The sequence below is a fragment of the Methylobacter luteus IMV-B-3098 genome (assembly GCF_000427625.1).
Taxonomy (GTDB): Bacteria; Pseudomonadota; Gammaproteobacteria; order Methylococcales; family Methylomonadaceae; genus Methylobacter; species Methylobacter luteus.
Genome location: NZ_KE386569.1, coordinates 4191125 through 4248795, shown reverse-complemented (window position 1 = coordinate 4248795; position 57671 = coordinate 4191125). Strand labels below are relative to the sequence as shown.

Genomic DNA, 57671 nt, shown 5'->3' with positions numbered 1-57671 from the left:
CTTCGGTGTGATAGGTATGGATGGTGCGGCCTTTGAAGGCGGCGAAGGTATCCTCGACAAAACCGGACTCGTTCAGGGTGTCGGTGTGAATGGCGACCTGTACGTCAAAGCGCTCGGCCACGGACAGGCAACAATCGATAGCCGCCGGCGTCGTGCCCCAGTCTTCATGCAGCTTCAGGCCCATGACCCCGGCGCGCACCTGTTCTTCCAACGCCGTCGGCAGACTGGCGTTGCCCTTGCCGAGCAGGCCGAAGTTCATCGGAAAAGCATCCAGCGATTGCAGCATATTATGAATATTCCAGGCGCCGGCCGTGCAGGTCGTGGCGTTCGTGCCCGTGGCGGGGCCGGTGCCGCCGCCAATCATGGTGGTGATGCCCGACATCAGGGCTTCGTCGATTTGCTGCGGGCAGATAAAATGGATATGCGCGTCGATGCCGCCGGCCGTCAGAATCTGGCCTTCCCCGGCGACGATTTCGGTGCCGGGACCGATGACGATATCGACGCCCTGCTGAGTATCGGGATTGCCGGCCTTGCCGATGCCGGCGATGCGGCCGTTCTTGACGCCGATATCGGCCTTGATGATGCCCCAGTAATCGACGATCAAGGCATTGGTGATGACCAGATCCATAGCCTGAATGCCATCAACCTGGCTTTGCCCCATGCCGTCGCGGATGACCTTGCCGCCGCCGAACTTGACTTCATCGCCGTAAACCGTGCGGTCTTCCTCCACTTCCAGAAACAGGCCGCTGTCGCCCAGGCGCACGCGGTCGCCGGTCGTCGGCCCGAACATATCGGCATAAGCCTGTCTGCTGATTCTACTCATCTAACTCTCCCATCACGGCCTGGCGAAAACCATAAACCCGGCGCAAGCCGGCAAAGGCCACCAGCTGCACTTCACGCTGCTGGCCAGGTTCAAAGCGCATCGCCGTGCCGGCCGGAATATCCAGCCGGAAGCCGCGCGTCGCGGCGCGGTCAAAGTGCAAGGCGGGATTGGTCTCGAAAAAATGATAATGCGAGCCGACCTGAATCGGCCGATCGCCGCTGTTGGCGACCACCACGCGGATCGTCTCGCGGCCCAAGTTCAGTTCCAACTCGCCGGCGGCGGCGATAATCTCTCCCGGAATCATGGCGTCACTCCTACTCGATGGGATTGTGGACGGTCACCAGCTTGGTGCCGTCGGGAAAAGTCGCTTCCACCTGCACATCGGGCAGCATGTCGGCAACGCCTTCCATGACCTCGTCGCGATTGAGCAGCGTGCGGCCAAACTCCATCAATTCGGCGACCGTGCGGCCATCGCGCGCGCCTTCCATGATCGCGGCGCTGATAAAAGCCACGGCTTCAGGATAGTTCAGCTTGAGACCTCGAGCCTTACGCCGTTCGGCCAGCAGGCCGGCGGTAAATATCAGCAGTTTGTCTTTTTCTCGTGGTGTTAATTGCATTGTTTTATTCCAGTCATTATTTCAACTCCTAATTCAGACGGCACTGTATATCCGATTTATTTACTTACTGATGCTACGCAGTTAATTGAATTTAAAAAGTGTCGCTAGCGCGACGATTATTTGAATCGGGTTTATCGCACCCGAAGGCGAGTTACTTTCTTTTGCGCGGCCAAAAGAAAGTAACCAAAGAAAAGGCCGCCCGTTGCCGCTTGCTCCCTGTGCTCCTCGCTTTCGCCAAGGGTTGCCAAAAGGGACTCCTGTCCCTTTGGCAACGCGCGGCTTCCCTGCCGCGCCCCTCCGGGCTATTCTCGGCGAAAGCTCCGGTGCTCGGCGCGGCAAACGGGATAAATCGCCCGTGCGCAACATCAATTAATCAAGTCGCCCAAATCCGCGGCGCGCAGGCTTCGCGCCGCACGCAGTCCGGCCGTACAACCGCCCAAACCCGTTCGAAAAAAACGCGCAGCCGGTCGCTTCGGCAATCAAGCGCCCGGCAGACCAGCAGATCGTCCATGCGCGTCACGCCCCGGCCTGTGGCATCGCCGATCAATTGCTGCACGGCGGCCAGCGTTTCAGCGCCGGCAGGATAGGCGAACAGCGTTCCGCACGCCGAACAGCCCTGCAAGCCCCAGCGCGCCGCAAAAGCCCTGGCATCCAGCTTCAGTCGTTCCAGCAGCAGGGGCTGGTCCCGGCAATAAACCTGCCAGTCCAGATCCGCCAGACCCTCGTCGAAACGTTCACCGCAGGCGGGCCGGCCCAGGGACAGGATTTCCCAACCGATAAAGCGCGCTTTTGAAGCCAGTTCAACCCTGACCGTCGAGCGCAGGCGGGCGCCTTCATAAATAATGGTTTCCTGCGGCAGCCATTCCAGCGCCGCGCCTTCCGCCACGGTTATCGAGACATCCTGCCTGGCCAGCCCGCCCGCGCTGCGGTAAAACTTGCCCGCCGCCGGCGTGGTGATCAGGGCATGACTGCCTGCCTCGGCATCGATCTCAAGACTCAAGTGATCGCCCGCCACGATGCCGCCCGGCGGATGCAGAATGTAAACATGGCACACCCCGCCTTCCGGATAAAACGGCCGCTGTACCGTCAGCGGGCCGTAATGACGGCGGTGCGCCAATACCGTTTTGCCGTGCTGGCGCGCGAACCCCAGTGCCAGTTTCGCTTCCCAGCCTTGCGCAGAGTTGCCCGCTACGCTGGCGCAGCCTGTCTTCTTCGGGCCCGCCAGCATCCGATCAGGCTCCGGCCAGCAAGGTCGTGCCGACGATGGCGCACAGCAGGCCAAAGCCGGTGCCGATGGTTTTCAGCCTGGCCGATCCCGATAAGCCTGCCGCGATGCCCAAGCCATGCAGCAACGCCGTGGTCAGCAAAAAACCCGCTGCGTACGAGACGGCATCGGCTCCCGCTTGCAGCTCGGCGGCATGGACGTAACCGTGGCCGAACGCGAACACGGCAGCCAGGACAACCGCCAGACCGGAGGACATGCGGCAGTTACTCCAGACCAGCCATCCGCAAGCCAGCACCGAAAACGCCACCCAGCTTTCCGCCGCGGTGATGGCGATACCGAGCAAAGATACGCCCGCGCCCGCAGCCATCGTTAACAAAAAACTCATCGGCAGCAGCCACAACGCCCTGCCGCCGCGCATCGCCGCCCATAACCCGATAGCCAGCATGACCAGCAAATGATCGATACCCAGTAAAGGATGCAGCAAGCCGTCGATAAAGCCATGCACCGTTCCGGCGCCGGTATGCGCCTGCGCCGGCAAGGACAACATCAAACCGATAAAAACCGGCAACCTGTTCGCTTTCATAAAAACTCCTCAGTATTTTTTATAAATCCGTAGGGTACGCTACGGGGTTTTACCAAGCGGGACGGGGTTTGTAACCCCGTCCCTAACGTTTTCATGATGCCTGGGGTCAAGTGGCTACCCTACCAACCTGAAACATTTCGGACGGGGCAACATGCCCCGTCCTGCTCGGTTCCCGTAGGGTACGCAGTGCGTACCTTTTAAAATGTCAGGATTTATCAACATCCCAAAAGGTACGCACTGCGTACCCTACATGATGTTTTATACATTCCCCGTCAAACCGTCAAATAGCGTTTCACCATATCTTCGCTCAACTGATCCATGGCGCCGGCGGCGACGCCTCGGCCGCGGTCCATTATATAGAACCGATCCGCCACTTTGCGCGCAAAAGGCAGTTTTTGCTCCACCAGCAGGACGGTCACGCCTAGTTCGTTTTTGATTTTGATGATGCCTTCGCGCACGGCGTCCCTTTCGCCCTCTTTCAGCAACGGCGTCGGTATGCCTCTGGCCCGGTTCAGGCGGATGATCACATCGCCGATTTCGCTGACGATATTGGGCTGTATGCCTTCAGTCGGTTCGTCCAGAATCAGCAATCGGGGATTCAGCACCAGGGCTCTGCCGATGGCCAGCTGTTGCTGCTGGCCGCCGGACAGATCGCCGCCTCGCCGTTTCAGCATTTGCTTCAGTACCGGAAAAATCTCAAAGACAGACTCCGGGATTTTTTTGATGCCTTGCCTGCGCGCCGCGCGCAGGCCGGTCTTCAGATTTTCCTCCACGGTCAGCAGCGGAAAGATCTCCCGTCCCTGCGGCACGAAGCCGATACCCAGCTCGGCGCGCTGTTCCGGTTTGGCCAGGGTTAACGCCGCACCCTGATAATCGATGGCGCCCTCGCGCACCGCGATAAGCCCCATGATGCACTTGAGCAAGGTGGTCTTGCCGACGCCGTTGCGCCCCATCAGGCACAGGCAGGAGCCGGCCGGCACGGCCAGATCGACATCCCACAAGGTGTGGCTGCCGCCGTAATATTGATTCAGTCCGGTAATTTTCAGCATCAGTCCCCCAAATAAACCTGTATGACGCGCGGATCATTCTGTACTTCGTCCATGCTGCCTTCGGTCAGCACCGACCCTTCATGCAGCACGGTCACGCGCTGGGCGATCGAGCGCACGAATTCCATATCATGCTCGACCACGATGATGGAACGCTCGCCCTGCAGCGACAGCAGCAACTCCGCCGTGCGTTCGACTTCCTGATGGGTCATGCCCGCGACCGGTTCGTCGACCAGCATGACTTTGGGCTCCTGCATCAGCAGCATGCCGATCTCCAGCCATTGCTTCTGCCCGTGCGACAGCACACCGGCCGGCTGCGAACGGTGGCCGGTCAGCCCTATCGTTTCCAGTACCTGCTCGATGCGCTCGCGCTGCGCTCCGCTGAGCCTGGCGAACAGGGTCGCCCAGACGCCCTTGTCGGTCGCCAGCGCCAGTTCCAGGTTTTCGAACACGCTCAGCGTCTCGAAGACACTGGGCTTTTGAAATTTGCGGCAGATGCCCGCCTGGGCAATGGCCGGCTCATCCATTTGCAGCAGATCGATGGTTTGCCCGAAAAACACCGTACCGCTGTCGGGACGGGTCTTGCCGGTAATCACATCCATCAGCGTGGTCTTGCCGGCGCCGTTCGGTCCGATCAGACAGCGCAGTTCCCCGGCGCCGATATACAGCGACAGGTTATTGAGGGCTTTGAAGCCGTCGAAACTGACGCTGACATCTTCCAGATAGAGTATCGTGCCGTGCCGGGTATCGATCTGGCCTGCTTTCAAGGCTGGTACGCTCATTGTTTTTGCTCCTTCGGACGCCGCCGCCAGAATCCGAGCAAGCCGTCAGGCAATAGCACGGTAACGAGAATAAAGGCCGCCCCCAAAAAAAACAGCCAGATTTCCGGCGCCCATCCGGTCAGCAGCGTCTTGGCATAATTGACCAGCACCGCGCCGACGATGGCCCCGTACAGCGTGCCGCGCCCGCCGACCGCGACCCAGATGACGACTTCCAGCGAATTCAGGGGCGAAAACTCGCTGGGATTGATAATGCCGACCTGCGGCACATACAGGGCGCCGGCAATGCCGGCCAGCATGGCCGCAAACACGAACACCCATAATTTGAAGTTCTCGACGCGGTAACCCAGAAAGCGCACGCGCATTTCCTGATCGCGGACCGCCGTCACCACCCGGCCCAATTTGCTCCGCATCACCCGGCGGCTGATCAGCAAAGCCAGAATCAGCGTGATGCCTGAAGCCATCAGCAGACAGGCGCGCACGGCGTCGGACTGGATATTGAAGCCGAGGATGTCCTTGAAATCGGTCAGGCCGTTATTGCCGCCGAAGCCCATTTCATTGCGGAAAAAAGCCAGCATCAGCGCATAGGTCAAAGCCTGCGTGATGATCGACAGATAAACGCCGGTCACCCGCGAGCGGAACGCCAGCCAGCCGAACACGAAAGCCAGCAAGCCCGGCACCAGCACAATCATTAACGCCGCCAGCCAGAACTGGTCGAATCCGTGCCAGTACCAGGGCAGTTCCTTCCAGTCCAGGAACACCATGAAATCGGGCAGCACAGGATCGCCGTACACGCCGCGACTGCCGATCTGGCGCATCAAATACATGCCCATGGCGTAGCCGCCGAGCGCAAAAAACGCACCCTGCCCCAGCGCCAGAATGCCGCAATAACCCCAGACCAGGTCCAGCGACATGCCCAGCAGGGCAAAGGTCAGGTACTTGCCTATCAGCGAAACCGTATAGGCGGAAAAATACAGCGGCGAATCCGGCGAGAATATCAAATTGCAGAGCGGCACGATCAGGCTGACTGCGGCCAGGGCCGCCAGCACCGCAGCCATGACTTTGTCGTTTTTGAATCCGTTTAACAGCATCGCCTAGCCCTCCACTGCCCGGCCCCGTTGCGGAAACAAGCCGCGCGGGCGTTTTTGAATGAATAAAATGATAAACACCAGCACCAGTATTTTCGCCAATACGGCGCCGGCGTAGGGTTCGAGCAATTTGTTGGCGATGCCTAAGGAAAACCCCGCCACCAGCGTGCCCCACAAATTGCCGACGCCGCCGAATACCACGACCATGAACGAATCGACGATATAGGCCTGCCCCAGATTCGGGCCGACATTGGTGATCTGGCTCAAGGCCACGCCGGCCACCCCGGCGATGCCCGAGCCCAGCCCGAAGGTCAGGGCGTCGACCCGGCCGGTCGGTATGCCCATGGCCTTGGCCATGTTGCGGTTCTGGGCCACGGCCCGCACTTCCAGGCCTAAACGCGTGCGCTTGAGGATTTGCAGCAGCAATGCGAACACCAGCAGGCAGAACACCAGAATGTAAAAGCGGTTCCAGGTCAGCGACAGGAAATCATTGATCCGCCAGGCGCCGCTCATCCAGTCCGGCGTGGCGACGCTGCGGTTCAGCGGAGAAAAAATCGACCGCACCGTCTGTTGCAGAAACAGGCTGACGCCGAAAGTCGCCAGCAGCGTTTCCAGCGGGCGGCCGTATAGAAAGCGGATGATGCCGCGTTCGATGGCGATCCCGGTCAAGCCGGAAATAACGAACGCGGCCGGTATCGCAATCGCCAACGACCAGCCCAGACTGTCCGGCATGAGCTGTTGCGTGACGTACGTGGTGTAAGCGCCGAGCATCATCAATTCGCCGTGCGCCATGTTGATCACGCCCATGACGCCGAAGGTTATGGCCAGGCCGATCGCAGCCAGCACCAGCACCGCGCCCAGGCTCAGGCCGAAAAACAGGGTTTCGGCAGCGGCGTACAGTTGCAGCCTGGCATTGATGCTCGCCAATGCCGCCTCGGCCTGGCGACGCACCTCGCCGTCAGGTTCCCGGAAACGGCCTTCGGTGTCTTTCTCGACCAGCCCGTTCAAGTGGTTGACGACATCCTGGCTGGCCTGATCTTTTAACAATGCTATCGCGGCCAGACGCTGAACCTTGTCGGTGCTGTTCAATTGCTCCAGTCCCAGGATCAGTTTGATGGCTTTTTGCACGTCCGCGTCCTGTTCCAGCACCAGATGATCGCGCAGCAGCGCCAGGCTGTCGGCGTCCACGGCTTTACCGATGGCCTTGACTGCGTCCAGCCGGACATCGACGTCCTCGTCATTCAGCTGCAACCGGCCGATGAGTTTCCGCAGCGAGGCGCGCAGATTGTTGGTGACGGCAATCTTTTGCGTCGCGGAGAGCGCCGCCGTGCCCAGGCTTTTGGCGCTTTGGGCATCGATAAGCCGGTAGCCTTCCTCTACCGCCTCGCCGATCACGAGCCGGTCATCGGCCTTCAGATTAAACAGCCGGCCCTCCAGCAGCGCCTGCAGCACGACAACGACGCGCGGCTGGCGCACCGCGGCCAGTTGTTCGATAGCCTGACCGCGTTCGGCCATGGATGCGCCTTTAAGCGTGGCCAACGCGGCCGAGAAAGCCGTCTCGGAAGCGTTCTCCTGCCCCAGGCCCAATGTTGGCAGCATCAGGATAACGGCCATGACCGCCCCGCTACACCACCTGAAAGAATTCGCTTTCATGTCCTCTCCAATAATCATAATCAACGGCCCGGCTGGCTCTTTAGGAAACCCGGCATGGGCGGCTTCGAAATGCTGGGTTTATCAACCCAGCCTACCGTGCTCCAATAATCATAATCAACGGCCGGTCTGGCTCTTTAGGAAACAGGGCGGACACGCAGGTCCGCCCCTACAATGAAACCCGGCATGGCCGCCCCTGAAACATCGGATTCACCAACCCGGCCAATGCCTTCAGATCAAAAATTCTGCCCGGAGCATTGCTTGGTTTTGGTGTTGTAATTGCCGCAGTTGATCGGCGCCGTCCAGTCGGCAATGATGGGTTGGCTTTCCGGCAGGAAATCGGACCAGGCATCGCCTTCGACCAGTTTGTTGGTCTGCCAGACCGTCAACAGCTGGCCGTCGTCCTGGATTTCGCCGATCAGCACCGGTTTGCTGATGTGATGGTTGGGCAGCATTTTGGCGATGCCGCCGGTCAGGTTCGGAAACTCCATGCCGATGATTGCCTTCTGCACGGCATCCGGATCGGTGGTGCCGGCTTTTTCCACAGCCTTGACCCACATGTTGAAACCGATGTAGTGCGCTTCCATGGGATCATTGGTCACGCGTTTCGGATTCTTGATGAAGTCATGCCATTTGGAGATGAAATCGGCGTTTTTAGTGGTATCGATGCTCATGAAATAGTTCCAGGCGGCCAGATGGCCCACCAGCGGCTTGGTGTCCATGCCCGACAGTTCCTCTTCGCCCACCGAAAACGCCACCACCGGAATCTGTTCCGAGGAAACGCCCTGGTTGCCCAGTTCCTTGTAGAACGGAATATTGGCATCGCCGTTGATGGTCGACACCACGGCCGTTTTCTTGCCGGCCGAGCCGAATTTCTTGATCTCGGCGACGATGCTTTGCCAATCGGAATGCCCGAACGGCGTGTAGTTGATCATGATATCCTTCTTGTCCACGCCCTTGGAGACCAGATACGCTTCAAGAATCTTGTTGGTCGTGCGCGGATAAACATAGTCAGTGCCCGCCAGTACCCAGCGCTCCGCCTTTAAATCGTTCATCAGATAATCGATTGCCGGAATGGCCTGCTGATTCGGCGCGGCGCCGGTGTAAAAGACGTTCCTGGACGACTCCTCGCCTTCGTACTGCACCGGGTAGAACAGCAGGCCGTTAAGCTCTTCCACTACCGGCAGGACGGATTTTCGCGACACCGACGTCCAGCAGCCGAAGATCGACGCCACCTTGTCCTTGGTCAGCAGTTCACGGGCCTTTTCGGCGAACAGCGGCCAGTTGGAGGCCGGATCGACGATCACGGCTTCGAGCTTTTTGCCGAGCAGGCCGCCTTTCTTGTTCTGTTCATCGATCAGCATCAGCATCGTGTCCTTCAGCGTGGTTTCGCTGATCGCCATGGTGCCGGACAGCGAATGCAGCACGCCGACCTTGATGGTGTCCTCGGCCTTGGCCGCGCCAGCCGCCGAAGTCAGTAACACGAGGGTGCCGGCAATGCCGAGGCTGCGCAGTTTTGAAGATAGTCTATTCATAATAGTCATCCTGAAGTGTTGAAGTGAGGTTTAAATCTGCCATTGAAAAGCAAGCTTGATGGCGTTGACATCATCGCCCGAGGCGGTTGATGAGTAATCGAGCCCCTTGGTCAGCAGGTCGCCGTACTGCCAGCTCAAGGACACGCGGGCGTTATGGCCGTCGATGACGTAGTTCACGCCGCCTTCGACGACATCGCGGTCGGAACTGCCGTCCGGCAGGACATTCACATAGCGCACATACGGCTGAAATTGGCCGATGCCGATTTGCTGCGGGAACAGGTACATGCCGCTGATGTCGTAGGCATTGCCTTCGAACATGGCGAAGCCGCCTCCGGCATCGCGCGAGGCCTGGCTGTAGCCGTCGGTAATGCCGTAGTTTTTGTACTCGCCGTTCAAGGTCACGACGCCGCCGTTGCCCAGTACTTTTTCCATCAGCACATCGACCGAGGTACCGCGGAAATTGCCGACATCGTCGAACGTGCCGGCGCCGTCTTCCTGGTACTGATTGGTGACCGCGACGGTCAGGATATCGCCGCCCTTGCCGTAGTATGTGCCGGAGGTGTAATAGCCCGGATTTTTCTCGACATCCCAGAAGTTGTAGGCGATACGCTGGGCATACAGGATATTGTCGTCGACATTGGCGCCGCCTCTGAGGCCGCGAAAAAAGCCGAAGGCATACTGCAAACGGCCGTCAAACGCCGCTCCCCAGAACGTGGCGCCGTCATCGCGGCCGAAAGAGCCGGCAGACGTGCCGTCCGACTTAATGGTCAGGTTGAAGTCGGCCGGCTCGAACGGCGTGCCGGCGCTGAAAATATTGTAGATGGCGCTGTAAAACGGGCCGTTCATTTCCCGACGTTCGGCCGGCACCAGCATGCGCCCCACCCAAAGGTTAACGTAGGGGTTGTACTCGAACTTCCCGATCGCATCCAGTACCCGCACTTCCCCGCCATTGCTGCAGGTCTGGCAATCGGTATTGAACTCCACCTTCAAATATTCATGAATTTGCCCGTTGATGTACAAACGGATATTGTCCAGATTGAAGTCGTTGCTCCATTTGTTGCCATTGGCGCCGGACGCGCCTTCGACGGATTGAAAACTGGTGCGCAAACCGGCACCGATGCTGACCCATTTGGTATCGTCGATTTTGAATGTCGCGCCCGCCTGCGCGGTCGACGTGTAGCCGGCCGCCAGCGTCAGCAGGCTGATGGCGGAAAGAAGCCGATTTTTTCGTATTTCGGACGTTGTTTCTACAGAATCGCTCATGTCAGGTTCCCCCCAAACTTAAAAAACATGATTTGATGTTGCATCCGGATTGTCCGAACGCGGCCGAAAAAACCGGCTGGCGAGAATTATTTTGTCTGGGGGATATTTCGACAATGCGTCATCTGACTCATCAGTCAAATGACGTATAGCCGCGCACCGGCCGCTCGATTAGAGTTTCGATACCTTTGCACCATGACCTACGGACGCCTATGATCAAGCCACTACCCGCCGCCAGCCGCCAGCTTTTCAAATCCGCGGTAATCGCTTGCGCATTGACCGCCTGTGCCGCGGGGCCGGAAAAACGGCCGGCGCGGCTCGATACCGCGCTGGTCGAACACATTACCTTCAAGATCGGCGCGATCAGGCAACCGACATTAGCAACAGCCCTGTCCCGACCCGGCATCGCGGCCCGGATCGCCGGCAATCTGGCCGGCTGGAGCTATCCCGTCAGCACCGATGACAGCAAGGCGGCCAGCCACACCCTGACCGCCGAAATCGGCGCGATCGAATACGGCGAGACGCCGACCGGTTTTTCATTTTCCGCCGGCGATTCCGATCCCCGGGCGCTCGGCTTTCAAAAAACCGACGTGCTACCCATCAGCTGCGAACTGACGTTTATCGCCCAGCCCGAACAAACCCGTTATCTGCACATGGACTTCGCGGTCGGCAGCGCTTTCGGCAAACGCGCCGGGCAAGCCATCGGCACCGACAAGCTGGTCGATCACATCAGCACGGTCTGCTTCAATCTGCTGAATGAACTGGACTGGCCCGATAAAACGCCGGATCAGCCGGCTTCCGGCATCAAGCCCGGCTGGATGCCGGAAGTGCGCATCGAAACCGTGACCGGGCCGGTTGAGGAAGCGGTAGTAGAAGAAGAGGAAGCGAACGCGAAGGCATCCGGCAAGGTGATTACCTCCACCAGCGAAGGCCGTAAGCAAATCATCATTCACAACCAGGGGGCGCCGGTGATTTTACGTTTTGGGCATGAAAGACGGTGATCGACTGCGGGCACGCGGGAGAAATCGCCCTGCTGGTATACGAAGCTCTTGAATAACTGATGTTAAGCATGGGCGGTTCATCCCGTTTGCCGCGCCGAGCACCGCAGCTTTTAACAGATCAGGCCCGCAGGGGCGCGGCAGGGAAGCCGCGCGTTGCCAAAGGGACAGGAGTCCCTTTTGGCAACCCTCGGCGAATACCCGCAAGGGGGCACAAGAGCGAGGAGCACAGGACAAATCTGCAGGACAGCCGATTTGCATGCCTTGCACCCGAAGGGCGAGGCACAAAGATGGGCTTCACAGCGTAACTCGCCTTCGGGTGCGATAAACCCGATTAAATGAAGCCGTCGCGCTAGCGACACCTTATTAAATCGATCTAAGGATTTGGCTAAAAATGACTTCCTGAAATTAGAATCCTGCATAGGATGTGCTGAGCACAGCGAAGCGCATCGCTCGCGAACGATGCGCCTCCTGTCGTCGGCACATCCTATGTTTAAACAGGGAAATTATTTACGACCAAATCCTAACTTCAACTGGCTGCGTAACATCAGTAAATAAAAAACATTATCGGAACTGACCAAAAGCATTCCAGCGCAGCCCGTTTTGGTGCAGAGCCAGAGCTAGCGCACCAATGTGGCTCAAGGTTCTGTATGGATGCCGCTTTTTTTCGCGCATTGGCCGCACCCAATGCTATCTGGTGCACTTATTGCTATGTCGAGGAGGTAATTTAACCAATGCTGTGGGGTAAATTTTTTACCAAACCCACCAAGGAAGCCGGTATCCGACCCAACATCTCAAAAATTCGCCATGACTATAACGCCTGGGTCGCCAACGAAATGCTGGAGGACTATGCGCTCCGGTTTGCACCGCGCACGTTTCGCAAATGGTCCGAATTTCTGGTGGCGAATACCGCGTTCGGCTCCACCTCCTTCCTGGTCCTGGAAGCGATAGGCGGCTTTCTGTCCATCAACTACGGTTTTACCAATGCCTTCTGGGCCATTCTGGCCGTCGGCCTGATCATTTTTATCACCAGTTTCCCGATCAGCTATTACGCGGCCCGCTACAACATCGACATCGACCTGATGACCCGCAGCGCCGGGTTCGGCTACATCGGCTCGACGGTCACCTCATTGATTTACGCCTCGTTTACCTTCACGCTGTTCGCGCTCGAGGCCTCCATCATGTCCCTGGCGCTGGAACTGTATTTCCACATTCCGCTGGCCATGGCGCATATCATCAGCGCCGTTATCGTCATTCCGCTGGTGACCTTCGGCATCACCACCATCAGCCGCCTGCAATTATGGACGCAGCCGCTGTGGCTGGTGCTGCTGATTGCACCGTATATCGCCGTGTTCGTGCACGAACCGGAATCACTGATGACCCTGCGGGCCTATTTCGGGATCGCGGGCAGCGGCCGGGACTTCAACTGGCTGCTGTTCGGCAGCGCCGCCACCATCGCTTTTTCGATGGTGGCGCAGATCGGAGAGCAGGTGGATTTTTTACGGTTCATGCCGGAGCTGACCGAAAAAAACCGGCTGCGCTGGTGGCTGGGCACGTTGAGCGCGGGACCCGGCTGGATTCTGTTCGGCATGGCCAGACAGCTGGGCGGCGCCCTGCTGGCGCATCTTGCCGTGCGTCACGGCATAGATCCGGCCCATGCCCATGAACCGACGCAAATGTATCTGGTGGCCTACGGCGAACTGTTCGGCAATACCGAGCTGGCTCTGGCGGCCACGACCCTGTTGGTGGTGGTATCCCAGGTCAAAATCAATGTCACCAATGCCTATGCGGGGTCTCTGGCCTGGTCGAACTTTTTTTCGCGCCTGACCCATAGCCATCCCGGGCGGGTGATCTGGCTGCTGTTCAATGTCTCCATCGCCCTGCTGCTGATGGAGTTCGGCGTCTTCGGCGCGCTGGAAAAAGTGCTGGGGCTGTTTTCCAATATCTCGATTGCCTGGATCAGCGCCGTGGCCGCCGAACTGCTGATCAACAAGCCCTTGGGCCTGAGCCCCAAGGCGGTCGAGTTTAAACGCGCCTACCTGCCCGACCTCAACCCGGTCGGCATACTGGCGACCCTGTGCGCCTCGGCCGTTTCGATTCTGGCTTATCTGGGGTTGTTCGGCGCCCATGCCCAGGCCTTTTCCGCCTTCATCGCCCTGGGTCTGGCTTTTGCGCTGGTCCCCTGCATTGCCTGGGTCTACGGGCCTGAACGTTATCTGTCCCGCGATCTCGGCCATCATCATCCGGACCAGCTCGGCCGCTGCAGCATTTGCGAAAACCACTTCGAGCGCGAGGACATGGCCTATTGCCCCGTCTATAAAGGCGGCATCTGCTCGCTCTGCTGCACGCTGGACTCGCGTTGCATGGACGCCTGCAAGCCGGGCATGCGCCTGGACGATTATCTGCACAACCTGGCCGAATACTGTCTGCCCGGCCGGCTGAATCTGACCGTCAGGCTGCGCCTGATACGCTTCAGCCTGCTGTTTTTATTTCTGACGGTTCTGACCAGCGTCTTCGTCGGCATTATTTACTACCAGGATCTGCTGACCGCCGAACCCTACCCGTCGTCCTTCAACCTGTTGCTGGAAAATTTTGTCAAGGTGTACGCCTCATTGCTGGTGTTCATCGGTTTGTGCACCTGGTGGCTGATCCTGAACGACGAAAGCCGGCGCGTGGCGCATGAAGAAACCGACCGGCAAACCCAGCGCCTGCTGATGGAAATCGCCGAGCACAAGAAAACCGATGCCAAGCTGCAGCAGGCCATCAACATGGCGGACCGCGCCAACAGTGCGAAAAGCCGGTTCCTCAGCAGCATGAGCCACGAGATACGCACGCCGTTAAACAGCATTATCGGCTATGCCTACATTCTGCACAAAGACCCGGCGATACCGGCGCACAGGCGCCAGGCCGTGGATATTCTGAAACGCAACAGCGAGCATTTATCGTCGCTGATCGAAGACATTCTCGATATTGCCCGCATCGAGGCGCGCAAGTTCGAACTACGCCCCGAGCCTATCGATTTCCCGAATTTTATTGAGCACCTGGTCAGCATTTTCAAGCCGCAGGCCGAGGACAAGGGCCTGTCGTTTCACTGCCAGATCGTCAACACCCTGCCCCAACGGGTGCGCGGCGATGAAAAGCGGGTCGGGCAAATCCTGATCAACCTGCTCGGCAATGCGATCAAGTTCACCTCGACGGGCGAGATCATACTGCGCATCGGCTACAGTTGCGGCGTCACCACGTTTCAGGTCATCGACACCGGCCCCGGCATCCATCAGGATCAGTTGATGAACATTTTCCAGCCCTTTACCCAGCTGCCGAACGAGAGCCTGACCGGCGGCAGCGGCCTGGGGCTGACCATCAGCAAAATCCTGTGCGAAATCATGGGCGGCGAACTGGCCGTCGCCAGCGACCAGGACCAGGGCGCCACCTTTACCGTTCGGCTGTTGCTGCCCAACCTGGGCGGCAAGCAGCAATACATCCAGGAAGAGGACATCGTCGGCTACCGGGGAAAACACCGTAAGATCCTGGTGGTCGATGACCAACCGGAGCATCGTCAGCTGGTCGCGTCCATTCTGGAACCGTTAGGCTTTGGCCTGGCCGGGGCCGGCAGCGGCGAAGACTGTTTGGTTCAAGTTCAAAATGCCCCGCCCGACCTTATCCTGCTGGATTTGTCCATGCCCGGGCTGGACGGCGCCGAAACCGCTCACCGGCTGCGCCTGAAAGACTATGCGGGTCCGATCATCGTACTCAGCGCCAACGCCTATCCGACCGACCGGGTGAATGCCATCAACGCCGGCTGCAGCGACTTCCTGGCCAAGCCCCTGCAGGTCAGCGAATTGCTGTACAAACTGAAACTGCATCTGGCACTGGACTGGCGCTATCAGGAAGATGACGCCGAACCGCGCGGCGACCATCAGACGCCTTCGCCGGACATCCTTCAGGATCTGGCCGGCTATGTCCGGATCGGCGATTTGATGAGCGTTAACCAATACCTGGCCGAATTGATCGAGCGCCAGCCGCAATACGGTCATTTCGCACGGTGGATCATGGCGCTGGCCGGAGAATTCCGGCTGGCTGAAATCAAACAACTTTTATCTGTGGCGAACGAGGAACAGACCGGCGATGACCAGTAAACTTTCCCCTGCCGGCGGCACCGTCATGATCGTCGATGACACGCCGGGCAATCTGGCCCTGCTCTCCGATACGCTTTCCGAAGCCGGTTACCGCGTACTGGTGGCCACCGACGGACTGTCGGCGCTGGAGCAGATCACTTACCTGAAACCGGACATTATCCTGCTGGACGTGATGATGCCGGGCATCGACGGCTTTGAAACCTGCAACCGGCTCAAAGCCAGCCCCGAAACGGCCGACATTCCGGTTTTGTTCATGACCGCGCTAAGCGAACTCGATAACCTATTGCGCGGTTTCGACGAAGGCGCCGTCGATTACATCGTCAAGCCGATACGCCCGCCCGAAGTCCTGGCCCGGGTGGACGTGCAGCTGACTCAGGTCCGAAATCTGCGACGGGCCGAAAACGCCCTGAACCATAGCCCTTTCTCCGCCCTGGCAACCGACCCATCCGGCCACATCACCTGGCTGACGCCGGGCGGCAGCCGCTGGCTGGACGAATTCCGGCAAACCCACGTGCTGACGGGTGAAAACGAGGTGGGTGCGCCGCTGCCCAAACCGCTGCTCGAATGGTTTGGCGCGCACCTGGCCGCAGCCGGAAAATCCGACCGGGACACCTTTGAAAGCCGGCGGGCCGGCGTCGATTTTTCCGCCAGAATAACGCCGTGCCAGAACACGGACGAGTACCTGCTGGCGCTGGAAAAGCATTCCGGCACCTGGGACCTAGATTCGGTAAGGCAGTCCCTGGGACTGACTTTTCGCGAAGCGGAAATCCTGATGTGGATATCGCGGGGCAAGACCAACAAGGAAGTCGGCATGATCCTGGGCAGCAGCCCACGCACCATCAATAAACACCTCGAGCATATTTTTGAAAAGCTGGGCGTCGTCACACGCGCGGCGGCCGTTTCAATGGTCCTGCAGCGCACGTCGGTTTGAGCGGTCGCTGATCGCTAGAGCAATTATCCATTACGTAGAAACATAGCCTGAATGCCTGAAGAGATTGAGGCACTCATCCGCTTGAAACTCATCCAACAGCTTACCAATGAGTTGCCAGAGCTTATCGTAAGTGCGCTCGGCGGCCAGATCAGCAAGGTGCGCCTGGAACACCTCTGGGTGGAAGCGGCGATCGATTTTCTGCCCTCGCGCGGCACCAGAAACCTCGACGCCGACAGCTGGGCCACGGGCTTTGACGCCAGCCTCCTGAATAATGCCCAAACCGAAGCCAAATGGCGGCTGCAATACAGAAAGCTGTCGTTCAACGTTTCGCGTAACCAGCTTTGCGCAGTCTGAGTTGATGCGATTGTTGGGTGACACGCTCACTGACGCTCCCATGACTCAATATCGCCAGCATGCACGCTAAACATGGGGTGTGCCTCTGGCACTTCGGTGGCCCGCCACTTCCGATACAGCGCTGGATTACGCACCTTCAGCTTTGCCAGGAGATGCTCCCACTCGTACTGTATCTGACCGGTAGTGACAGTGAGGGCCACTACTTTCTGGGCCGGTTGGATTTTGCTTTTGTCAAAGGCATAACCCCGCGCCACAGCCTCCGCATGAATGCCCTTCAGATACAGCGAGATGGCTGCAAGTGGCGCCGTATGATTCTTAAATCGGTCCAGCTGCGGATGGTTGCGATAGCCACGTGTTTCTCCAAGCAGGACGGCCTGCGCCAGGAGAGCCTCCCGCCACAACGCGACCAGGCCTTGGGGATCAAGATATTTGGGATGTAAAGACCAGAGGCGCATGTTTTACGGTACCCAACGTGGAAGTAAGCAGACGCCGGAGCGCGACAGCGCGGAGGGAATCTGCAAGCGCAGCTTGCAGGCGGACCGATTGACTGCAAGGGTTGCCGGACTTCCGCACATATTGGTTTGCTCCTGGCAACACAGGCCATGCATCGATTGCATCATCACTATGGCGTGGCAGGAAGTAAAAATGCAAGTGCATGACCGACTGCTGAGCTACTGCTTCATTTGCATTGAGAGGATTGAAGCCTTGAGCTCCACTTGCTGTTTTGAAGTAATCTGCCAGTTTTTTGCAAATGATAATTGTCGATTGCCGAGCTTAAATCAGTTGGCTTTTAACAAAACAACCCTGGATTTTTTCAAGGCTTTGTTGAGTATGAGATAAGTATCTCGATCAAACGCCGGCCTCCCATCTGCCAATAATGTATGGACATCCGCTTCATTTTTTGCCGTGCCGAGATAACACCATTGATCGACGACATGTAGCTCATCCCCTTCCCGGATACCGATGGCGCCCGGATAAGGCCAGGTAACGAGTTTAAGCTTGGTCATTGCCATCAATAATCGAGTTGCATGAGCCAGCGGCTGTTCCTTACCTACGCAAGCTCCCTGACACTTTTTAAGCTGATGGGCAAAACAGGGACGGTTTCCGGCTGTCTTTTCGAGACCCAGCACACTCAAACAGAGTTGATATTGATCGGCCATATTACGCAATGCTTTTTGTGCATCACGCTGACTGTGATACAAGCCGTAAAGATTGTCCTGGACACCAAAATCAAGCTCATTGGCCCAGGCCAATACCGGGCGCAGATGATCATCGTGTTGTTGAAGCTGCCAGGCGCACAGCGCCTTTTTCCTGCGCAGGCGTTGGTTGTGGGTAGGCAGCAATCGTTTGATCAGTTTGGCTTCAGTCAACAAGGCCCCTAATTCACCCGCCGTCTCGATCCACTCGATCCTGCGTAACTGCTGTGACAGGCTCATCTCCTTATGGTGACGATGATCGGATGAGAAATGCGCCAAGACACGGCTTTTAATATTGACGCTTTTACCGATATACAACGGCAGATCGTTTTCGCCATAAAACAGATAGACACCTGGACCTTCAGGTAGCTCATGAACCAATAGCGGGTCGATATTCGACGGCAGGCTCGAACGATTGATCAACTGCTGAACCGTTTCGTTGAGCGTCGACTCAGAAAAGTTTTCCGCAAGAACATGCCAGAATTGGTGAATCAACTGGGCATCGGCCAAGGCCCGATGACGCTCTCGAGTGGTCAGGCTATGGCGTTCCATCAGGCTGTCGAGATTATGGTGCCTGTACTGCGGATATAGCGCTCTGGATAACTTGACGGTACATAACACCGTAGGCCTGAATGCCATGCCCAGACGATTGAATTCGTTTTTCAAAAACCCGTAATCAAAGCGGGCATTGTGGGCAATAAACAGTCTTCCCTGTAACAGCGCCTCGACTTCGTCCGCCACCTCGGCAAATCGCGGCGCCTGTTCGACCATGGCGTTAGTAATGCCGGTCATCTGTTCGATGAACACGGGTATTCGGGTTTGTGGATGAATCAACTGGCTCCACTCCCGAACACCGTGTTCATCGACTAATACAATACCAATTTCTGTAATCCGATCTTTAGTTGCGGAAGCGCCGGTGGTTTCCAGATCAACAAAAGCCATCGGTTGTTTTATAGACATCAAACTTTTACTACTCGTGAATCAACGGCCTTGGCATACATTACGGGTATTTTCAAGATCAAATTTCGTGCTGCTGATCCCAAATCTAATCTTTCATAGACTGAAAAAATTCTCCGAATGTTCCGGTCAAAACAGTTGGGAGAACTGATAAGTTGAAACAGGCTGATTGTCAAAAGTATTCAGAATTGCCAGGGCTCGCGCTTCAAGATCATAGGCCGCATGGCTTGCGGCCATATCCGGGGCTCTTCACCGGCAAATAGTGAATGCCGTTTGATGTCCAGGCAACCCTGTTTCCTGAGACAATCCTTAACCTCAATTCCACGCCTTGAGTTGCTTCCGAGCCGTCCCGAAATTGCCGAGTTGATAAACGGACACCCCTGCTGGCGAAAACGTGAACACATCAAATGATTCGGCGAGCATTTTCTTCAGGTAATCCTTGGATGCGATGCCGATAGTGACGTGTGGATCGAAATTCGCGCTCCTGTTCCCAGAGCCAGGCGTCCGGATTCCTGTTGCCCACATCAATAGCTCGAACTGGCATTGTTCCTCCAAATTAAGAGCTTTGATAATAGTAAACCGGCTTTATGCCAGTATGATGAAGTATTCCTATTTTCCAGTTGAAGCCTTGTTGACGTTAATAAAAGGAACCGGAAGAGGCTCGCCTTCTCTGTGCAAATCCGAAGTTCATGCTTGAATCGCTAAACTGTAAAGCGGGCGTTCCATATTAAATCTTTCAATATCCATTTTTCACTTCCAACGCACAGACATCAACGAACTGCCTGCTTACTGCTTGCGGAATTTAAAATTATTGTAAGAGGCAGGGCCGGCCGCATAGGATCGACGCTGGCTCTCCGGCCCCGCGGCCAGAGCAATTGCCGCTTGCTGACTTTTGGTCAGTGATAATGCCGGAAGACGGTCTTCGAGCAGCGTATCGACAATGGTTGTCGAAGCCGCTGGTTTGGCAAAGCGCAAAGCATTGGCTTTCATGCGGCTCAGCCTGTCCGGATCCTCCAGCAGCCGCTCCAGTTTGAAAGGCAGCGTAGTCAGGTCATTACACTTAACGGCAATGCCTTCTTCCAATAAATGATCGCTATTTCTTTCCTCTTGTCCGGGGATGGGCGAAACCACGCAGATGGGGAGTCCGCAGGCGATAGCCTCGGAGGTGGTCATGCCGCCGGGTTTGCCAATGAATATGTCGGCCATTTTCATCAGCTTGTGCATTTCCTCGGTGTAACCCAGCACCTTAAAGCGGGCGCTTCGGCTGTCGACTAATCGCAGGATGCGCTGTTTCAGTTCATCGTTGTGTCCGCAAACCACCACTGTCTGCGCATCGCTACTCAGGTTGAGCATTCGCTCCGCCATGAACTCGGTAGGTCCCAGGCCAAGAGCACCCGCCGACAGGAGCAGAACCGACTTTTCAGGATGCAATCCCAGCCGAAGCCGTTCTTCTGCCCGGTTGATGGGCCGTTGAAAAACGGGATCAATGGGTATGCCGGATACCGTGATTCTTTCGCGGGGAATCCCGAGCATTTCCAGGTGCGCCCTGGTTTCATCGATGGCGACAAAATAGCGATGGAATGCGCGCGACAGCCACATGGCGTGAAAATCCAGATCCGTGACCACAATGGACAGACGCGCTTGCAACTGTTGGCTTGCAATGAGGTGGGAGATGATGCCGGCGGGCATGTAATGCGTGCAGACGGTGATATGCGGATCGAATTCCCGGATAAACCGTACCAGCGGTTTGGTATTGAGCCGGTCTATCATGTGCCGCATGCTGCCTGTATACCAGGGCTCATCGCTGGTTTTATACCACCAGCCGAGGAAATTGGGCGCGGATCGCACCAGTGATGTGTAAAAACTGGAATAGAAATCCCGGAACAGCTTGTTGGTGTATTGCAGCGCATCGTTGTTGATGACTTCCGCAACCCGGCCGTCGGCGGCAAAGGATTTCTCCAAAGCTTCGGCTGCTTTGATGTGACCCGTTCCCGCCCCCGCCGATATAATCAAAACCCGTTTTTTCATTGATGTATAAAAGACCTGTTTGAGTTGTCTGAAATTTCGACAAGGTCGTCAATTAGGAGGCGCATGTTAAGGAAATTGATCAGTACAATAATGACATCGGAATGAACAAGGTGAATGGGTTTAGGCATGGCATTCTCAGAAAAGAGGAACGTGGCAGTTCAAAGCCCGGAATTAACAAATAACGCTCCCTTCTACTAATCCTGATCATGACCATGCTTTTTGGCCAGCCAAGCCATTGTAATCTCTGGGCCATATGTCTTCTTGGAAAGAGCCCAAAAATCAATAATGTCGCCGACCAGGCAAAGCTTTTCGCTGTCATTTTGATGCTGGACGGCAGCACTGTCCGGGTTCATCAGCATGGGGCAGCAAAAAAACAGCAACAGGCGGCTATCCGAATATACGCAAGCTGACAAAGCAGTTTTTCTGATTAATGATCTCGGGGACAAAACCGCCTTTTATTTTTCCAAAGCTCCCGAGGACAGTCTTTTAACCGATGCTGATAACATAAAACACAGCGATTTAACCGGCGCTGATAACGGCAATAAGCCCACCTTACCAGATGGTCAAGACGATCAAATCGGGCTTTGTTCTTGATAGATTTCGCATATTGTTCGACATGTAATACCGCATAAAGACGCCGCGCTTGATTGATTAGAGTGTCATTGTCCATGCCTGATTACCTTCGAATTTATTTGTTCCATGTTAAAAAGTGGTCAAAATGAGAAAAATAAATCTTTATAACTCAGCCATTTCTAAAGTCTCGTTCATTAAAGTTTTTTAAACTATCGAGATCGTTGCTTCTTCATAGCTGTTCAGCCTGATCATCGTATGGGTCAATAGCCCTGCTTGAATGCCTGCCCTGCCCTTTAACTCACTCTATTCCTTTTGTCGTCTTTCACGCTTGCGGTTATAAAGTCGAGGGCTTCAGACGATTGAAGGGGCAATGTCCTGCGTAAACAGGGTGTCGCCCTCGATGTCTTTCAATGCGACCGTCATTATCCGGCTATTGCCGTCAATATCGACCTGACCAAAGAACTGAAGTCCTGACAAGGGCGACTGGTTAGGGCTGGGCGAGGCTTTCTGGAAGATCAATTGCGGTCCGAACGTATCGTCAAGCGGATGAGGTCCAAAGCCGCCGGCATTCAAAGGGCCGGAGACAAACTCCCAGAACGGTTGGAAATCTTTAAACCGGGCTTTGCCGGGGTCGTAATAATGCGCGGCGCAGTAATGGACATCGGCAGTAAACCACACCATGTTCACAATGTTCTCTTGCTTGACGAAGGCCAGCAACTCCGCGATTTCAAACTCGCGCCCTAACACAGGGCCGTCCCCGTTGGCGAAGTTTTCAAATTGGCGGCGATTTTGTTCGTCGATGCCATCCGGCAACTGCAACCCGATAGGCATGTCCGCGGCAATCACTTTCCAGACGGCCGTCGAGTTTTTTAAACCGGCCTTCAGCCAGTCCAATTGCTCACGCCCCAGATAGGCGGTATTGATGCCGGGCTGCCTCTGGCGGTTATAGTTGTTCGCTCCGCGATAGGAGCGCATATCCATGACGAATACATCCAGCAGCGGGCCATACGGCAATTTGCGGTAAATGCGTTGACCTTTGCTTGCCGGGTAATAACGGATAGGCGCATATTCCAATGCCGCGATGGTTCCCCGATACTTGAGTTCGGCTATATTCTTTTCCGCATAGCGGGCATCGTCCTCCAGATCTTTTGACGGCGACCAGTTATTGGTGATCTCGTGATCGTCCCATAGCCAGACCGTTGGCACTTCCGCATTAAAACGGCGCAAATTGTGATCCAGCAGATTATATTTGTAGCGGCCGCGAAACTCGTCCAGCGTCTCGGCCACCTTGACGACTTCCGGGATGACGATGTTGCGCCAGACTTCACCGGTCTCATGGACGATCTGGGATTCCTGAATAGGACAATCGGCATAAATACTGTCGCCGCAATGGATAAAAAAGTCGGGATCGGTCAAACGCATGGTCTCATAGATTCGCATGCCGCCGATGTCGGGGTTGATTCCCCATCCCTGGCCGCAGGTATCGCCGGACCAGAGAAACCGGATGCTTTTCGCATGCTCCGGGGCTGTACGGAAATAACCGTAACTGGCCTGACTCCAGGCCCGGGGATTATTGATATCCTGGAACAGGACCCGAACGAAAACATCCTGGCCGGCAGGCAGTCCGGTCAGATCGATACGGGCGGTATAGTCGGTATTTTCAGAGGCCAAGGGGCCTGGTACCCGTTTTGAATCGTTAAAGTCGGGATTGAAGCTGTATTCGACAACCATTCGGCCGGGGCGGTCGGCCCGGCTCCAGACGATAGCCCGATCCGACAGCACGTCGCCAAATTGAATGCCGTGCGTCAACTGTGGCTGGGCGAATAACGCCGTCGTGTTCGAAGAGGCCGCAATGCCGCTTAAACCAGTCCAGGACGGGAAAACGCCGGCGCCCAATGCCAGACCGGCGGTTTTGATAAAGGTACGGCGGGATTTTTGATAGTCATTCATCATAATAACAAGCTCTGAATCTGCGAGTCAGGCTGTATTATTGAAATACGTTATGACAGGGTAATGACAAACTGAGCTGAAATCATCAATATTGCGTAACCGGAAGCTCGCATTGGGGTAATTTCACAACAGACAGGACTTAAAAAACCCCGGCGAAACCGGGGCTTAGCTGTGACAGATACTTAAAGCAGCGGATGCTGTTCCAGATTTTTGTCGACGATTTCTTGGTGAACCGAGAAAACTTCCGACGAATTTGGATCGACGACGACCCGCAGCCAATGCACGTCATCGGCGCCGAATGTTTCTACACGAGTGGCATTCTCGATACGGCGGTTACTGATACTGCCCTTCATAGGCTTATCGATACGGACATAATGAGAGTCGCCATGAGCAAACATAACCGGTTTTTTGAACTCGACAGTTTCCCGTTCCAGGTCAGCCAGAATTTCTTCGAAACCTTTCCGTTCGTCGCTGCCTGTGGCTGACTCGAAACCGGGGTTAGCCTGAAACAGCAACAGCACGCCACGCGCATCCTCAGCCCTGGCTTTGGCGAAGGTTTCCCTGATCCATGCGCGGGTTGCGTCAACTCGGTGTGTGACTTCGGCGTCGTCGGCCGGAGTACGGCCGGCAAAGTTAGCTAGTGCGTTATTACTGCCTACGATATGCAAGGCTGCAAACATCACATGCTGTTCCATCCAGCGGGTGTTTTCGACGAATTCCCCATAATTTGGATCGTCGGCCTGGGTCTCGACGGTCATGGTTTTCTGGCCGAGCGTCTCGCCGGGCACCGGATAAAACAACTCGCGCAACCTGTTCAGCCGTTCCAGCGGCTGGTACGAACCATTATTGGCACGATGACAATCGGTCCACTCGTTGTCGCCGGGCGTCAGAATGAAGGGGATTGTAAAATGCTGAAAGCGTTGCAGCCGATCCTCGAACATCTCGTCCGAACACAAAGTCGAACCGTTCTTGATATCGCCAGCGTGCAAAACCCATTTCAATTGTTTGCCGGCGTTGATCTCCGCAATCACGTTGTCGACCTTCCAGTAATCGACTTCCTTATACGGCACATCGCCAATCAAGGCGAACTCGAACTTGCCGTAGCCTTGGGCGTTGTTGTGCGCTGATGCGGCAATGGCCGTTTGACCAACTATTGCGCAGCAAACGGCAGCGGATAGTTTCAGTAATAAACCACGATTAAGTTTTGACATTTTTACCCCCCTTGAATCATTGAAATGATGAAAAAGAAGGGCAAAGTATGGCGTTCACTGATTACGAAATCGTGAACGTTTGGTTAACAATTGATGATGACTTCGTGACAAAAACGTTTTCCGGTTTGTTTTTTGGGCAGTTTTGAAACACTAATTGCTTGGCCAGAATTTATTACATATAACGTTTTTTGAATCTCCTATTAAAAACTTCATAATTTCAAGTCGAACCACAAGATTTATCCCTGCCAAACACCCCATTTCTTCAATCGTATATATCAATTTTTGACCCATTTCAGCTAGTCATGACTGCCTCAAATCCTCTCTCAGACATTCAGTTCTAAAAGTTAATTAAAGAAATATTATCGAAGGGGTATGAATATTTTTAAATATATTGCTTGCAGAGTATTTCTAGGCCCTATCAGATATATAGCTTATCCGGTTTAGTTTAATCACATCCCTCACGACTGTAGGACATAAATTACTTTACTGTAATTAGATTGTAATACCCATGCAGTATAAAAACACCGTCCACCAATTTTAGCGGGTATTTGCTATATCGGTTGGCAGTTTATATTGCCCCTCAAGGATATTGAGCGGTCGCTATTTTTTCTTTAATCAGTTAAAAATATAAAGCCACGTCATGAAAAATAAATTCCTTTGCACAAAACTCGTCACAGCCATTGGCCTGTTGTTGACTGGAGCTTCTGTCTTCGCTGATGGCACCCGGTTTGAAGACTTCACCCCGCTTGCCAATTCGGCTGGCCTGACCATCGATGAAGCCATGCCCATCACGTTGGGTAACCCAGACTTTACCCAGTTGTCGATTGCTGATCGCGCTACTCAGTTGGCCGACGGCAAGCCCAACACGGGCAATTGGGATATGATTACCACAAACGAGACGGGACGCCAAAATGAACGCTACTTGTTCACAGTGTTCGAAACAGGACAAGCTGGCGTGCAACGCCACGACTTAGCCACGGGACAGACCGAGACAGTGTGGATCAGCCCTACTGTAGGTGGTCATAGATCGTTCGATGCCTCCTTCTGGACACCTTGGGGAACATTAATCACGGCTGAAGAAAGCTGGAGCACTGCAGTCTCTGGGTCTACCAGCCCTTACGGCCGTTTGTTCGAGTTGAAAAATCCACTCGATGCGCCGGGCATTACCGGTCCGGTTACTGTAGACAGCAATAATGGCGCCGATTTCGTGCACCAAAACGTGATTCCACGCACTTCGCATGAAGGCATCCAATTTGACAAAGCCGGCAACCTGTATTTCATCGATGAATTGAACGGGGGCAGTGTCTATAAATACACCTCAGCGGCTTCATTAGAAGATGTCAAAGAAGGCACCGCGGATTACTTCGCTGCCGGTACAACCTATGTCTTGCGTGTAGGCGACGGCAACACTCCGAACGCCACCGGCGAATACGAGTGGGTTCCGTTTACGGATGCAAATGGCCTGGGCCTGCCTGGCGCACTGACTATTACCGATACAAACGGCGTGACTTCGGTTGATGCTCGCAATACAACTGAGCTGCCAGCATTCAAAGGTACCGACTACCAACGTCCTGAAGATTTGCAAATCCAGACTGTCGAAGGTAGGGAATTCCTCTATATGACAACGACGACCACCAACGAAGTCTATCGGCTGGATTTGCAGGCAAACTCGATTTCCGTGTTCGCTAATAGAGACAGCATCGACTTGGCCACCGGCATGCCTGTGAGCAGTGGCTTGGCTAACCCTGATAACCTGGCGATTGATCACGACGGCAACATCTACATTATCGAGGACCGTAACGGTGGTGTTGACGACGACATCTGGTTCGCCAAAGACCTGAACAAGGATGGTGACCTGAATGACGAAGGCGAAGGCTTGGCTCGTTGGGCATCAAATGGCACCCCAGGATCGGAGTTCACCGGCTTGTACTTCGACCCGCAAGATAAGCGCCGCGCCTGGGTCAATATCCAGCATCCTGCCAGCGGTAATGACCGAACAATCGAAATTACAATTACCGTCGGCAAAAACGCAAAGTAGATCTCACTGAAAGAGGCGGTATAAATCATCGGACGCTGCTCCGGCATTTATACCGTCTTAGAGGAGTCCAGCCACGGATTGACTGGATTCCCTCTCCCTTCCCGAAGCCACCGGACCTCTCCCGCGCAAGATCACCGAGCGGACTTATGAAACTCTCTGGCGCACTGTCGGCCGATTGATGGATTATTTTCATCCTGATGAATGCCTGAATTTCTTCAGACATTCAGGCCATGTTTCTGATTAAAAGATAACCGCTCTGTCAACATCAACAGAACCTCACGCTTCAATTTTAATGCGAGGTGCATCCAGGTTCAGAAAATTCTATCCCGAAGCAATAAGTACAGATGAGGTGGTCTCGTCAGTTAACTATTACCGTTTTTTTTAATTGAATATTACCTTTTTTTTATAAGCCACCAGATTAAACTGGCAACCAAATAATATAGCCATGGGAAATGGATGCATTAATTGTAATAAATCAAAAGTAATATGGTTATACCCGATTATAGTCAATTAAATAAATATATTTGATGTATATACACAAGAATATTAAAAGGATATTACGATGAAAGAAAACAAAGTTAATTATAATCAAAGAATAGCCGATCCTATTGCATTAATAGGTATCGGCTGCCGTTTTCCTGGCGGTGCTAATAATCCTGAAAGCTTTTGGGAGATACTCAGATCCGGCAGCGATGCCATCGTTGATATTCCTCCTGAGCGCTGGAATCTACGCCGGTTTTACGATGCAGATACCAGTAAGCCAGGCAAAATGTATGTTAAACAAGGCGGCTTTTTGCAACAGCGCGTTGATGAGTTTGATGCGCTGTTCTTTGGTATTGCCCCGCGCGAAGCCGAATGTATGGATCCTCAGCAACGCTTGTTATTGGAAACCAGCTGGGAAGCCTTGGAAGATGCGGGCATTCCTTACGAATCCCTGGCAGGATCCAATACTGGCGTTTTTATCGGGGCTTTCACGCTAGATCACAAACTGACCCAAATGGGGAAGATGAATCGGCAGTTGATTGGCACGCATACCGCGATTGGTTCAACCATGACGATTTTGTCCAACCGCATATCTTATGTGTTAGACCTGCGTGGCCCGAGCATCAGTATGGATACCGCCTGCTCTTCTTCTTTAGTCGCATTGCATCAGGCTTGTCAAGCGATATGGAACGGTGAATGTGATCTGGCGTTGGCGGGCGGCGTTAACGTCATGATGCGCCCCGAATACCCGATTGCCATGTGTAAAGGCGGTTTTCTTGCGCCAGACGCACGCAGTAAAAGTTTTGATGCCAGCGCTAATGGTTACGGCCGCGGTGAAGGCGCCGGTGTGGTGGTGCTGAAACGGTTGTCAGAGGCGTTGCACGATGGTGATTCAATTTATGCATTGGTGCGCGGTACGGGAGTCAATCAGGATGGAAGAACTAACGGGATTACCGTACCCAATCCTGAATCGCAAACCGCACTAATCCAGCAGGTTTTCGAGAAATACGCCATCGATACCAATGATATTTATTACTTTGAAGCCCACGGCACCGGTACACCCGTCGGCGATCCCCTGGAAGCCAAGGCGTTGGGTACGGCATTAGGACAACATGATGAGCGGCACTCTTGTCTGCTCGGCTCGGTTAAGGCCAGCATTGGACATCTTGAAGCGGCGGCGGGTGTCGCTGGCGTTATTAAAACGGCATTGTGCTTATCACATCGTCAAGTGCCGCCCCAGGCGAATCTGACCACGCCCAATCCTGATATTCCATTTGCTGAATTGGGCCTGAAACTCCCTCGGCAACTGGAAGCCTTGGCGCCGACCGAGGATAAAGTCTGTGCCGGCGTGAATTCATTCGGCTACGGCGGTACCAATGCGCACGCCATTTTACAAAACGCCCCGCAAGTCGAATCAGCAGAACGGACTCCCGACCTGCCCGGCAGAATTTATTGTTTACCTTTATCAGCGCGTAGCGAAGAGGCTTTAACCGATTTAGCGAAAGCCTGGTTAGCCCGCTTTGATGAAAATCTGTCCGTCAAATTATCAGATCTCGGCTATTCAGCGGCTTGCCGTCGAGGGCATCACAACCATCGGATGGCGGTCGTGGGCGCAACCTGGCCAGAAATGCGCAGTCAACTGCAGTCTTTTGTCGAACAAGGCACAGGCGAGTGGCTGGCATCAGGCAAAGCAGCCGGCGAATCAAATCAAAAGCCTGTCTTTGTTTATACCGGCATGGGCCCGCAATGGTGGGCCATGGGTCGGGAGTTATACCAAAACGAAGCCGTCTATCGGACAGCAGTTGAAGAATGCGATGCGATTTTCAGACAGGTAGCGGGTTGGTCGATATTAGATGAAATGCTCCTGGATCAGGAGGTTTCCAATATTTCCGACACCACTATCGCGCAACCGGCTAATTTTGTGATTCAGGTTGGTTTAACGGCACTTTGGCGTTCACTCGGCATAGAGCCTGCGGCGATTGTCGGTCACAGCGTCGGGGAAGTCAGTGCCGCTTACGCCGCTGGCGTGTTAAGTCTCGATGATGCGGTATTAGTCAGCTATCAACGTAGCCGTATTCAGAAAAAAGCCGCGGGCCTGGGCAAAATGTTGGCGGTGGGGTTAAGTCAGGAGCAATGCGGTGAGTTATTGGAACTGACGCAAGGCGAGGTTTCGATTGCGGCCATCAATGGTCCGTCATCACTTACTTTAGCGGGCGATGCGAACAGTCTGGAGGCCATTGCGGCGTATTTGACCGAAATAGGCGAGTTTAACCGCTTTTTGCAAGTTGAAGTGGCTTACCACAGTCCTTTTATGGAACCGCTCAAGCCTGAAGTCAGAGCGGTATTGGCGGGGTTAAAACCCGGATTGCCAAAAATCCCGTTATATTCCACCTTTACCGGTGACTTGGTCAGCGAAGTGCTTTTCGATGCCGAATACTGGTGTAACAATATCCGCGAGCCCGTTTATTTCGCCAAGGCGATGACCAGTTTGCTGCGCGATGGCCATCGGGCTTTCCTGGAAGTGGGACCGCATCCGGTGCTGTCTACATCTATTAAAGAATGCTGTCGTCAACAGGGCATTCAACCCCAAAGTTTTGCTTCATTGCGCAGGGATAAGCCTGAACGCCTTACCTTGAATCTGGCTTTGGCAGAATTGTATGTCGCGGGCTGCAAAATCGACTGGCGCAAGTTGTTTGCAGCCGATGCCCGCTATATCAAGTTGCCGACCTATGCATGGCAACGGGAAACCTACTGGAGTGAAAGCCAAGAATCCAAATCGGATCGCGTTGGCGGGCCGATCCATCCTTTATTGGATCGCCGGTTACCCGATCCCAGGCCAACTTGGCAAAGTACGGCTAATCATCAAATGTTGCCGTATCTGAACGATCATCAAGTTGATGGCCTGGTGGTAATGCCGGGCGCCGCTTATGTGGAAGCCGGTTTAGCAGCCTTCCAGCAACTTGCCGGCCACAGTCAATGTGCTCTGGAGCAACTGAATTTCAACCAAGCCTTGGTATTGAATGATAACGGCAGTGAGCAAGTTATCCACGTGACCTTGGATCAGAACAGTGGCGAATATACCTTTTTCAGCCGTGATTCCGACGATCAGTTGAGCTGGAGGTTACACGCTTCCGGTAAGGTTGTCGAAAATGAGGAAGCCATCATTCAGACCGTAAGCCGTGAAGATATAGCCAGCCGCTGTAGCGAGATTGCCGACATCGATAAGTTGTATACCGATTTGGCAAAGCGCGGCTTACGCTATGGCCAGTACTTTCGTACCATTCGCCATCTGCAGCGCCGGCAGAATGAAGTGCTGGCGCGGATCGAATTGGACTCCGATTTATTAACAGATAATGCCGATTACTGTTTACATCCCAGCCTGCTGGACGGTTGTTTTCAGTCATTGATCGCCGCGCTTGCAAATAGCGACAAGTTTTACATGCCGGTAACCATCAAGCGCATCGCTTATCACTGCAAGCCAGGCACGGCATTCTGGTGTCATGGCAAGCTCACTCGCATCAGCGATCAAGGCATTGTCGGCAATTTAAGTTTATTTGATGATACGGGCAACTTATTAGTTGAAGTTACAGGCTTACGCTGCCGCGCGCTTTCGACGCAAAAGGAAGATCCCGGCGAACAACTCAAACAATGGACTTATGCATGGCAGTGGTCCGCACAGGCATTACCGGGCAACATGGCCAAAAAAACCGGTTGCTGGCTGGTATTTAGCGATATGCAAGGGATTGGCGATTCGCTATGCCGAGAACTGGAAACCAATCCTGCCAACCAGGTTATAAGGGTGCCAAGTTCTGATGCCTATCAAAGTGGACCGGGAGTCGTACGACAGCTGAGCGAAAATGAGTTGAATCATTTGCGGCTGGTTTTGCAAAAAGCCAAAGCCAACCATTGTGCAGGCGTCGTTTACTTATGGGGCCTGGACCGTCGCGCAAACCAGGATGATCCGGTGGGCATCGATCAAGCAAGTGCTGCGTTGCAAGTCATCCAACTGCTATCCAGCGAATTCGATGATCAAGCACCCCGCTTGTATATGGTCACTGAAGGCGCGCAGGTGTTATCGAAAATGGATGTTATCGATAATCTGGCTCAAACGCCATTGATCGGTTTGGCGCGCGTGGCTTTCAATGAATACCCTGCGTTGCGTTGTACCTTGATTGATTTGGCCGCCATTGGCACTCAGCCAAACATTGGCTTATTAGCCCAGGAATTGCTTGCCGATGATGACGAGGATGATGTGGCTTTACGCGGTAATGAGCGTTTTGTGCATCGTTTGGATCGACTGGTGCTTGAACCTCATTTTGTCGAGCACAAAACCTTAAACGGCAATGAAGTCCAGGCGTTTCAAGTACAAGGCCACGCCGAATTCCATGCCATGCCGCGTCCCCTGCCGAAAGCAGGCGAGGTGACGGTTGCGTTGGATTATATTAATTTAACCGGCGTTAATCCGAACGCCGAAGACAATGAAGATAACCTGCAAGGTTATTTTGCCACCGGCGTGATAACGGCAGCGGCTGAAAATATTAATCAGTGCTCTGTCGGCGACAAAGTGGTTGTGGCTATCGAAGGCAGGCCGGCATCGCATGTCGTCTGTCCTATTGAGCGAGTGTTTCCGGTCAGCCGTTTTCCTGCCTTGGCTCACGCCGAAGTCGCTGCGTTAACGACCACATTAATTCCTGCGTATTACGCTTTACACACGATTGCCCGCATTGCGCCCGGCGAGATGGTGTTAATCGATGCGGCATTGGGGGCGAGTGCGATAGCGGTTCAGACGATTGCCCGCTGGTTGGGGGCGAACTCCCAATTTTATAGTCATGAGGCAAATCCGCAATTATTGAATGACGGGTCTGTCAGCGCTGACCACCTGCCTGATTTCCCTGCCCTATTGCAGGATGCCGCTAAGGATCTGCCTATTCGGGCTTGGGTGCATGGCGATAATGGGTTTAAGCAAATGGCTGTCGACAATTTGCTCGATCCTGGCGTCCATGAGCTGATTTTGACGGATAAGACCGGCAATACATCCGCATCCGGAAGATTGAACAGCAACTTCGCTATCAGCGCACTAAAACTGGCATTTACCGCCCCTCGGCTGTTTGGGCAATTGCTGGCGGAAGTGGGGCAATTATTGGTTTTGAGCCCTAAAGACTTTTCATTAGCGCAAGTGTTGACAGCGCATGAAGGTTTAGCCTGGTTAACCGCTGTCAATGCAGAGACCGCTGGCAAAGTACCGGTTTTATCTTTAACCGATAAAACAGAGATTGCGGTGAGGGACGATAGCCCCGCCATGCTGTTTGATGCGCAAGCCACCTATCTGATTACCGGCGGTTTTGGCGGTTTTGGATTGGAAACGGCGCACTGGCTGGCCAAACGGGGCGCCAGACATTTGGTATTAGTCGGCCGTCGTGGCGCAGCGGATGATAGTGCAAAAGCCGCAGTGCAATCCTTGGAACAGCAAGGTGTACGAGTGCTGGCGGCAGCCGCCGACATGGCAGACGAAGCGCAGGTAGCAGCCCTGCTGGCACAAGTTGCCGCTGAAATGCCTCCCCTTAAAGGTGTGCTGCATGCGGCTGCCGTGCTGGATGATGCGCCGATATCCGAGCTGAATCCTGAACGCTTGGCGCCGGTAATGAAAGCAAAGGCATTAGGGGCGTGGCACTTGCACAAGCACACGCAAAATCAGGCTCTGGACTTTTTCATGTTGTTCTCTTCGGTTTCAGCGCTGATCGGCAATGCCCGCCAGGCCAATTATGTCGCAGCCAACGCCTTCCTGGATGCATTGGCAAGTCATCGTAAAGCCTTAGGGCTGCCGGCCACGTCCATTAACTGGGGGGCGATTGCTACCGGCATGGCGGTGGAAAGCGCCGAAGTGGCTAAACATCTGGAGGTGATGGGAATATACGCCATCACCGCGGAGCAGGCCCTGGACGCCTGGTCGCATTTGCGCGACATCGAATTGCCGCAATATGGCTTGATGAATTATGTCTGGTCACGCTGGCAGGAATTCGAACCCACTGGAGGCAATTCTCCCCGGTTCTCAAAGCTGATGGCGGCTGGCGGCGCCACAAGCAATTCGCTCACTGAACTATGCCAAGCAATTAGCCAATTACCTGCGGAAGAACAAAAGCCGGCGATGAGCCAGGCCCTTGTTGAGCAAGTCGCAAAAATACTGCGTATCCCTGCGGCCAAGATCGACCCGCTAGTGTCGTTATCCCAGATGGGCGTGGATTCATTGATGTCGGCGGAATTGCAGGCGGCCATTTATCAGGTTTTTGGGGTTCGGATTTCCACCCTTGAGCTGATGCGTAGCCAGGATTTGATTCATTTGGCAACGTTGCTGATGGACCGCACACTTTTAGCTTCGGAAAGATCGGGTTCCAATACAGAAAGCCATGAAGCCTCTTTTGTTGACCGTATGTCTGCCGAAGAAATCGACATTCTGCTTAAAGAAATATTGTTGGAAGAGGAGAAATAATATGCCAACTCAAGAGACCGACTTGGCACTTGTCTCCGAAGAGAAGAAGCGCTGCCATAATTTGATCCGTCTAGCCAACTTGCTATTGGATCGGGCCATTCAATCCATGTCCGCGGCCCGTGCCAGTAACGTTTCGGTACGCCGTAACAGCCTTTTGATTGACCGTATGTCGACAGAAGAAATAGATATTTTGCTTAATCATATTTTAAAGGAAGAGGAGAAATAAGATGTCCAACCAGGCAGTCAACATGGCCGACATGACAGAGGAAAAGAAACGCTTGCTGCTTAAACAGTTGTTGGCGCGCAAGGACCAAGGGCAGGCCGCCGCGCAAGAAGCCGGTGAAATTCCCGAAGAATATTATCGGGTTGATAAATTTCCAGGCTATCGTATGTTGATGGAACAAATGGAAACCTTTAAAGCGCTGGCCATGGATAACCCTTATTTTAGTGCGCATGAAGGCGTTAGCGATCACGTTACCCATATCGACGGAAAGGATTATATCAATTACTCCGGCTACAACTATTTAGGCTTATCCGGTCATCCCGAGGTATCGGCTGGCGCCAAGGCGGCTGTTGATCGATATGGCACATCGGTTTCGGCAAGCCGTATTGTATCCGGCGAAATCCCGTTACACCGGGAACTCGAAGCCGCACTGGCGCATATCCACGGCACGGAAGATTGCGTGGCCCTGGTCAGCGGTTATGCGACCAATGTTTCGGTGATCGGGCATTTGTTTGGGCCCAATGACCTGCTATTGCATGATAGTTTGATCCATAACAGTGTGGTTACCGGCTGCCAACTGTCCGGCGCCCGCAGGCTCGCTTTTCCGCACAATGATTATGACGCCTTAGAAAAGCTGTTAGTTGAAAACCGTAAACAGCATCAACGCGTACTGATCATCATTGAAGGCGTGTACAGCATGGATGGCGACATCCCGGATTTACCGCGCTTTATTGAAGTAAAAAAACGCCACAAGTGCTTGTTGATGGTCGATGAAGCCCATGCGACTGGCGTTATAGGCCCCCGTGGATTTGGATCGCACGATCATTTCGGCATCGACGCGGGGGAAGTCGATATCTGGATGGGGACCTTAAGCAAATCGTTTGCGAGTTGCGGCGGTTATATCTGTGGTTCGAAAGCATTGATTGACAACCTTAAGTACAATGCCCCTGGCACGGTCCTGTTCAGCGTGGGCATTTCCCCCGCGAATACTGGCGCAGCCTTGGCTTCGGCAAGGATCATGATGCGTGAACCGGAACGGGCGAAACGCTTGCGGGCCAAGGCTGCGCTGTTTTTGGAATGCGCCAAAGCGCATGGCCTGGATACCGGGCCTTCATCCGGTACAGCCGTGGTGCCCATTATTCTTGGCAATTCCATGCATTGTTTAAGATTAGGCCAAAAATTGGCGCAAGCCGGCATCAGCGTGCATCCTATTATGTATCCGGCGGTGCCGGAAGCCGCCTCACGACTGCGATTTTTTATTACCCATAACCTGACTGACGAGGAAATCGTTTACACCGTGAATACGCTCGCCAAGGAGCTATCCGCATTAAAGTGAATGCCGGCCATTCCACATAATTTTAACTACACTAATACAATCTGATTCATTAGGGAAAAATATGAAACATGATAAAAAAGCGCTCTTATTAGCTGCGGGGAACGGCAATGAATTTCTCAGCTGAAGCGGTGGATAAGAATCTAAAACCCAGGACAGAGCAAGCGCTGGAAGTTGATCAATTTTTTCAAAATATGATCAGCAAGCACGCAAGAGAAAAGCAGAATCCAGCGACACCATTAACGTACTTTGTCCATTCCATAAGGGATTAATGCAATGTTAAGAAAATATTCCGACTGGCTGTTACGCTTTCCCTGGCTTGTTATTCTATTAAGCCTGGCATTAACTGCAGCGGCAACATACGGCGTAAGGTACGTACATTTTAAAAGCGATTACCGAATGTTTTTCAGCGATGAAAATCCTCAGCTAATTGCCTTTGAAAAATTACAAAAAACCTATACTCGAGACGATAATATTCTATTGGTTGTAACGCCCAAAAATGGTGATGTCTTTACGGCGCAGAACCTGGCTATTGCCGAGCATTTAACTAAAAGTTTGTGGCAAACGCCTTACTCATCACGGGTGGATTCCATTACCAACTTTCAGCACAGCACAGCGGAAGGCGATGACCTGACTGTGGGTGATTTGATTGGCAATGCCGCTCAACTGAACGAACAAGAAATTGCGCGTCTCAAGCAGATTACTCTGAATGAGCCTTTACTGATTAATCGCCTGGTATCGCCCGATGCCAAAGTGATGGGCTTTAATGTCGTAGTGCAGCGCCCCGGCAAAGACCAGGATGCCGAGACCTTACAAGCTACGTCCTTCGTTCGCAAGCTGGTGAGCGATTTACAAGCGTTACATCCTGACCTGGATGTTCGCCTGACCGGCTCCATTCTTATGGATACCGCATTTGCGGAGTCCTCGGAACTGGATCTCAAAACGTTGACACCGGCCATGCTGGTGATTATCGCTATCGCTTTGTGGTGGTTTTTGAAATCATCGCTGGGCATGTTCGCCGCATTGCTGATGATGACGCTTTCGATAGGCTCGGCAGTCGGTTTGGCAGGTTGGCTGGATATTGCCTTCTCGCCGTCCAGCATTCCTGCGCCGACTATCCTGCTCACCTTAGCGGTGGCGGATTCAGTGCATATTTTAACCTCTTATTACAGTGGGTTGGCGCAGGGACTGGATAAGCGAGCGGCAATCGCGGAAAGCCTTAGAATTAATTTTAAGGCGATTTTTTTCACCAACCTCACTACCGCCATCGGTTTCTTATCCATGAATTTTAGCGACGCGCCTCCTTTCCGGGACTTGGGCAACATTACCGCCATGGGGGTGGGTGCAGCCTATTTGCTGACGATTGGTTTTTTACCGGCATTAATGGCCGTGCTGCCTGCAAGACAGGGTCGAAGCGAAGAGGCAGGCACTAAAACGTTCGCCGGACTGGCAGGATTCGTTATCAAATATCGTTATTCGTTATCGCTATTTTTACTGTTGTTCACTGTCGCATTGATCTCTTTTATTCCACTGAATGAGCTCGATGATGAATACGTCAAGTATTTCGATGAGTCTGTCGCATTTCGCCGCGATACCGATTACACCACTGAGCATTTAACGGGTATTTACACCATTGACTATTCGTTAGAGCATGGCGAAGATGAAGGCATTAACGATCCTGACTTTCTCAAGCAAGTCGAGGGGTTTGTGCAATGGTATCGCCAACAGCCGGAAACCCTCCATGTCTATACCATCAACGACATCTTTAAACGTTTGAATCAAAACATGCACGGAGATGATCCGGCCTGGTATCGGTTACCGGATAGCCGGAAAATGGCTGCTGAATATCTGCTGCTGTTCGAGATGTCGTTGCCTTACGGCCTGGATCTGAATGATCGGGTTAATGTCAGTAAATCCGCAACCCGTGTCACTGTTACTTTGCGGAGTTTGTCCAGCCAACAAATGATCGATTTGGAGACGCGGGCACAAGCCTGGCTGAAAGCCAACGCCCCGTTAATTAAACAGAGCGATGGCACCGGTTCATCCTTGCTTTTTTCACATATCGGCCAACGCAATATCGTCAGCATGATCAGCGGTGAATTGATGTCCATAAGCTGTATCTCACTGATTTTGATATTGGTGTTGCGCTCAATCAGCTTAGGGCTGCTCAGCCTTATCCCCAACTTGATCCCGGCCGGAATGGCGTTTGGCATTTGGGGCTTGACAGTCGGCCAAGTGGGCATGGCCTCATCGGTGGTAGCGGCGATGACATTGGGCATCTTGGTTGATGACACGGTGCATTTTCTCAGCAAATATCAACATGCAAAAAAAGATAAAAATCTTGCTCCTGAAGCCGCGATTTATTATGCCTTCGCAACAGTGGGCAATGCCTTATGGGTAACATCAGCCGTTTTGATCATGGGCTTTTCGTTATTCACCTTTTCCAGCTTTAAAATCAATTACGAGATGGGGCTATTGACCGTAATCATTTTTGCCTTGGGCTTATTTGCTGAATTTCTGCTGTTACCACCGATTTTATTGATCTATGAAGACATCAAATGCAGTCTCCATAATTTTTTTAATAAACCTGTACAAAACACTCAACTTTAAGGAAAACCGAATGAACAAGTCAGCTTATTTTGCCTTATTACTGGCGTTGACCGCGCCAGCGCTCCACGCCGAAACCCCGGAAGAAAAAGGTTACGCCATCGCCAAGGAAACCGATAGGCGGGATTCCGGCTTTGGTGACAGTTCAAATGAATCTTTGTTTATCTTGCGCAATGCCCAAGGAGAAGAAAGCATTCGTGAATTTTCGACCAGAACCCTGGAAGTCCCAGGCGACGGTGACAAGGAATTAGGAATTTTTCTTAAACCCGCCGACGTGAACGGTACGGCAGTGTTAACGTTTTCGCATGGACTTAAACCCGACGATCAGTGGCTGTTTTTGCCTGAATTAAAACGGGTTAAACGGATTTCTTCAGTAAACAAATCAGGACCATTTGTTGGTACCGAATTTGCCTTTGAAGACATCGCCTCCTGGGAGGTAGACAAATATAAATACAAGTATCTGCGCGATGAAGTGCTCGACGGCAATGACTGTTTTGTGGTCGAAAATACTCCGGCTTATGAATACTCCGGTTATGCCCGGCAAATCGAATGGGTCGATAAAACAATCTATCAACCACGCAAAATCGAATTTTACGACCGCAAAAATACGCTGTTAAAAACCTTAACGTTCAGTGATTATCAGCAATACCTTGACCGTTACTGGCGAGCCAGCAGATTGGATATGGTCAATCACCAGAATGGTAAAAGCACCACTTTAAATCGGAGCAATTATCGGTTCCGTAACGGCTTTCAAGACAGCGACTTTTCCGAAAGCGCTCTTAAAAACGTGCAATAGTACACATTGTAAAGAATGACGAAGCAAATATCGCGCGCCGCTCGCCTTTTTATAATCGTGAATTGATGTGCAGACACCTTTTGCCCATCAATGATATCCCGAAATACTAAGACATTAGCAAAAAACATGAACATAAAAGTGGCGATTGTTGCAGCGTCATTCTTAACAGTCAGCAATATTCAAGCAGCAGAATGGTCGGGTTTTGCTGCGCTTGATCTGCGTTTGTTTGCAGAACCCGCCGCTTTTGCCGAGCAAAACACCAGCTTTGCCGATCCATCTGTATTGGTGCAGCCCGAATTTCGGCAGGGATGGAACAATGGTGCAGACCGTTTTACCGCGATACCGTTTGGCCGCTATGACAGCCTGGACAGCAACCGCTCGCATTGGGATCTACGCGAATTCAATTGGTTGCATAAAGGCGACGGCTGGAACCTGCAAGCCGGCGTGGGCAGATTGTTTTGGGGGGTGACGGAGTCACGGCATCTGGTTGACATCGTTAACCAAGCCGACTTCGTGGAAAACATCAACAGTGAAGAAAAGTTGGGGCAACCCATGCTGAATTTGAATATTCCGACCAGCTATGGCAACTTCAATTTGCTCTATCTGCCTTATTTTCGCGAGCGTACCTTTCCGGCTGCAAATGGTCGGGTTAGATTCGAACTCCCCGTAGACACAGATAACCCCAATCTTAATGGCATCAGTCATTTTCATCCTGATTGGGCGATGCGTTGGAGCCGAACTTTCGGTGATTGGGATGTGGGAATTGCGCATTTTAGCGGTGTTGGCCGCGAACCTCGGCTGGCGCCCTATTTCCCTGATGGCTCACCCTTTCCCACCACGCTGATTCCAACCTATGATTTAATCAATCAAACCAGTTTGGACGTGCAGGGCGCACTGGGAAACTGGCTGTTAAAGCTTGAAGCAATGACGCGCAGCGGCCAAGGCAATCGCTTTGCCGCTTTGGTTGCAGGCGCTGAATACACTCAGTACGGCATTTTTGAAAGCAGCGCCGAGTTAGGTTTGTTAATGGAATATCAGTATGACGGGCGCGATACATCCACACCCAGGCAAGCCTCTGACGCGCCTCCAACACCTGCCGATAATGATGTGTTTTTGGGTACGCGCCTGTCGCTGAATGACGAACAGAATACTCAATTACTTCTAGGCGTTACCGTCGATTTAAACACCCAAGCCACGGTCGTGAGTTTTGAAGGCAGCCGCAGACTCGATGATGTCTGGAGAATTGAATTGGAATCCAGACTGTTCAAAAACATTCCCAGCACAGACATTCTCACCGGCATGAGCCAAGATGATTATGTGCAAATCCGGTTAGCGCGGTTTTTTTAAATCAAGGCATTCAGATGATTGGATGCATAAGGAAAAATACGCCTCCCCTACGGCTTTACAATGGCTTTTAATCCATCATGCTTTACCGATTACAATACCCGATCCCATCATTGCCGTTTTATAGTGCTTCTCATAACAAACCTTGCACTCCTGATATTTTACACCCGGATGAGCATCGTTTACTTCACGGGGCCAGCGCCAAACGTATCGGTGAATTCTGTGCCGGTCGCTATTGCGCGCATCAGGTACTTGAACGACTGGGCTATAAAGACGTTTCAGTATTAAAAAATCTACATGGTGCCCCCATTTGGCCGGCCGGCATTGTTGGCAGCATCAGCCATAGCAAGGAAATGTCCATTGCTGTAGCCGCAAGGTCAGCTAATATTCAGGCGATAGGTGTTGACATTCAATATTGCGAGCCGCCTTTTCCAGGCCAGACTTTTACCGCACTGTTACGTCCCCAGGAGATCCGTACCATATTGGATACTCCAGCAGAGCTCGCCGATCAATATGCTTACAGTATTTTTGCAGCTAAAGAAAGCGCTCTTAAATGTATATATGGCGCTTCCGGCCATTGGTTAGAATTTACTGACATTTTGATTGATTTAAACTTGACAGATGGCTGGTTTTTACTATCTATCCCTAGCAAACGCGCTTTTAATGTGCCTGGATGGCTAGGAAGGGTATATTTTGATGGCGCGTATGTCGTCACAGTCACCTGGTTGAAATAGTGCCTGAAATAAAAAACTGGCAGGTTGCGGATTTTTGCTGTGTTCGCCTCTTTTACGGAGGACATTCAGTCCCGGTCGCTGAACACGGGGATTAGGGAGCAATGGTTGGCACTGAATAAAATCAAGACGGTGTTTGCTTAAAAACAAGCAGACTTCAAACACTAACTGTCCAGTATCAAGCAATTATTGTGTTTTCAGACTATAAAATTCGGCGTTTTTTGGTGGCATAAATATTGAAGCAAACAAAGCGGATATAAAAAATCCTCACGTTTCATCTCGCTTTAACTGTACTCAGTATTTGAATTGTGTTCAGAATCAACCAATCCAAGCTAATTTTCTGCTTTGAGAAATTTTGGGCCTAATGGGTGCTTAATCTGGTGTATTTAAGTTTTGATATCAAGCTAAAGCTCTCCCCTTTTGATAAAAGGAAGTTTTAACGATAGGGTTCAGGTATCCAAAATGGGTTGCCAGCGGTAACTTATGTATAAATATGTCTATGATATAAATTCCTATGCAGAAAATAACAATTACAGAAATTACCCAACAGGCGTTTGCCTAAGACGGACCCCTGTCAAAATTCGTTAAGAATCCAGTGTCCGGCGCGCGCCGCCTAACGCGCGGCCATAATCAACAGAACACCGAATTCAGTCGACATCAACAAAAATCAAGGCTGAATTGCCGAGGCAGAGTCAGTCAAGAGTGCGTTGATCTTTGCCAGATCTTCGTACTCGAGAATACCAGCGGAGCGCTTGAGTCGCAGGGTGTTTAACAAATAGTCATACCTGGCTTTGGCGTAGTCCCGTTGGTCCCGGTACCAGTCTCGCGTCGCCACAACAAGATCAAGGGCAGTGCGACTGCCGACCTGAATACCGGACTCAATCTCTTTCAACGACAATTCCTGCGACTTAAGCGTTTTCTGTAAAGCCTGCACACGACTGACACCAGTTACTACACCATAGAAGGCGTCGCGAGATTGCCTTTCCGCGCTGCGCTGTTCTTGCTTCAGTGTAGCTCGGGACTCGTCATGCCGATGCGCCGCCTCCCGTGATCGCGAAGTAGCTTGACCGCCTTCGTATAACGCCATATTCATCTCCAGCCCGATACTGTTATAAAATATAGTAGCTTGGCCAAACTGGCCGCCGGTTTCCATCCAGCCATTGTTTGCCTTGAGGTCGAGGCTGGGCAGATGCTCCGAGTCAAGCCGGCTAATCTCATCGCGCGCAATACTAGAGGCTATGGTGGCGGCCACGATACGTGGGTTCTGTGCCAACGCCTGATCAGTCCAGCTCTTTTCGTTCAAAGGCTCTGGCTTGACTAAAGGAATATCCCCAGCAAGCGCTGAGAGACTGTCATAGTATTCGCCGGTAATTTCCCTTAATGCCGCTTTGGCATCATTGAGCTGTTGTTGAGCTTCGATTTCATCGGCTACTGCACGATCATAACCCGCTTCGGCTTCCGAGACATCAATTATGGCAATTTCGCCATACTTGAAACGCTGCTGCATCTGTTCGCGCTGCCGGGCTAGAGTATCCTTTTGAGCCTCGGAATACCGCAGGTTGTCCAACGCGCCCAATAAGCCAAAATATCGCTCCGCTACTCGCAAAATCAAATCCTGCTGGATAGCATTCAACTCCATTTCTGACTGTTCCACTCGTTGGCCAGCCTGATCCATGGCTATCAGCCTGTCATAATGAAACACCGGCTGAGTAAGAGTGATATCGTAACCATCGCTGATAAACTCATCCTGCCCGCCAACACCGATCGACTGCGGGTCCGTTAAGTTGATATTCTGAAGATTACCGGTGATATTGGCGGAAAGGTTTACTGTTGGCAGCAAGGCCTTGGCCTTTTCCTGACTGTGCAGTTCTTCATTAACTGCGCGGGTTGCCTTTCCTTTCATCAGTTGTGGGTCTTCCTCTGTCGCCTTGTGATAGATATCCAGCAGATTACTGGGCAGCGGCTCGGCAGCCAGTATCGGACATGAAGTCCATTCCAGCAAAACCAGCAAAACCAAGCTTGCAAAGCGAAAAATAGGCGGCATTAAGCGAGAAACTATCTTCAGCGGTATCATAACTTTCCCTTCATTGTTGTTGTTCTTCCTATGTTGCTTTGAGATAAATATGCAGCAGATTACTGAGCAGCGACTCGGCAGCCAGCATCAGGCAATGAAGTCCATTCCGGCAAAACCAAGCTTCCAAAGCGAAAAATAGGCGACATTAAGCGAGAAACTAGCTTTCACGGTATCATAATGGCTTTTCCACCGCTTTTGATGATACAACGCTGTCTTGCTCGTCAAGCCCTGAAATCACCTCAATATTAAGCCCGTCGGAGAGACCAGTGACAAGCTTCTTCTCGACGATCTCGCCAGTCGGTAACTTTACTTTAGCATAGGATTCATCCCCACGAAACATCAGGCTGCCCTCGGGAATTGTCATGACTTGTTCATGCCGGGAAAATACGATTTTGGCTGTAGCGCTATAGCCAGCTCTGAGAAATACGCCCAACTTGGGCTGAATGGTTGCACGAATTTCGAATACTTTCCGGCCTTGATCGGTTTTTTTGGCTTCTGCCGCTATAAAATCCAGTGTAGCCTCGAAATGTTCATCGGGAAGAGCGCCGACATTCAGGGTAATGGGCATGCCCTCCTGCAGGCGCCCGGCGTCCGCCTCTTCCACTTCGCCTTTGAAAATCAAACTATGCATGTCGGCAATGGTGAAAACCGTCGTGCCTTCGGAAAGATCATTGGCTTTAATGACGAAATCACCAATCTCCACAGGATGATCCAGCACCATGCCGTCCATGGTAGCGGTAATCAGGGTCGAGGTGGTTTTGAATTGCTGTGAAGCACCTTTGAGGCGCAGTTCCAACTCGCGTTCGGCCTGCTCCAAGGTCGTCTTTGTGACATCGTATTTCAACTTGTCGTCCTGATACGCAGCGTCGGAAATCAGATGTTGATCGTGGAGATGACCACGCCGTTCCAGTTCGATAGCCGCTCGCTGGTGCTCAAGGCGGGCTTTTCTGATTTGCGACTGGACGGCGCTAACTTCCACCGGATCAGCGCGCAGTCGTATGCGGGCAAGCAAATCCCCTCGCTTCACCCATTGCCCTTGCTTAACAAGAACTTCGTCGAGCACACCGTTCGCTTGAGATTTGATCTTGACCTTCCGACTGGGAACAATCTGCCCGGTGGCAGTGGTATATTGTTCAATGGTCATGCGAAATGGTTTTTCTGCCTGCACGGCGACTTCATTGGCGCCGGCTGAAAAAAATAGCCAGAAACCACTACCAAACACGATGGCAAAGACCAATAAAAGCCAACTAGTACGAACTACAATTCGACGAAAATTATTCATGTCTGAGTGCCTCAATAGGTGACACACGCACCGCCTGACGAGCCGGCAGATAGCCTGCGATAAGGCCTGAGAGCATCAAAATGCCCAGCGCCGAAACCGCGATAGAGAGATCGACTTGAGGATGACGAAAGTAATCCGATTCGATGCCGAGCCGACTGATCAATTCGACAAGCCCTACCCCTGCAATGAGTCCCACATAGCCTGCGGCTAAAGTGACAACCAGTGTCTCGTGCAATACCATGAAAAGTATGTCAGCCGAGGAAGCGCCGATGGCTTTGCGAATGCCAAATTCACGCGTGCGCTCCTTGACAGTGACCAGCATCGTATTGCTGACTCCGACACAGCCCGCCATCAATGTACCGGTTCCAACAATAATCATGAAGATCCTGATGCCGCTCATTAGGGATTCCACTTTTTTTACATCATTACTGATATCGTAAATCTCTAGAACGGAAGAATCATTCGGGTCAAACCGATGTCGTCGGGACAGCAATCGAACTGCTTCCGGCTTGATATCCGTCCAGCTATAACCCGCCGATACAGTTAAGGCAATCATAGTGACTGTCGGGGCAGCGTCAAACACTTGTCTTAAAGTGGCGTATGGAATGTAAACGCGATTTGGCGACTGTTCTCCCAACGCTTTGTTGTATACCCCAATAACAGTAAACGGTGTTTCTCCTATGAAAATCGTTTTTCCCACTGGATTGAGCTGATTTTTCATCAGCACATCGTTAATCCTGGCACCGATTATGGCAACTTTACGTGATTCGCGCTCATCCAATTGATTAATCTGGCGTCCGCTCAGCAGGGACAATTTTTGAATTTCAGCATTTGCAGCACTAATACCATTTATTTGGAATGCACCGCTATTTTTTCCATATCTCATAACATATCCTTTATCCAGTAATTTGGTAGGCCCAGCTGACTCCACCCCTGGCAAGCTGTCAAGTAAGGCGACGTCATCGATCTCCAGGCTCACCGTACGACCTGAGGTTAAACCTTTATAGGATTGAGATGTTTTACCACCTCCGATCCAGACACTATTCAACGCCGTGTCCTGGAAAAGCGCCATGGTGCCGCGCTCCAGCCCCTTCCCCATCCCCAGCAGTAAAACCAGCATAAAAATACCCCAACTGACGCCAAAAGCAGTCAGACCTGTCCGCAATTTGTGCTGACTTAGGGATTGGCCGAGCTCGGTCCAGCGTTCAAAATCAAACATGAGTTGTATGGCCCGTAGTTAGTAGTTAGTTTCTGATTTGCCCATCTTGCAGATGAATAACACGACGAGTTCGTGCGGCGATTTCTTCATCATGAGTAATGACGACAAGGGTCTTGCCTTCATGGTTTATTTCGGTGAACAATTCCATCACTTCCTCTGAAGTTTCAGAATCCAGATTGCCGGTCGGCTCATCGGCTAAAATCAGGGGCGGGTCGGTAACCAATGCGCGTGCAATAGCTACCCGCTGCCGCTGCCCGCCAGATAATTCCGAAGGCATGTGATTTATGCGATGGGCCAGCCCCATGCGCTCTAATAGCTTCCGCGCCCTTTCCTCTCGCTGCTTACGAGGAACCTTTTGATAATAAAGCGGCATGGCTACATTGTCGATAGCGCTCTTGAAAGGCAACAGATTGAATGACTGGAACACGAAGCCAATTAAATGATTGCGGTGTCGAGAGGCCTCGGTTTCAGAGAGCGGCTTTATCAGGGTTCCGTTCAAAATATATTCACCGTCGTCGTAACGATCCAGAATTCCCAGCACATTAAGCAAAGTCGATTTACCCGATCCTGATGGCCCCATGATAGACACAAACTCTCCCACTTTGACGGATAGGTCGATGCCCTTCAATACGGGAACTGTCATTGATCCAAGATGATAGGATTTCGTGAGACTCTGTACACTTATCATTGGTTTCTCAAAAGAAATCCCCAATATATCGGTAGCCGATTGCTGTTTTTTCAATTGGCCGGTTTGCTTGTCTCGGAGAGATGTCGAATATCTAGGAGCGCTATCAAGCATGGAGCGCTCCCACCTCTGCGGCCTCGACAGCCCGCTCAAAACGATCCAGTATTTCGCCGGCATCGGTTTCCGTCGCTATGAGAGGCGGCAGAAAACGAAGCACGCAACCATTGCGCCCCCCGGTTTCAATGATCAGTCCGTTTTTAAAACAATTACGCTTTATCACCTTGGCGAGCTCCCCGTCGGGAGCCCCCGGATAGTCGTCGGCGCCCGGCTTCACTACTTCAATGCCGATCATTAGCCCAAGCCCGCGCACATCACCCAGGATGGGATTGTGTTGTGCAATTTCAATCAGGCCTTTTTTTAGAATATCGCCAATCTTATTGGCATTGTCAACAAGTCCATCTCTATCGATTATCTGCATCGTGGTACTTCCAGCGACCATTGCCAACTGATTACCTCTGAACGTGCCCGCGTGCATGCCGGGAGGCCAGACATCCAATCGTTTATCGTATACCACGACTGACAGCGGGTAACCGCCTCCAATGGCCTTGGACAAAACAAGAATATCCGGCGTTATACCTGCCCGCTCAATGGCAAACAGGGTGCCGGTCCGGCCAAGTCCTGTCTGAACCTCGTCGATGATCAGAGGCACATCAAATTCAAGCGTCAGTTTTCTTAACTCTTGCAACCAGTAAATGGAAGCGGGGATGGCACCGCCCTCTCCCTGCACAGCTTCGACGATGACGGCGGCTGGCTTCGGTACCCCGCTTTCAGGATCCGATAAAAGCGTACGGATGTAACTAATCGATAGTTGATCAGTTTTATCACCATTGGTTCCAAATGGACACCGGAAGCGGTAAGGGAAAGGTGCGAATTGCACACCGGCCGCAGACAGGCCCACACCGGTTTTAGGGTGTAAATTACCCATGAGGCTGAGAGCGCCTGAAGTCATTCCATGATAACTGCCATGAAACGCTAGGATACCTTGCCGTTTGGTATAAAATTTCGCCAGTTTGAGCGCGGCCTCGACTGCGTCAGACCCGGTCGGCCCACAGAACTGTATCCGCCCCTCGTCGCGCAACTTCGGCGGCAGCCGCGAGAAGAGATCCCTGACAAATTGAATCTTGGCCGGGGTGGAAAAATCAAGCGCCTGTTGAATGCCATCCGATGAAATATACTGGATAATAGCCTGTTTAATTTCAGGATGGTTATGTCCTAGAGGCAAAGCCCCGGCGACAGCCAGGCAATCTATATACTCTTTTCCTTTGGAATCCCGAACACGAATTCCACGACCCGTTGAAAATACTCTGTTAAAGAATCTGGCGTAAGTTCTCGCGTTTGATTCCAGGAGTTGAAGGTAATCGTATGACATGCTGTTTCTCCTTACTTTAATTTTTGATTGCATTTTTTGCCAAGAAAACCAAGCTTAATTAATGATTTTTTCAAGCGTTTAGCGCTCATTTGAAACAGGTGCGTCCGGCACGATCAGATCCAGTCGGCGCAGTCTGGTTAAAAATCCGACTAGTGAAATGAGTACCCCTATAAAGCCGCTGATGACGAACATAAGTCCGATACCGCGCCCTTTTCCTGTCCCGATCCAGGGACCCAACGTCTGTTCTAGCCAACCACCTTTCGAGAGAGCAGGTTCAAAAATATGATCGGCGGAATAACCGCCTCCCATGGCGACGATACTTACAGTCAGCAAAGCGGCGACATTAATAATCGAAAAGATTCTGCCTTGATGCTCATTCGAAATTTTTCTCATCCACAGCGCGTGATTACAGCCTTGAGCAAAGCCAGCCACCAATAAGGCGGTAAACACCGATGCGCAGTAAAGGTTGAAAGATGTATTGACGCCAACCAGCAATATGCAAAGCGCCAGTACCACATCAGCCGCCAGCGCCCAAAGCATCAAGCGCTTAAGCTCTCCCATCAGCGCCAGTATGATTGAGCCAATCAACCCGCCCACGCCGCCGACCGTGAGAATGACGCCCAAGTCGTTTTCGGAATAATGGGAAAGTATCAGCGGCATGATCATCGTCGACGCGAGAGTCACCAAACCCTGCTGAAGAACGGTGTATACCAGCAACCCCAGCATCAATGGCTCCTTCTTGAAATACACCAGCGCCAAGGCAACGCTGCCCTTTACCACTTCGGTACTGTCGGCCCTGATTTTGTTGATGTTGTTATTGATTCTTGCGGCGTAAAAAAAAGCGTTCAAAATCAATATTGAACCTGTAGCAAATGCAATGATGTCGATAAAGACTATGCCCTGCAGCCCTATCGCCGCCATCAAACTGCCCGCGACCAACGGCGCAAACATACTTAATACATTGGCACTCACCCCCATCAAGCCGCTGGCCTGCGTATATTTTTCCTTGGGCAGAAGCTTGCTGACAGAAGCCGTATAGGCGGGCGTCCTGAACGCCCCGATCAGCGACACCGCGGCATTAAAGGCATAAAGATGCACGACCTCAAGGCTGTTACGCCAAAGAAACCAGGCTAACGTCAGTAATAACACGACAGCGATCAGATCGGCCACAACCATCACGTAGCGCCGATCGAAGCGATCAGCGACGCGTCCGGCAATCGGCATAACAAGCACTGCCGGTAAAATAGCCGCGACCAACACGCCAGAAAAATTCATAGCCGAGCCGGTTTTTTGATATACCCATACGCCTAATGCGAACTCCATCAGCGAGGCACCGATTAACGCGACAGTCTCGCCACACCAGAGTAGATAGAATGGCCGTCCCAACATCGTCAAACTTGCACTTTGATAATTCTCTTTTTCCAATTCTCTTGCTGTGTTCATGTGATGATGTAATTTGTTAATTTAGGGTTAAAAAACCGGGATAAATAGTGTCTTTTGTCCGACAAAACCAATATAAGCCATGTTTGAGCGGTCAAGATGATCTAGGCTCTGGCTCATCAAGTCGGTTCCCTAAAGACGGAGATATCCGACTCAGCGCCTTAGTCATTTACGCTTGCCCAATTCCAGCCAATCCACTAAACCGTTGACATAAGGCTGCTTGATAACAGTCATATGATTCCCTTCACTTTGCCAATATTGGAGGTCGTTAGCCCAATATCGCCATTTTGCGATGACGGCTTCGGGATCAGGTTGACCAGTCTGAGCCAACACGAGCCGCAGCGGTCCGGCATAGTGATGTTCCGGGCAGTAGCGGGTTCTTAATGCCGTGCCGAATGTGCGGAATGTGCCGATCAGCATTTCGGGTCGGGATTGTTTAGGTATCAGTCCGACGCCTATCAGTCGTTGATGCAGCAGTTTCAACTGTGCATCGCCATCAAGCCCGTCCAGATCGGCAGCTTGTATTTCCAAAGAAGTACCGCCGGATTGCTCATAGATCTCGACCAACTTCATCAACACTTCGGTTTCCGTATATTCTCGCGCCATGCTGTCCGGCTCATGCGGAGCATCGGTATCGACCAGGGTCAGAGAGGCTACACTGCGTCCGCTCTTGGTCAGCTGCAGTGCTATTTCGAAAACGACCCATCCGCCAAATGAATGTCCAATCAGATGTAATGGCCCTTCCGGATATAACGATTGGATCGCTCGCAGATAGGCTTTGGCAGCGGCGGATACGGTCGTATGCGGCACAATTTCGCCGTCCAGTCCACGCGGCTGTAATCCATAGACAGGTCTTGAAGATTCCAAAGCCAACGTCAAATCGGTGAACGCGCTCACACTGCCCCCCGCACCCGGTACGCAGAATAAAGGCGCGCTAGCGAAATTGCCGGACTGAAGCGCCACTAACAGATCATAGCCGATGCTATAATCCATCAGCTTCCCGGCACTTGCTTCCCGAATTGAGGTGGAAAGCGCTGCTCCCAGCGATTCAACATGAGGAGATTCCATCATAGTTTGATGCGAGCCAGTCACTGGTATCAGCCGTATTTGCTGTTTCGGCAATACCGAGTCCCAATTCCGGAAGGGATATTCTTCAGCCTGCTCGGTGGTGGCATATAAATGGATTGGGATCGACAACTTACGGGCGCAGTATTGAATGTCTGCTATTCTATGGTTGTGCCAGCGATGCAAAAACTTCTGAAATTCGTCGACAGTCAGATGAGCCGGTAGCAGAGATAAGGCCTGGCATTTGTACACCAATTCCGCAAAGTCCATTGAAGAAGCTGCCGATTTTATTTCATCGGCCATTGCCGGAGGCATATCGTCTGCCAGCACGAAATTCAGCAATAAGCCTGTGTCATCGACGTCCGTCAAGATGTCTTTTGCATTTATGTAGTTAATGTATGAATCCAACAACCCTACAAACTCTACCGTCTCATCCTCTCCAATAAGTTGAGTGGCAACTTCATAAGCAAGCGTCCCGCCAAGAGACCAGCCCGCGAGACGGTAAGGCCCATGCGGCTGCACTGCACGTATCATCCGCACTAATCTGGCGGCCATTGCTTGCATAGTGCGATAAGGAACTTCGTTTAGCGGTTGTCCGGCCAAGCCGTAGACCGGTATATCGCTATCGATATGTTGCACGAGATTAGGGCCATAGAGCATTTCGCCCGTGACCTCGTGAAATAAAAACAGCGGGGGTTGATTACCGGTTTTCCTCAGCGGTATTGCTTTTGCTTCCGTAATCCGGGTGTCTTCATGAATCGCCCAGGCTAGCGACTCGATAGTCGGCTTTTCAAATAACAGCGCTATGGAGATTTCAATACCTTCCTGTTTCAGCAGACTCAACAATTGAACCGCCGATAAAGAGTGCCCGCCCATCTCGAAGAAATTAGCCGTCACGCTAATAGACTCGACTTGGAATAATCTGCGCCAAACCGCGGCAATTTTCGCTTCATCGGTAGATCGCGGTGGTACAAAGTCCAAATAGGCGTGCGGCATGAAGTCCATCGCGCATAATGCTTTGCGGTCCAGCTTGCCGTTGGCGGTCAGCGGCAGCGCCTCCAGGTGCACGAAGGCGACAGGGACCATGTATTCGGGCAGCGTCTCGGCCAGATGCGCGCGCAGGCTGTCCACGGTCAGTTCGGCGTCACCCGTGTAGTAGGCCACCAGCCGTTTGCCGCCGGGGCCGTCCTCGCGGGCCAGCACGGCCGTTTCCCGGACTGCCGGGTGTTCGGCCAGCCGGGCCTCGATCTCGCCCAGCTCGATGCGGAAGCCGCGGACCTTGACCTGGAAGTCGTTGCGGCCGAGGAATTCGATGCTGCCGTCTTCCCGCCAGCGGCCCAGGTCGCCGGTCTTGTACAGCCGGGCTTCCGGATCTGAGCTGAACGGATCGGCGATAAAGCGCTCGGCGGTCAGCTCGGGACGGTTCAGATAGCCTCTCGCCAGCCCGGCGCCGCCCACATACAGCTCGCCCATGACGCCGACCGGGACGGGCTCGAGGCTATCGTCCAGCAGGTAAACGCGGGTATTGGCGATGGGCTTGCCGATCGGCGGCAGCCCTTCGCCTCCCGCCGGCACCGGACAGGAGGTAGAAACCACGCTGTTCTCGGTGGGGCCGTAGTTGTTGACCAGTTCGAACGGCAGCCCGGCCGGCGGATGGCCGTGCAGCCGGTCGCCGCCGGCCAGCAGACAGCGCAGGGCCAGGTGCTCGGGCCGGGGCGCCGCCAGCATCAGTTCCGCCAGCGGCGTCGGCATGAACGCCAGCGTGATGCGGTCGTCGGCCAGCTGCTGCCATAATGCCTCCGGCTGGCCCAGGCGTTCGGGCCGGACCAGGTGCAGGCAGGCGCCGGCCAGCAGGTACGGCCAGGTTTCCCAGGCGCTGGCGTCGAAAGCGAGGCCCGCCAGTTGCGTGGCCCGGTCGGCGGCGCTCACCTTGAACTGCCGGTTGTGCCAGCTGACCAGGTTCACCACGCCGGCGTGCGGCACCATGACGCCCTTGGGCTGTCCGGTGGAGCCGGAGGTGTAGATGACGTAGGCGAGATGCGCCGAGGTCACACCCAGGCGGGTCGAGTCGATATTGACGTCAGACTGGGCCCACTGCGCCGCGTCGCTTGAGAGATCGATCAGCCTGGCGCCGGCTGAGCGATCGGCCAGCCGGGCCTTAAGGCCGCTATCGGTCAACAGCGCCAGCGGGGCGCTGTCGGCCAGCATGTAGGCCAGCCGGTCTTCCGGGTAGGCCGGGTCCAGCGGCACGTAGGCGCCGCCCGCCTTGAGCACGGCGAGCAGGCTGATCACCAGCTCGAAGCCGCGCTCCAGGCAGATCGCCACCCTGTCGTCGGGCTTCACGCCCAGGCTGCGCAGGTAGTGCGCCAGGCGGTTGGCTTGAGAATTGACTTCGGCGTAGGTCAGGTGCTGGTCTTCGAACACCACCGCCATCGCATCCGGTGTGTTGCGCACTTGCGCCTCGAACAGTTCATGAAGGCAGCAGGCTTGGGGATAGTCGGCCTGGGTGGCGTTCCAGTCGTAAAGCACCTGGCGGCGCTCGGCCTCCGGCAGCACGCCGATCCGACGCATGGCGGTATCCGGTGCGCTTTCCAGGGCCGTGATCAGGTTGTCCAGCACCGTGTGCATCATCGCGCACAGCCGTTCCGGCGCCACCGGCGGCAGGGTTTGCGCCGTCAGCGAGAAGCCTTCGCCCAGGTCGTCCACGGATAACACGACCGGGTAATTGGTACGCTCTTCACCTGACAGGAGTTCGATGCCCTGCCAGGCAGCGGCGCCGTCCGTCGGGGCGTCGTCCTGGCTGTGCCGGTAGTTGAGCAGTGCGCTGAACAGCGGCGCCGGGGCCTGCACGCCGCTGCAACGTTGCGCCAGACTCAGCGGAGCATGTTCATGGCGCAGCAGGCCGGCCAGCCGGCTCTGTACTTCACGGACCTGGTCCAGGACACTGCCCTGGGCCGCCTGCACTCGCAGCGGCAGGGTATTGATAAACATGCCCAGCATCCGGTCGGCGCCCTCGCCGCCCTGCATGCGCCCGAACAGGACCGTGCCGAACACCACGTCCTCGCGTCCGGAGGTCCGCGACACTACCGTGGCCCAGGCCAGATGGAACAGGCTGGCGGCGCTGATGCCCAGGGTCCGTGCTTGCTTCCGCAGGCGCCGGGCAAGATCGAGGTCAAGGTCTTGCTTCGCTTCTTCGATCCCTGAACCGTCACCCTGCACATCGAGCAGACCGAACGGTGCCGTCGGCTCATCGACATCCGCCAGCATGCCGCGGAAAAAGGCCTCGTGCTCTTCCCGGCTGATTCCGAGACGAGCCTGCGCGACGAAGTTGCGGAACGGCAGCGGCGCCGGCAGTTGGTCGCCCTGCCCCAGCTGGAGCATCTGAATCTCACCAAACAGGATATCCAGCGCGGTGTGATCGAGCGCCAAATGATGACTCAACAGCAGCAGCAGCCAGCGCTTTTCCTTGGGATCATACGCGGTGAATCCGCCGATCAACGGCGCGACTCTCACGTCGACGCGATAATGTCTCGGATCGTAACGTTCCGACAATTGTTCGGCCGCATCATTTGCTTCAGGGTCAATGACGACCTCCTCAATCGCCAGTTCCGCTGCCCGCCAGACCACCTGCACCGGTTCCGGCAATCCCTCCCAGGCCACGGCAGTGCGCAGGATGTCGTGACGTGTTACCGCCGCCTGCAGGGCGTTCAGGAAACTGTCTAGGCGTTCGCGCGTGTCAAACGCCATCAGAGCCGGCAGCAGGTAGGCGTCCCCTTCGGATTCCATCAAATGGTGGAACAGAATGCCTTCCTGCAGCGGCGCCAGCGGATAGATGTCCTGCACGTTGGTCGCCCCGCCCGGCACGGCGGCCGTGATGCGGTCGATATCGGCCTGAGACAGGCTGACCAGCGGCAGCAGATCCGGGGTAATGGCCGTGCAGCCCACAGGAATGCGGTTGGCCGGGATGACCAGTTGCTCGAAATGGCTGCCGTTGTCGGCCAGCGCCGCCAGCCCGGCCAGCGTCGGCGCGGTGAACAGGGCCCGCACATCAATGTTCAGACCGATTTGGCGCATGCGCGCGATGAGGGTCACGGCCAGCAGCGAATGCCCGCCCAGTTCGAAGAAATTGTCGTGACGGCCGATCTGATCGACCTTGAGCAGCTCGGCCCAGATGCCGGCCAGGGTCTGCTCGGTCTCGCCTTGCGGCGCCTCGTACTCCCGTGCGCCATAAGCATCGCCCTCCGGCGCCGGCAGGGCCTTGCGGTCCAGCTTGCCGTTCGGGGTCAGCGGCAGCGCCTCCAGCTGCACAAAGGCGGCGGGCACCATGTACTCGGGCAATGTCTCGGCCAGATGCGCGCGCAGGCTGTCCACGGTCACGTCGGCGTCGCCGGTGTAGTAGGCCACCAGCCGTTTGCCGCCGGCGCCGTCTTCGCGGGCCAGCACCGCCGTTTCCCGGACCGCCGGGTGTTCGGCCAGCCGGGCCTCGATCTCGCCCAGCTCGATGCGGAAGCCGCGGACCTTGACCTGGAAGTCGTTGCGACCGAGGAATTCGATGCTGCCGTCTTCCCGCCAGCGACCCAGGTCGCCGGTCTTGTACAGCCGTGCCCAGGCTTCATTGACGAACGGATCGGTAATGAAACGCTCGGCGGTCAGCTCGGGGCGGTTCAGATAACCCCGCGCCAGTCCGGCGCCGCCCACATACAACTCGCCCGACACGCCGACCGGGACGGGCTCGAGGCTATCGTCCAGCAGGTAAACGCGGGTGTTGGCGATGGGCTTGCCGATCGGCGGCAGCCCTTCTTTTCCCGCCGGCACCGGGCAGGAGGTCGACACCACGCTGTTCTCGGTGGGGCCGTAGTTGTTGACCAGTTCGAACGGCAGTCCGGCCGGCGGATGGCCGTGCAGCCGGTCGCCGCCGGCCAGCAGGCAGCGCAGGGCCAGGCGCTCGGGCCGGGGCGCCGCCAGCATCAGTTCCGCCAATGGCGTCGGCATGAACGCCAGCGTGATGCGGTCGTCGGCCAGCTGCTGCCATAATGCCTCCGGCTGGCCCAGCAGTTCGGGCCGGACCAGGTGCAGGCAGGCGCCGGCCAACAGGTACGGCCAGGTTTCCCAGGCGCTGGCGTCGAAAGCGAGGCCCGCCAGTTGCGTGGCCCGGTCGGCGGCGCTCACCTGGAACTGCCGGTTGTGCCAGCTGACCAGGTTCACCACGCCCGCGTGCGGCACCATGACGCCCTTGGGCTGGCCGGTGGAGCCGGAGGTGTAGATGACGTAGGCGAGATGCGCCGAGGTCACACCCAGGCGGGTCGAGTCGATATTGACGTCAGACTGGTTAGCCCATTGTGCCCCGTCCGCAAAAAGATCAATCAGCACTGTGCCGGCTGACCGCTCCGTCAGCCGGGCCTTGAGGCCGCTATCGGTCAACAGCGCCAGCGGAGCGCTATCCTCAAGCATGAACGCCAACCGATCCTCGGGATAGGCCGGATCCAGCGGCACGTAGGTCCCGCCCGCCTTGAGCACGGCCAGAAGCCCCACGATCAGCTCCGGCGAGCGTTCTAGGCACAATGCTACCCGAGCTTCCGGTCCGACGCCCAAGCTGAGCAGGTAATGAGCCAGCCGGTTGGCGCGAGTGTTCAGTTCGTCATAGCTTAAAGTCCGGCCGTCGTAAACAACCGCCGGCGCGTCCGGCCGCGCTGCAACCTGATCCTCGAACAGTTCATGGAGGCAGCAGTCCTGGGGATAGCTGGCCCGGGTGGCGTTCCAGTCGTAAAGCACCTGGCGGCGCTCGGCCTCCGGCAGCACGCCGATCCGGCGCATGGCGGTGTCCGGCGCGCTTTCCAGGGCCGTGATCAGGTTGTCCAGCGCCGTGCGCATCAAAGCGCACAGCCGTTCCGGCGCTACCGGCGACAGGGTTTGCGCCGACAGTAAAAACCCTTCGCCCAGGTCGTCCACGGATAACACGATCGGGTAGTTGCTGCGTTCTTCGCCCGACAGGACTTCGATGCCCTGCCATTCAGGCGCGCCGTCCGCCGAGACGTCGTCCTGGCTGTACCGGTAGTTGAGCAGTGCGCTGAACAGCGGCGCCGGCGCCTGCACGCCGCTGCAGCGTTGCGCCAGGCTCAGCGGCGCATGTTCATGCCTCAGCAGGCTGGCCAGCCGCAACTGCACGTCACGGACCTGGTCCAGGACACTGCCCTGGGCCAGCTGCACTCGCAGCGGCAGGGTATTGATGAACAATCCCAGCACCCGGTCGGCCTCATCGCCGCCCTGCATGCGCCCGAACAGGACCGTGCCGAACACCACGTCATCGCGCCCGGAAGTCCGTGACACCACCGCGGCCCAGGCCAGATGGAACAAGCTGGCGGCACTGATGCCCAGGGTTTTGGCCTGTTTCCGCAGCCGGTGCGCCAGGTCCGTGTCGACGGTCTGGTTGGCTTCCTGAATCCGGCTGCCGTCGCCCAGAACGTCGAGCAGACCGAACGGCGCCGTCGGCTCATCGACATCCGCCAGCATGCCGCGGAAAAAGGCTTCGTGCTCTTCCCGGCTGATTCCGAGACGAGCCTGCGCGACGAAGTTGCGGAACGGTACCGGCGCCGGCAGCTGGTCTGCCTGGCCCAACTGGTGCATCTGGATCTCCTCCAGCAGGAGGTCCAGCGCGGTGTGATCGAGCGCCAAATGATGACTCAACAACAGCAGCAGCCAGCGGTCGCTGGCCTTGTCATAGGCAGTATAAACCTGCATCATCGGCGCGATTCGCACGTCGAGGCGATAATGTCTCGGATCGTAACGTTCCGCCAATTGTTCGGCTGCATCATTGGCTTCAGGGTCCAGAATGACGTCCTCAATCGCCAGTTTCGCTTCGCGCCAGACCACCTGCACCGGTTCCGGCAATCCCTCCCAGGCCACGGCAGTGCGCAGGATGTCGTGGCGATCGATCACCGCCTGCAAAGAGGCCAGAAAACCGTCCTGGCGTTCCTGCGTGTCGAACGCCATCAGATACGGCTCCAGGTAGGCATCCCCTTCGGAGTCCATCAGGTGATGAAACAGAATGCCTTCCTGCAGCGGCGCCAGCGGATAGATGTCCTGCACGTTGGCCGCTCCGCCCGGCACGGCGGCCGTGATGCGGTCGATATCGGCCTGCGCCAGGCTGACCAGCGGCAGCAGGTCCGGGGTAATGGCCGTGCAGCCGGTCGGAATGCGGTTGGCCGGGACGACCAGTTGCTCGGCGTGGCTGCCGTGGTCGGCCAGCGCCGCCAGCCCAGCCAGCGTCGGCGCGGCGAATAATTCCCGCACGTCGGTGTTCAGCCCAGCCTGGCGCATGCGCGCAATGAGCGTCACGGCCAGCAGGGAATGCCCGCCCAATTCGAAGAAATTATCGTGGCGGCCGACCTGCTCGATCTTGAGCAGCTCGGCCCAGAGGGCCGCCAGGGCCTGTTCGGTCTCGCCTTGCGGCGCTTCATAGCCGCGTACGGCGTAGGCATCGCCCTCCGGCGCCGGC

General features: G+C 54.2%; 39 protein-coding genes (1 of these 39 cut by a window edge). 14 read left to right on the top strand and 25 right to left on the bottom strand.

Annotated features, from left to right (window positions below; translation table 11 throughout):
• The 11 genes from ureC to METLU_RS0121965 all read right to left on the bottom strand — a co-directional run.
• Positions 1 to 823, bottom strand: the start of a protein-coding gene (ureC, locus tag METLU_RS0122020) for an urease subunit alpha (RefSeq protein WP_027160083.1). It extends 881 nt beyond the left edge of the window; only the first 823 of its 1704 coding nucleotides appear in the window; its start codon is at positions 821 to 823; the stop codon falls past the left edge of the window.
• The gene (locus METLU_RS0122015; protein WP_027160082.1) at positions 816 to 1127 is read right to left on the bottom strand and encodes an urease subunit beta; all 312 of its coding nucleotides are present in this window, start codon (positions 1125 to 1127) and stop codon (positions 816 to 818) included. Before METLU_RS0122015 ends, ureC begins: the two co-directional genes overlap by 8 nt.
• Before the next feature lie 10 nt (positions 1128 to 1137).
• Complete coding sequence (gene ureA / locus METLU_RS0122010; RefSeq protein ID WP_027160081.1) at positions 1138 to 1440, bottom strand: urease subunit gamma; 303 nt, start codon at positions 1438 to 1440, stop codon at positions 1138 to 1140.
• A 373-nt stretch (positions 1441 to 1813) separates the two neighbouring features.
• Complete coding sequence (locus METLU_RS0122000; protein ID WP_027160080.1) at positions 1814 to 2668, bottom strand: urease accessory protein UreD; 855 nt, start codon at positions 2666 to 2668, stop codon at positions 1814 to 1816.
• A 4-nt stretch (positions 2669 to 2672) separates the two neighbouring features.
• Positions 2673 to 3248: a HupE/UreJ family protein gene (locus tag METLU_RS0121995; RefSeq protein WP_027160079.1), complete on the bottom strand. Its 576-nt coding sequence runs from the start codon at positions 3246 to 3248 to the stop codon at positions 2673 to 2675.
• A gap of 272 nt (positions 3249 to 3520) precedes the next feature.
• Positions 3521 to 4297, bottom strand: coding sequence for an ABC transporter ATP-binding protein (locus tag METLU_RS0121990; protein ID WP_027160078.1), 777 nt, complete (start codon positions 4295 to 4297; stop codon positions 3521 to 3523).
• A complete protein-coding gene (urtD, locus tag METLU_RS0121985; protein ID WP_036243407.1) occupies positions 4297 to 5076 on the bottom strand; it encodes an urea ABC transporter ATP-binding protein UrtD in 780 nt (259 codons plus the stop codon). Before urtD ends, METLU_RS0121990 begins: the two co-directional genes overlap by 1 nt.
• On the bottom strand, positions 5073 to 6164 hold the full coding sequence (urtC, locus tag METLU_RS0121980; RefSeq protein WP_027160076.1) for an urea ABC transporter permease subunit UrtC: 1092 nt from the start codon (positions 6162 to 6164) through the stop codon (positions 5073 to 5075). The genes urtD and urtC overlap by 4 nt, the downstream gene beginning before the upstream one ends.
• 3 nt (positions 6165 to 6167) lie before the next feature.
• On the bottom strand, positions 6168 to 7814 hold the full coding sequence (gene urtB, locus METLU_RS0121975; protein ID WP_027160075.1) for an urea ABC transporter permease subunit UrtB: 1647 nt from the start codon (positions 7812 to 7814) through the stop codon (positions 6168 to 6170).
• Positions 7815 to 8047: 233 nt separating this feature from the next.
• Positions 8048 to 9346: an urea ABC transporter substrate-binding protein gene (gene urtA / locus METLU_RS0121970; protein ID WP_027160074.1), complete on the bottom strand. Its 1299-nt coding sequence runs from the start codon at positions 9344 to 9346 to the stop codon at positions 8048 to 8050.
• Positions 9347 to 9376: 30 nt separating this feature from the next.
• Positions 9377 to 10609: a porin family protein gene (locus tag METLU_RS0121965; RefSeq protein ID WP_027160073.1), complete on the bottom strand. Its 1233-nt coding sequence runs from the start codon at positions 10607 to 10609 to the stop codon at positions 9377 to 9379.
• A gap of 209 nt (positions 10610 to 10818) precedes the next feature.
• Between METLU_RS0121965 and METLU_RS0121960 the strand changes: the two genes are divergently transcribed.
• The 4 genes from METLU_RS0121960 (at position 10819) to METLU_RS0121945 (ending at position 17025) form a co-directional block, all read left to right on the top strand.
• Complete coding sequence (locus METLU_RS0121960) at positions 10819 to 11607, top strand: hypothetical protein (RefSeq protein ID WP_027160072.1); 789 nt, start codon at positions 10819 to 10821, stop codon at positions 11605 to 11607.
• A gap of 731 nt (positions 11608 to 12338) precedes the next feature.
• Complete coding sequence (locus METLU_RS0121955) at positions 12339 to 15740, top strand: response regulator (protein ID WP_027160071.1); 3402 nt, start codon at positions 12339 to 12341, stop codon at positions 15738 to 15740.
• Positions 15730 to 16671, top strand: a complete 942-nt coding sequence (locus tag METLU_RS0121950) for a response regulator transcription factor (RefSeq protein ID WP_027160070.1) — start codon at positions 15730 to 15732, stop codon at positions 16669 to 16671. Before METLU_RS0121955 ends, METLU_RS0121950 begins: the two co-directional genes overlap by 11 nt.
• Positions 16672 to 16722: 51 nt before the next feature.
• Entirely contained in the window at positions 16723 to 17025 is a 303-nt protein-coding gene (locus tag METLU_RS0121945) for a hypothetical protein (RefSeq protein WP_027160069.1), read from the top strand.
• Between the two features lie 26 nt (positions 17026 to 17051).
• On the opposite strand, the gene METLU_RS0121940 is transcribed toward METLU_RS0121945, so the two are convergent.
• The 5 genes from METLU_RS0121940 to METLU_RS28500 all read right to left on the bottom strand — a co-directional run bounded on the left by METLU_RS0121940 (position 17052) and on the right by METLU_RS28500 (position 21565).
• On the bottom strand, positions 17052 to 17480 hold the full coding sequence (locus METLU_RS0121940; protein ID WP_027160068.1) for a pyrimidine dimer DNA glycosylase/endonuclease V: 429 nt from the start codon (positions 17478 to 17480) through the stop codon (positions 17052 to 17054).
• Positions 17446 to 17781 (bottom strand): HIT family protein, encoded by a 336-nt coding sequence (locus METLU_RS29240; RefSeq protein ID WP_407939120.1) that lies wholly within the window; start codon positions 17779 to 17781, stop codon positions 17446 to 17448. The genes METLU_RS0121940 and METLU_RS29240 overlap by 35 nt, the downstream gene beginning before the upstream one ends.
• 23 nt (positions 17782 to 17804) lie before the next feature.
• Positions 17805 to 19181: a 3'-5' exonuclease family protein gene (locus METLU_RS0121935; protein WP_036243403.1), complete on the bottom strand. Its 1377-nt coding sequence runs from the start codon at positions 19179 to 19181 to the stop codon at positions 17805 to 17807.
• Positions 19182 to 19964: 783 nt separating this feature from the next.
• Positions 19965 to 21206 (bottom strand): MGDG synthase family glycosyltransferase, encoded by a 1242-nt coding sequence (locus METLU_RS26245; protein ID WP_036243399.1) that lies wholly within the window; start codon positions 21204 to 21206, stop codon positions 19965 to 19967.
• 194 nt (positions 21207 to 21400) lie between these two features.
• Positions 21401 to 21565, bottom strand: a complete 165-nt coding sequence (locus tag METLU_RS28500; RefSeq protein ID WP_196806644.1) for a hypothetical protein — start codon at positions 21563 to 21565, stop codon at positions 21401 to 21403.
• Here METLU_RS28500 and METLU_RS28140 point away from each other — a divergent pair.
• Positions 21564 to 21800, top strand: a complete 237-nt coding sequence (locus tag METLU_RS28140; RefSeq protein WP_027160065.1) for a hypothetical protein — start codon at positions 21564 to 21566, stop codon at positions 21798 to 21800. The genes METLU_RS28500 and METLU_RS28140 overlap by 2 nt on opposite strands.
• A 330-nt stretch (positions 21801 to 22130) precedes the next feature.
• Here the strand turns inward: METLU_RS28140 and METLU_RS0121905 are convergent, their stop codons facing one another.
• Together METLU_RS0121905 and METLU_RS0121900 are read right to left on the bottom strand one after the other, a co-directional pair.
• Positions 22131 to 23732, bottom strand: a complete 1602-nt coding sequence (locus METLU_RS0121905; protein ID WP_081679173.1) for an alkaline phosphatase D family protein — start codon at positions 23730 to 23732, stop codon at positions 22131 to 22133.
• 179 nt (positions 23733 to 23911) lie between these two features.
• On the bottom strand, positions 23912 to 24940 hold the full coding sequence (locus METLU_RS0121900; protein WP_027160063.1) for a metallophosphoesterase: 1029 nt from the start codon (positions 24938 to 24940) through the stop codon (positions 23912 to 23914).
• A gap of 640 nt (positions 24941 to 25580) precedes the next feature.
• Between METLU_RS0121900 and METLU_RS26240 the strand changes: the two genes are divergently transcribed.
• The 9 genes from METLU_RS26240 to METLU_RS27565 all read left to right on the top strand — a co-directional run bounded on the left by METLU_RS26240 (position 25581) and on the right by METLU_RS27565 (position 40985).
• Entirely contained in the window at positions 25581 to 26978 is a 1398-nt protein-coding gene (locus METLU_RS26240) for an alkaline phosphatase PhoX (RefSeq protein WP_051300132.1), read from the top strand.
• A 562-nt stretch (positions 26979 to 27540) separates the two neighbouring features.
• Positions 27541 to 33948, top strand: a complete 6408-nt coding sequence (locus METLU_RS0121885) for a type I polyketide synthase (protein ID WP_027160062.1) — start codon at positions 27541 to 27543, stop codon at positions 33946 to 33948.
• 1 nt (position 33949) lies between these two features.
• Positions 33950 to 34174, top strand: coding sequence for a hypothetical protein (locus METLU_RS0121880; RefSeq protein ID WP_027160061.1), 225 nt, complete (start codon positions 33950 to 33952; stop codon positions 34172 to 34174).
• A gap of 1 nt (position 34175) precedes the next feature.
• On the top strand, positions 34176 to 35507 hold the full coding sequence (locus METLU_RS0121875) for an aminotransferase class I/II-fold pyridoxal phosphate-dependent enzyme (RefSeq protein WP_027160060.1): 1332 nt from the start codon (positions 34176 to 34178) through the stop codon (positions 35505 to 35507).
• 107 nt (positions 35508 to 35614) lie between these two features.
• The gene (locus METLU_RS28135; protein WP_155920675.1) at positions 35615 to 35776 is read left to right on the top strand and encodes a hypothetical protein; all 162 of its coding nucleotides are present in this window, start codon (positions 35615 to 35617) and stop codon (positions 35774 to 35776) included.
• 4 nt (positions 35777 to 35780) lie between these two features.
• Positions 35781 to 38114, top strand: coding sequence for an efflux RND transporter permease subunit (locus tag METLU_RS26235; RefSeq protein WP_081679172.1), 2334 nt, complete (start codon positions 35781 to 35783; stop codon positions 38112 to 38114).
• Positions 38115 to 38124: 10 nt separating this feature from the next.
• On the top strand, positions 38125 to 38907 hold the full coding sequence (locus METLU_RS0121860; protein ID WP_027160059.1) for an outer membrane lipoprotein-sorting protein: 783 nt from the start codon (positions 38125 to 38127) through the stop codon (positions 38905 to 38907).
• 126 nt (positions 38908 to 39033) lie between these two features.
• Positions 39034 to 40254 carry a hypothetical protein gene (locus tag METLU_RS0121855; protein ID WP_027160058.1) on the top strand — a complete coding sequence of 407 codons (1221 nt, stop codon included), beginning with the start codon at positions 39034 to 39036 and terminating at the stop codon, positions 40252 to 40254.
• A 77-nt stretch (positions 40255 to 40331) separates the two neighbouring features.
• The gene (locus METLU_RS27565) at positions 40332 to 40985 is read left to right on the top strand and encodes a 4'-phosphopantetheinyl transferase family protein (RefSeq protein ID WP_081679171.1); all 654 of its coding nucleotides are present in this window, start codon (positions 40332 to 40334) and stop codon (positions 40983 to 40985) included.
• A 664-nt stretch (positions 40986 to 41649) separates the two neighbouring features.
• Here the strand turns inward: METLU_RS27565 and METLU_RS26225 are convergent.
• The 7 genes from METLU_RS26225 to METLU_RS26215 all read right to left on the bottom strand — a co-directional run bounded on the left by METLU_RS26225 (position 41650) and on the right by METLU_RS26215 (position 57601).
• Positions 41650 to 43026 carry a TolC family outer membrane protein gene (locus METLU_RS26225; protein WP_196806585.1) on the bottom strand — a complete coding sequence of 459 codons (1377 nt, stop codon included), beginning with the start codon at positions 43024 to 43026 and terminating at the stop codon, positions 41650 to 41652.
• A 202-nt stretch (positions 43027 to 43228) separates the two neighbouring features.
• The gene (locus METLU_RS0121840; RefSeq protein WP_027160057.1) at positions 43229 to 44338 is read right to left on the bottom strand and encodes an efflux RND transporter periplasmic adaptor subunit; all 1110 of its coding nucleotides are present in this window, start codon (positions 44336 to 44338) and stop codon (positions 43229 to 43231) included.
• Positions 44331 to 45557, bottom strand: a complete 1227-nt coding sequence (locus tag METLU_RS0121835; RefSeq protein ID WP_027160056.1) for an ABC transporter permease — start codon at positions 45555 to 45557, stop codon at positions 44331 to 44333. The genes METLU_RS0121840 and METLU_RS0121835 overlap by 8 nt, the downstream gene beginning before the upstream one ends.
• Positions 45558 to 45582: 25 nt before the next feature.
• Positions 45583 to 46356, bottom strand: a complete 774-nt coding sequence (locus METLU_RS0121830; RefSeq protein ID WP_231383675.1) for an ABC transporter ATP-binding protein — start codon at positions 46354 to 46356, stop codon at positions 45583 to 45585.
• Positions 46349 to 47671, bottom strand: a complete 1323-nt coding sequence (locus tag METLU_RS0121825; RefSeq protein ID WP_036243397.1) for a diaminobutyrate--2-oxoglutarate transaminase family protein — start codon at positions 47669 to 47671, stop codon at positions 46349 to 46351. Before METLU_RS0121825 ends, METLU_RS0121830 begins: the two co-directional genes overlap by 8 nt.
• Positions 47672 to 47749: 78 nt before the next feature.
• Positions 47750 to 49114 carry an MFS transporter gene (locus METLU_RS26220; RefSeq protein ID WP_036243395.1) on the bottom strand — a complete coding sequence of 455 codons (1365 nt, stop codon included), beginning with the start codon at positions 49112 to 49114 and terminating at the stop codon, positions 47750 to 47752.
• Between the two features lie 162 nt (positions 49115 to 49276).
• Positions 49277 to 57601 (bottom strand): non-ribosomal peptide synthetase, encoded by an 8325-nt coding sequence (locus METLU_RS26215; RefSeq protein WP_269209369.1) that lies wholly within the window; start codon positions 57599 to 57601, stop codon positions 49277 to 49279.
• Positions 57602 to 57671: the final 70 nt, after the last annotated feature.

Excerpts from the sequence above, each read along its gene's own strand:
- METLU_RS0122000 (WP_027160080.1), bottom strand. The coding sequence starts at position 2,668 with ATGCTGGCGGGCCCGAAGAAGACAGGCTGCGCCAGCGTAGCGGGCAAC.
- METLU_RS26245 (WP_036243399.1), bottom strand. The coding sequence starts at position 21,206 with ATGAAAAAACGGGTTTTGATTATATCGGCGGGGGCGGGAACGGGTCAC.
- METLU_RS26240 (WP_051300132.1), top strand. The coding sequence starts at position 25,581 with ATGAAAAATAAATTCCTTTGCACAAAACTCGTCACAGCCATTGGCCTG.
- METLU_RS26235 (WP_081679172.1), top strand. The coding sequence starts at position 35,781 with ATGTTAAGAAAATATTCCGACTGGCTGTTACGCTTTCCCTGGCTTGTT.
- METLU_RS28140 (WP_027160065.1), top strand. The coding sequence starts at position 21,564 with ATGGGGCAGCAAAAAAACAGCAACAGGCGGCTATCCGAATATACGCAA.
- METLU_RS0121940 (WP_027160068.1), bottom strand. The coding sequence starts at position 17,480 with ATGCGCCTCTGGTCTTTACATCCCAAATATCTTGATCCCCAAGGCCTG.
- METLU_RS0121995 (WP_027160079.1), bottom strand. The coding sequence starts at position 3,248 with ATGAAAGCGAACAGGTTGCCGGTTTTTATCGGTTTGATGTTGTCCTTG.
- METLU_RS0121855 (WP_027160058.1), top strand. The coding sequence starts at position 39,034 with ATGAACATAAAAGTGGCGATTGTTGCAGCGTCATTCTTAACAGTCAGC.
- METLU_RS28500 (WP_196806644.1), bottom strand. The coding sequence starts at position 21,565 with ATGCTGATGAACCCGGACAGTGCTGCCGTCCAGCATCAAAATGACAGC.
- METLU_RS0121950 (WP_027160070.1), top strand. The coding sequence starts at position 15,730 with ATGACCAGTAAACTTTCCCCTGCCGGCGGCACCGTCATGATCGTCGAT.
- METLU_RS0121945 (WP_027160069.1), top strand. The coding sequence starts at position 16,723 with ATGCCTGAAGAGATTGAGGCACTCATCCGCTTGAAACTCATCCAACAG.
- METLU_RS28135 (WP_155920675.1), top strand. The coding sequence starts at position 35,615 with ATGAATTTCTCAGCTGAAGCGGTGGATAAGAATCTAAAACCCAGGACA.
- urtA (WP_027160074.1), bottom strand. The coding sequence starts at position 9,346 with ATGAATAGACTATCTTCAAAACTGCGCAGCCTCGGCATTGCCGGCACC.
- METLU_RS0121825 (WP_036243397.1), bottom strand. The coding sequence starts at position 47,671 with ATGTCATACGATTACCTTCAACTCCTGGAATCAAACGCGAGAACTTAC.
- METLU_RS0121990 (WP_027160078.1), bottom strand. The coding sequence starts at position 4,297 with ATGCTGAAAATTACCGGACTGAATCAATATTACGGCGGCAGCCACACC.
- METLU_RS0121935 (WP_036243403.1), bottom strand. The coding sequence starts at position 19,181 with ATGTCTATAAAACAACCGATGGCTTTTGTTGATCTGGAAACCACCGGC.
- urtC (WP_027160076.1), bottom strand. The coding sequence starts at position 6,164 with ATGCTGTTAAACGGATTCAAAAACGACAAAGTCATGGCTGCGGTGCTG.
- METLU_RS0122015 (WP_027160082.1), bottom strand. The coding sequence starts at position 1,127 with ATGATTCCGGGAGAGATTATCGCCGCCGCCGGCGAGTTGGAACTGAAC.
- METLU_RS0121965 (WP_027160073.1), bottom strand. The coding sequence starts at position 10,609 with ATGAGCGATTCTGTAGAAACAACGTCCGAAATACGAAAAAATCGGCTT.
- urtB (WP_027160075.1), bottom strand. The coding sequence starts at position 7,814 with ATGAAAGCGAATTCTTTCAGGTGGTGTAGCGGGGCGGTCATGGCCGTT.
- METLU_RS0121875 (WP_027160060.1), top strand. The coding sequence starts at position 34,176 with ATGTCCAACCAGGCAGTCAACATGGCCGACATGACAGAGGAAAAGAAA.
- METLU_RS0121860 (WP_027160059.1), top strand. The coding sequence starts at position 38,125 with ATGAACAAGTCAGCTTATTTTGCCTTATTACTGGCGTTGACCGCGCCA.
- METLU_RS0121830 (WP_231383675.1), bottom strand. The coding sequence starts at position 46,356 with ATGCTTGATAGCGCTCCTAGATATTCGACATCTCTCCGAGACAAGCAA.
- METLU_RS0121905 (WP_081679173.1), bottom strand. The coding sequence starts at position 23,732 with ATGATGAATGACTATCAAAAATCCCGCCGTACCTTTATCAAAACCGCC.
- METLU_RS0121880 (WP_027160061.1), top strand. The coding sequence starts at position 33,950 with ATGCCAACTCAAGAGACCGACTTGGCACTTGTCTCCGAAGAGAAGAAG.
- METLU_RS0121955 (WP_027160071.1), top strand. The coding sequence starts at position 12,339 with ATGCTGTGGGGTAAATTTTTTACCAAACCCACCAAGGAAGCCGGTATC.
- ureA (WP_027160081.1), bottom strand. The coding sequence starts at position 1,440 with ATGCAATTAACACCACGAGAAAAAGACAAACTGCTGATATTTACCGCC.
- METLU_RS0121885 (WP_027160062.1), top strand. The coding sequence starts at position 27,541 with ATGAAAGAAAACAAAGTTAATTATAATCAAAGAATAGCCGATCCTATT.
- METLU_RS27565 (WP_081679171.1), top strand. The coding sequence starts at position 40,332 with ATGCTTTACCGATTACAATACCCGATCCCATCATTGCCGTTTTATAGT.
- METLU_RS0121960 (WP_027160072.1), top strand. The coding sequence starts at position 10,819 with ATGATCAAGCCACTACCCGCCGCCAGCCGCCAGCTTTTCAAATCCGCG.
- urtD (WP_036243407.1), bottom strand. The coding sequence starts at position 5,076 with ATGAGCGTACCAGCCTTGAAAGCAGGCCAGATCGATACCCGGCACGGC.
- METLU_RS26220 (WP_036243395.1), bottom strand. The coding sequence starts at position 49,114 with ATGAACACAGCAAGAGAATTGGAAAAAGAGAATTATCAAAGTGCAAGT.
- METLU_RS0121840 (WP_027160057.1), bottom strand. The coding sequence starts at position 44,338 with ATGAATAATTTTCGTCGAATTGTAGTTCGTACTAGTTGGCTTTTATTG.
- METLU_RS0121835 (WP_027160056.1), bottom strand. The coding sequence starts at position 45,557 with ATGTTTGATTTTGAACGCTGGACCGAGCTCGGCCAATCCCTAAGTCAG.
- METLU_RS0121900 (WP_027160063.1), bottom strand. The coding sequence starts at position 24,940 with ATGTCAAAACTTAATCGTGGTTTATTACTGAAACTATCCGCTGCCGTT.
- METLU_RS26225 (WP_196806585.1), bottom strand. The coding sequence starts at position 43,026 with ATGCCGCCTATTTTTCGCTTTGCAAGCTTGGTTTTGCTGGTTTTGCTG.